This window comes from Janthinobacterium sp. FT14W (assembly GCF_009208755.1).
Classification (GTDB): domain Bacteria; phylum Pseudomonadota; class Gammaproteobacteria; order Burkholderiales; family Burkholderiaceae_D; genus Janthinobacterium; species Janthinobacterium violaceinigrum.
Map to the genome: position 1 here is coordinate 1 of NZ_WFLL01000002.1, position 56,495 is coordinate 56,495.

53 protein-coding genes (1 of these 53 running past the window's edge) are annotated in these 56,495 nt (G+C 65.7%); 37 read left to right on the plus strand and 16 right to left on the minus strand.

Features of this window, described 5'->3' with window-relative positions:
* The 4 genes from GCN74_RS02200 to cydX form a co-directional block, all read left to right on the plus strand.
* On the plus strand, positions 1–727 hold a 727-nt coding region (locus GCN74_RS02200; protein WP_152255158.1), incomplete at its 5' end, for an ATP-binding cassette domain-containing protein.
* A 125-nt stretch (positions 728–852) separates the two neighbouring features.
* Positions 853–2,433, plus strand: coding sequence for a cytochrome ubiquinol oxidase subunit I (locus GCN74_RS02205; RefSeq protein ID WP_152255159.1), 1,581 nt, complete (start codon positions 853–855; stop codon positions 2,431–2,433).
* 13 nt (positions 2,434–2,446) lie between these two features.
* A complete protein-coding gene (gene cydB / locus GCN74_RS02210) occupies positions 2,447–3,601 on the plus strand; it encodes a cytochrome d ubiquinol oxidase subunit II (RefSeq protein ID WP_152255160.1) in 1,155 nt (384 codons plus the stop codon).
* A 22-nt stretch (positions 3,602–3,623) separates the two neighbouring features.
* Positions 3,624–3,749, plus strand: a complete 126-nt coding sequence (cydX, locus tag GCN74_RS02215; protein ID WP_092712907.1) for a cytochrome bd-I oxidase subunit CydX — start codon at positions 3,624–3,626, stop codon at positions 3,747–3,749.
* A 64-nt stretch (positions 3,750–3,813) separates the two neighbouring features.
* On the opposite strand, the gene GCN74_RS02220 is transcribed toward cydX, so the two are convergent.
* Positions 3,814–4,026 carry a hypothetical protein gene (locus GCN74_RS02220; RefSeq protein ID WP_152255161.1) on the minus strand — a complete coding sequence of 71 codons (213 nt, stop codon included), beginning with the start codon at positions 4,024–4,026 and terminating at the stop codon, positions 3,814–3,816.
* 126 nt (positions 4,027–4,152) lie between these two features.
* Positions 4,153–4,332, minus strand: a complete 180-nt coding sequence (locus tag GCN74_RS02225) for a hypothetical protein (RefSeq protein WP_152255162.1) — start codon at positions 4,330–4,332, stop codon at positions 4,153–4,155.
* Positions 4,333–4,497: 165 nt separating this feature from the next.
* Between GCN74_RS02225 and GCN74_RS02230 the strand changes: the two genes are divergently transcribed.
* On the plus strand, positions 4,498–5,220 hold the full coding sequence (locus GCN74_RS02230; protein ID WP_152255163.1) for a hypothetical protein: 723 nt from the start codon (positions 4,498–4,500) through the stop codon (positions 5,218–5,220).
* Between the two features lie 30 nt (positions 5,221–5,250).
* On the opposite strand, the gene GCN74_RS02235 is transcribed toward GCN74_RS02230, so the two are convergent.
* Both GCN74_RS02235 and GCN74_RS02240 read right to left on the minus strand, forming a co-directional pair.
* Entirely contained in the window at positions 5,251–5,625 is a 375-nt protein-coding gene (locus GCN74_RS02235; RefSeq protein ID WP_152255164.1) for a DUF1294 domain-containing protein, read from the minus strand.
* A gap of 59 nt (positions 5,626–5,684) precedes the next feature.
* Positions 5,685–6,251 carry a methylated-DNA--[protein]-cysteine S-methyltransferase gene (locus tag GCN74_RS02240; protein ID WP_152255165.1) on the minus strand — a complete coding sequence of 189 codons (567 nt, stop codon included), beginning with the start codon at positions 6,249–6,251 and terminating at the stop codon, positions 5,685–5,687.
* Between the two features lie 144 nt (positions 6,252–6,395).
* Between GCN74_RS02240 and GCN74_RS02245 the strand changes: the two genes are divergently transcribed.
* Entirely contained in the window at positions 6,396–7,157 is a 762-nt protein-coding gene (locus GCN74_RS02245; RefSeq protein WP_152255166.1) for a nucleotidyltransferase domain-containing protein, read from the plus strand.
* A gap of 15 nt (positions 7,158–7,172) precedes the next feature.
* On the opposite strand, the gene GCN74_RS02250 is transcribed toward GCN74_RS02245, so the two are convergent.
* Complete coding sequence (locus GCN74_RS02250; protein WP_152255167.1) at positions 7,173–9,413, minus strand: TonB-dependent siderophore receptor; 2,241 nt, start codon at positions 9,411–9,413, stop codon at positions 7,173–7,175.
* A gap of 323 nt (positions 9,414–9,736) precedes the next feature.
* Between GCN74_RS02250 and GCN74_RS02255 the strand changes: the two genes are divergently transcribed.
* Positions 9,737–10,579, plus strand: coding sequence for a hypothetical protein (locus GCN74_RS02255; protein ID WP_152255168.1), 843 nt, complete (start codon positions 9,737–9,739; stop codon positions 10,577–10,579).
* 3 nt (positions 10,580–10,582) lie between these two features.
* Here GCN74_RS02255 and GCN74_RS02260 read toward each other — a convergent pair whose 3' ends face one another.
* The 3 genes from GCN74_RS02260 to GCN74_RS02265 form a co-directional block, all read right to left on the minus strand.
* A complete protein-coding gene (locus tag GCN74_RS02260) occupies positions 10,583–10,981 on the minus strand; it encodes a bacteriohemerythrin (RefSeq protein ID WP_152255169.1) in 399 nt (132 codons plus the stop codon).
* A gap of 324 nt (positions 10,982–11,305) precedes the next feature.
* Complete coding sequence (locus tag GCN74_RS28630; RefSeq protein WP_193316937.1) at positions 11,306–11,461, minus strand: hypothetical protein; 156 nt, start codon at positions 11,459–11,461, stop codon at positions 11,306–11,308.
* 340 nt (positions 11,462–11,801) lie between these two features.
* Complete coding sequence (locus GCN74_RS02265; RefSeq protein ID WP_152255170.1) at positions 11,802–14,333, minus strand: PepSY domain-containing protein; 2,532 nt, start codon at positions 14,331–14,333, stop codon at positions 11,802–11,804.
* Positions 14,334–14,606: 273 nt separating this feature from the next.
* Here GCN74_RS02265 and GCN74_RS02270 point away from each other — a divergent pair, with 273 nt between their 5' ends.
* From GCN74_RS02270 to GCN74_RS02305, 8 genes are all read left to right on the plus strand, one after another.
* Positions 14,607–15,119, plus strand: coding sequence for a sigma-70 family RNA polymerase sigma factor (locus tag GCN74_RS02270; RefSeq protein WP_152255171.1), 513 nt, complete (start codon positions 14,607–14,609; stop codon positions 15,117–15,119).
* A 13-nt stretch (positions 15,120–15,132) separates the two neighbouring features.
* Entirely contained in the window at positions 15,133–16,125 is a 993-nt protein-coding gene (locus GCN74_RS02275; RefSeq protein WP_226938825.1) for a FecR domain-containing protein, read from the plus strand.
* Between the two features lie 90 nt (positions 16,126–16,215).
* Positions 16,216–18,621, plus strand: coding sequence for a TonB-dependent siderophore receptor (locus GCN74_RS02280; protein ID WP_152255173.1), 2,406 nt, complete (start codon positions 16,216–16,218; stop codon positions 18,619–18,621).
* Positions 18,622–18,714: 93 nt separating this feature from the next.
* Positions 18,715–21,063: a TonB-dependent receptor gene (locus tag GCN74_RS02285; RefSeq protein ID WP_152255174.1), complete on the plus strand. Its 2,349-nt coding sequence runs from the start codon at positions 18,715–18,717 to the stop codon at positions 21,061–21,063.
* 133 nt (positions 21,064–21,196) lie between these two features.
* Positions 21,197–21,694, plus strand: a complete 498-nt coding sequence (locus GCN74_RS02290; RefSeq protein WP_152255175.1) for a Fur family transcriptional regulator — start codon at positions 21,197–21,199, stop codon at positions 21,692–21,694.
* Positions 21,695–21,811: 117 nt separating this feature from the next.
* Positions 21,812–22,912 (plus strand): branched-chain amino acid aminotransferase, encoded by a 1,101-nt coding sequence (locus tag GCN74_RS02295; protein ID WP_152255176.1) that lies wholly within the window; start codon positions 21,812–21,814, stop codon positions 22,910–22,912.
* Positions 22,913–22,982: 70 nt separating this feature from the next.
* Entirely contained in the window at positions 22,983–23,699 is a 717-nt protein-coding gene (locus tag GCN74_RS02300; protein WP_152255177.1) for a ribonuclease T2 family protein, read from the plus strand.
* Between the two features lie 172 nt (positions 23,700–23,871).
* Positions 23,872–25,281 (plus strand): MFS transporter, encoded by a 1,410-nt coding sequence (locus GCN74_RS02305; protein WP_226938826.1) that lies wholly within the window; start codon positions 23,872–23,874, stop codon positions 25,279–25,281.
* A gap of 10 nt (positions 25,282–25,291) precedes the next feature.
* Here GCN74_RS02305 and GCN74_RS02310 read toward each other — a convergent pair whose 3' ends face one another.
* Complete coding sequence (locus tag GCN74_RS02310) at positions 25,292–26,926, minus strand: acyl-CoA synthetase (protein WP_152255179.1); 1,635 nt, start codon at positions 26,924–26,926, stop codon at positions 25,292–25,294.
* 127 nt (positions 26,927–27,053) lie between these two features.
* On the opposite strand from GCN74_RS02310, the gene GCN74_RS02315 reads away from it, so the two are divergent.
* The 12 genes from GCN74_RS02315 (at position 27,054) to bla (ending at position 38,307) form a co-directional block, all read left to right on the plus strand.
* Positions 27,054–27,755 (plus strand): Crp/Fnr family transcriptional regulator, encoded by a 702-nt coding sequence (locus GCN74_RS02315; RefSeq protein ID WP_152255180.1) that lies wholly within the window; start codon positions 27,054–27,056, stop codon positions 27,753–27,755.
* A 62-nt stretch (positions 27,756–27,817) separates the two neighbouring features.
* The gene (locus tag GCN74_RS29140; RefSeq protein ID WP_226938827.1) at positions 27,818–28,441 is read left to right on the plus strand and encodes a helix-turn-helix domain-containing protein; all 624 of its coding nucleotides are present in this window, start codon (positions 27,818–27,820) and stop codon (positions 28,439–28,441) included.
* Positions 28,442–28,449: 8 nt separating this feature from the next.
* Positions 28,450–28,845, plus strand: a complete 396-nt coding sequence (locus GCN74_RS02325; protein ID WP_226938828.1) for a DUF2946 domain-containing protein — start codon at positions 28,450–28,452, stop codon at positions 28,843–28,845.
* A gap of 83 nt (positions 28,846–28,928) precedes the next feature.
* Positions 28,929–29,525 carry an SCO family protein gene (locus GCN74_RS02330; RefSeq protein ID WP_152255181.1) on the plus strand — a complete coding sequence of 199 codons (597 nt, stop codon included), beginning with the start codon at positions 28,929–28,931 and terminating at the stop codon, positions 29,523–29,525.
* A 20-nt stretch (positions 29,526–29,545) separates the two neighbouring features.
* Positions 29,546–30,016: a copper chaperone PCu(A)C gene (locus tag GCN74_RS02335; RefSeq protein WP_152255182.1), complete on the plus strand. Its 471-nt coding sequence runs from the start codon at positions 29,546–29,548 to the stop codon at positions 30,014–30,016.
* Positions 30,017–30,136: 120 nt separating this feature from the next.
* Complete coding sequence (locus GCN74_RS02340) at positions 30,137–30,811, plus strand: CerR family C-terminal domain-containing protein (protein ID WP_152255183.1); 675 nt, start codon at positions 30,137–30,139, stop codon at positions 30,809–30,811.
* A complete protein-coding gene (locus GCN74_RS02345) occupies positions 30,808–32,016 on the plus strand; it encodes a multidrug effflux MFS transporter (RefSeq protein WP_152255184.1) in 1,209 nt (402 codons plus the stop codon). The genes GCN74_RS02340 and GCN74_RS02345 overlap by 4 nt, the downstream gene beginning before the upstream one ends.
* Before the next feature lie 122 nt (positions 32,017–32,138).
* On the plus strand, positions 32,139–33,485 hold the full coding sequence (locus tag GCN74_RS02350; RefSeq protein ID WP_152255185.1) for a DUF3422 family protein: 1,347 nt from the start codon (positions 32,139–32,141) through the stop codon (positions 33,483–33,485).
* Between the two features lie 88 nt (positions 33,486–33,573).
* Positions 33,574–35,070, plus strand: a complete 1,497-nt coding sequence (locus GCN74_RS02355) for a hypothetical protein (protein WP_152255186.1) — start codon at positions 33,574–33,576, stop codon at positions 35,068–35,070.
* A gap of 66 nt (positions 35,071–35,136) precedes the next feature.
* Positions 35,137–35,529, plus strand: a complete 393-nt coding sequence (locus tag GCN74_RS02360) for a BlaI/MecI/CopY family transcriptional regulator (protein ID WP_152252364.1) — start codon at positions 35,137–35,139, stop codon at positions 35,527–35,529.
* Positions 35,526–37,289, plus strand: a complete 1,764-nt coding sequence (locus GCN74_RS02365) for a M56 family metallopeptidase (RefSeq protein WP_152255187.1) — start codon at positions 35,526–35,528, stop codon at positions 37,287–37,289. Before GCN74_RS02360 ends, GCN74_RS02365 begins: the two co-directional genes overlap by 4 nt.
* 76 nt (positions 37,290–37,365) lie before the next feature.
* The gene (gene bla, locus GCN74_RS02370; RefSeq protein WP_226938829.1) at positions 37,366–38,307 is read left to right on the plus strand and encodes a subclass B3 metallo-beta-lactamase; all 942 of its coding nucleotides are present in this window, start codon (positions 37,366–37,368) and stop codon (positions 38,305–38,307) included.
* 7 nt (positions 38,308–38,314) lie between these two features.
* On the opposite strand, the gene GCN74_RS02375 is transcribed toward bla, so the two are convergent.
* Entirely contained in the window at positions 38,315–38,638 is a 324-nt protein-coding gene (locus GCN74_RS02375; protein WP_152255188.1) for a hypothetical protein, read from the minus strand.
* A 407-nt stretch (positions 38,639–39,045) separates the two neighbouring features.
* On the opposite strand from GCN74_RS02375, the gene GCN74_RS29145 reads away from it, so the two are divergent.
* The 3 genes from GCN74_RS29145 to GCN74_RS02385 are packed head-to-tail and all read left to right on the plus strand — an operon-like array spanning position 39,046 to position 42,314.
* Positions 39,046–39,894, plus strand: a complete 849-nt coding sequence (locus GCN74_RS29145; RefSeq protein WP_226938830.1) for a TonB-dependent siderophore receptor — start codon at positions 39,046–39,048, stop codon at positions 39,892–39,894.
* Positions 39,855–41,147 (plus strand): TonB-dependent siderophore receptor, encoded by a 1,293-nt coding sequence (locus GCN74_RS29150; RefSeq protein ID WP_226938831.1) that lies wholly within the window; start codon positions 39,855–39,857, stop codon positions 41,145–41,147. Before GCN74_RS29145 ends, GCN74_RS29150 begins: the two co-directional genes overlap by 40 nt.
* Before the next feature lie 9 nt (positions 41,148–41,156).
* Positions 41,157–42,314: a DUF1624 domain-containing protein gene (locus tag GCN74_RS02385; protein ID WP_193316938.1), complete on the plus strand. Its 1,158-nt coding sequence runs from the start codon at positions 41,157–41,159 to the stop codon at positions 42,312–42,314.
* Positions 42,315–42,320: 6 nt separating this feature from the next.
* On the opposite strand, the gene GCN74_RS02390 is transcribed toward GCN74_RS02385, so the two are convergent.
* The 3 genes from GCN74_RS02390 to GCN74_RS02400 all read right to left on the minus strand — a co-directional run bounded on the left by GCN74_RS02390 (position 42,321) and on the right by GCN74_RS02400 (position 45,804).
* A complete protein-coding gene (locus GCN74_RS02390; protein ID WP_152255190.1) occupies positions 42,321–44,198 on the minus strand; it encodes a hypothetical protein in 1,878 nt (625 codons plus the stop codon).
* A 106-nt stretch (positions 44,199–44,304) separates the two neighbouring features.
* On the minus strand, positions 44,305–44,835 hold the full coding sequence (locus GCN74_RS02395; RefSeq protein ID WP_152255191.1) for an isochorismatase family protein: 531 nt from the start codon (positions 44,833–44,835) through the stop codon (positions 44,305–44,307).
* Positions 44,836–44,886: 51 nt separating this feature from the next.
* A complete protein-coding gene (locus GCN74_RS02400; RefSeq protein ID WP_152255377.1) occupies positions 44,887–45,804 on the minus strand; it encodes a LysR family transcriptional regulator in 918 nt (305 codons plus the stop codon).
* A 144-nt stretch (positions 45,805–45,948) separates the two neighbouring features.
* Between GCN74_RS02400 and GCN74_RS02405 the strand changes: the two genes are divergently transcribed.
* From GCN74_RS02405 to mmsB, 3 genes are all read left to right on the plus strand, one after another.
* Positions 45,949–47,145 carry an ABC transporter substrate-binding protein gene (locus GCN74_RS02405; protein ID WP_413541521.1) on the plus strand — a complete coding sequence of 399 codons (1,197 nt, stop codon included), beginning with the start codon at positions 45,949–45,951 and terminating at the stop codon, positions 47,143–47,145.
* 147 nt (positions 47,146–47,292) lie between these two features.
* Positions 47,293–48,807 (plus strand): CoA-acylating methylmalonate-semialdehyde dehydrogenase, encoded by a 1,515-nt coding sequence (locus GCN74_RS02410; RefSeq protein WP_152255193.1) that lies wholly within the window; start codon positions 47,293–47,295, stop codon positions 48,805–48,807.
* 9 nt (positions 48,808–48,816) lie between these two features.
* On the plus strand, positions 48,817–49,722 hold the full coding sequence (mmsB, locus tag GCN74_RS02415) for a 3-hydroxyisobutyrate dehydrogenase (RefSeq protein WP_152255194.1): 906 nt from the start codon (positions 48,817–48,819) through the stop codon (positions 49,720–49,722).
* Here the strand turns inward: mmsB and GCN74_RS02420 are convergent.
* A complete protein-coding gene (locus tag GCN74_RS02420; RefSeq protein ID WP_152255195.1) occupies positions 49,719–50,111 on the minus strand; it encodes a DUF1090 family protein in 393 nt (130 codons plus the stop codon). The two genes, mmsB and GCN74_RS02420, sit on opposite strands and share 4 nt — an antisense overlap.
* Positions 50,112–50,245: 134 nt before the next feature.
* Here GCN74_RS02420 and GCN74_RS02425 point away from each other — a divergent pair, with 134 nt between their 5' ends.
* From GCN74_RS02425 to GCN74_RS02440, 4 genes are all read left to right on the plus strand, one after another.
* Entirely contained in the window at positions 50,246–51,100 is an 855-nt protein-coding gene (locus GCN74_RS02425; protein WP_152255196.1) for a tetratricopeptide repeat protein, read from the plus strand.
* On the plus strand, positions 51,097–52,098 hold the full coding sequence (locus tag GCN74_RS02430) for a tetratricopeptide repeat protein (protein ID WP_152255197.1): 1,002 nt from the start codon (positions 51,097–51,099) through the stop codon (positions 52,096–52,098). Before GCN74_RS02425 ends, GCN74_RS02430 begins: the two co-directional genes overlap by 4 nt.
* A 68-nt stretch (positions 52,099–52,166) precedes the next feature.
* On the plus strand, positions 52,167–53,381 hold the full coding sequence (locus tag GCN74_RS02435) for an AGE family epimerase/isomerase (protein ID WP_152255198.1): 1,215 nt from the start codon (positions 52,167–52,169) through the stop codon (positions 53,379–53,381).
* The gene (locus GCN74_RS02440) at positions 53,378–54,298 is read left to right on the plus strand and encodes a carbohydrate kinase family protein (protein ID WP_152255199.1); all 921 of its coding nucleotides are present in this window, start codon (positions 53,378–53,380) and stop codon (positions 54,296–54,298) included. The genes GCN74_RS02435 and GCN74_RS02440 overlap by 4 nt, the downstream gene beginning before the upstream one ends.
* Positions 54,299–54,327: 29 nt before the next feature.
* On the opposite strand, the gene GCN74_RS02445 is transcribed toward GCN74_RS02440, so the two are convergent.
* Positions 54,328–55,419: a LacI family DNA-binding transcriptional regulator gene (locus GCN74_RS02445; protein WP_152255200.1), complete on the minus strand. Its 1,092-nt coding sequence runs from the start codon at positions 55,417–55,419 to the stop codon at positions 54,328–54,330.
* Positions 55,403–56,495 carry the 3' portion of a glucokinase gene (locus GCN74_RS02450; RefSeq protein ID WP_152255201.1) on the minus strand. It continues 821 nt past the right edge of the window, so the window shows 1,093 of its 1,914 coding nt (coding positions 822–1,914); its start codon lies beyond the right edge, outside the window — the gene reads right to left on this strand; its stop codon occupies positions 55,403–55,405. The genes GCN74_RS02445 and GCN74_RS02450 overlap by 17 nt, the downstream gene beginning before the upstream one ends.

Sequence of the window (56,495 nt, forward strand, 5' to 3'; positions counted from 1 at the left end):
GGCGCCGCGCCTGGACAGCCACGAGCCGGCGCCGCTGCCGCCCGCCGACGCGGGAACCGGCTTGCGCCTGGACGCGGTCAGCGCCGCGCATGCGGGCAGCCAGGCCGCCATCCTGCATGGCATTTCGCTGCACATCGCCGAGGGCGAGCGCGTGGCCTTGATCGGCCCCAGCGGCGCGGGCAAGTCCACCTTGCTGGCCATCGCCGCGCGCGAACTGGCGCCCCTGTCGGGAACGGTGGCCGCGCCGCGCGCCTGCCTGTTTACCCAGAAGACGGAATTGTTCCAGGACAGCCTGCGCGACAACCTGCGCCTGGCCGACCCCGCCGCCAGCGACGCGCGCCTGTGGGAGGCGCTGCAGGCGGCCGGCCTGGACGACGAAGTGCGCGCGTTCGCGGGCGGCCTGGACACCATGCTGGGCGAGGGGGGACTGGGCCTGTCGGGCGGCCAGGCGCGGCGCCTGGCGCTGGCGCGGCTGTTCCTGCACGAATCGACCTTGTGGCTGCTGGACGAGGCCACCGAGGCGCTCAATGCGCAGACGGCGCTCGACGTTCTGCAGCGCCTGCGCGCCCGCTGCGACGGCCGTACCTTGCTGATCGCAACCCACTTGCGGCGCGAAGCGGCGCTGGCGGACCGCCTGCTCAGCGTGCGCGATGGCCGCATCGTGGGCGACGCGCGCCGGGGCACGCCAGCCTTCGAGACGGCCCTGGCAGGCTTGCGCGGCGATTAAGGAATGAAGAGAAAGACTGGAGACACAGGAGGTTCCGTCCGCCGGCGCGAGGGATGGAAGCAATCGAACAGCATCAGATAGATACCAAGTTTACAATTACAGTAGGGAAACACCAAGGAAATCATATGGACTTCGATATTGTCGCTTTATCCAGACTGCAGTTTGCGCTGACAGCTCTGTACCACTTTATATTCGTTCCGCTGACGATAGGCCTGTCAGTGATCCTCGCCATCATGGAGACGGTCTACGTGATGACGAACCGCCCCATCTGGCGCGACATGACCAAGTTCTGGGGTGTCTTGTTCGGCATCAACTTCGCCATGGGCGTGGCGACGGGCATCGTGATGGAATTCCAGTTCGGCATGAACTGGAGCTATTACAGCCATTATGTGGGCGACATTTTCGGCGCGCCGCTGGCCATCGAGGGCTTGATGGCCTTCTTCCTGGAAGCGACCTTCGTGGGCCTGTTCTTCTTCGGCTGGGACAAGCTGTCGAAGCGGGGCCACCTGATCACGACCTGGCTGGTGGCCATCGGCTCGAACTTCTCGGCCCTGTGGATCCTGATCGCCAACGGCTGGATGCAGAATCCCGTCGGCGCGGCCTTCAATCCGCAGACCATGCGCATGGAAGTGACGGATTTCGGCGCCGTGCTGACGAATCCCGTGGCGCAGGCGAAATTCGTGCACACGGTGTCGGCCGGCTATACGGCGGCGGCGATCTTCGTGCTGGGTATTTCCGCCTGGTATCTGCTGAAGGGCCGCCACGTGCAGCTGGCCAAGCGTTCGATGACGGTGGCTGCCTCGTTCGGCCTGGCCGCGACGCTGTCGGTGGTGGTGCTGGGCGATGAAAGCGGCTACCTGTCGTCCGAACACCAGAAGATGAAGCTGGCCGCCATCGAAGCGATGTGGACCACGGAGCCGGCGCCTGCCGCCTTCACGGCCATCGGTTTCCCCGACGCGAAGGCGCGCGAGACGCATTACGCCGTGCACATCCCGATGGTGATGGGCCTGATCGGCACGCGTTCGCTGACGACGGAAATCCCCGGCATCGAGCAGCTGGTCGACCGCGGCGAGCTGCTGATCCAGGATGGCATCAAGGCGTATGACGCGCTGCAGACCATCCGCAGCGTGGCGCCGGGCAGCCCCGTGCCGCAGGAGGCGAAGGACGTGTTCGAGTCGAAAGGGCAGTCCATGGGCTATGCCCTGCTGCTGAAACGCTATGTCGACGACCCGCGCCAGGCCACGCCCGAGCAGATCCGCAAGGCCGCGCTCGATACCGTGCCGCCCGTGGGTCCCCTGTTCTGGTCCTTCCGCGTGATGGTGGGCCTGGGCATGTTCTTCATCTTGCTCACTGGCACATTCTTCGTGCTGTCGACGCGCCGCACCCTGGACAAGCACCGCTGGCTGCTGAAGCTGGCCGTGTTCGCCATTCCGCTGCCGTGGGTGGCGATTGAAGCGGGCTGGATCGTGGCCGAAGTGGGCCGCCAGCCGTGGGTGATCGAAGGCGTGCTGCCGACGGCCGTGGCCGTATCTAACCTGGGCGCGACCACCTTGCTCATTACCATCGCCGGCTTTGCCGCCATCTACACCGTGCTGTTGATTATCGAAATGAAGCTCATGCTCAAGGCCATCCGCAAGGGGCCGGAAGAGACGGCGCCGGCCCCCGTGCCAGCGGCGGCTGCAGCCATTCGTACTCAACGCGCCTAAGGAGGGTCAGACCATGATTTTGCATGAAATGATTTCTTACGAAACACTGCGCCTGATCTGGTGGCTGCTGATCGGCATCCTGCTGGTGGGCTTTGCCATCACGGACGGCTTCGACCTGGGCACGGGCATCCTGCTGCCGTTTGCCGGCAAGACGGACCTCGAACGCAGGGTCATCATCAACAGCATCGGGCCAGTGTGGGAAGGCAACCAGGTGTGGCTGATCCTCGGCGGCGGCGCCATCTTTGCCGCCTGGCCGCAGCTGTACGCCGTGTCGTTCTCGGGCTTTTACCTGGCCATGTTCGTCATCCTGGTGGCGCTGATCGTGCGTCCCGTGGCCTTCAAGTTCCGCAGCAAGCGCGAAGATCCCCGCTGGCGCGCCCGCTGGGACGTGGCCCTGTTCGTGGGCGGCTTCGTGCCGGCCCTGATCTGCGGCGTGGCCATCGGCAACGTGCTGCAAGGCGTGCCGTTCCGTTTCTCCTCGGACATGCACATCTTCTATGACGGCAGCTTCTTTGCGCTGCTCAACCCGTTCGCGCTGCTGTGCGGCCTCGTTTCCGTCGCCATGCTGGTGATGCACGGCGCCACCTGGCTGCAGGTGAAAACGGACGGTGCCGTGGCGGAACGTTCGCGCCGCTACGGCAGCGTGGCGGCGATCGCGACGGTCGTGCTGTATGCGCTGGCCGGCGTGGCCCTGTGGCTGTGGGTCGATGGCTACCGCGTCACCAGCGCCGTCGTCGTCGACGGTCCGTCGAACCCGATGCTGAAAACGGCGGAAGTCCACGTGGGCGCCTGGTTCCTCAACTTTGCCGCCCATCCCTGGACCTGGATCGCCCCTGCCGTGGGCTTGCTGGGCCCCTTGCTGGCGTTTGCCCTGCTGCGCGCGCGCCGCGAAGTGCCTGCCCTGGTCGCCAGCGCGGCCAGCATCACCGGCATCATCCTCAGCGTGGGCGCGGCCATGTTCCCGTTCATCCTGCCTTCGTCGATCGACCCGCGCGCCAGCCTGACGGTGTGGGATTCCTCGTCCAGCCACATGACCCTGTTCATCATGCTGATCGTCACGGCCGTCTTCATCCCCCTCATCGTGGCTTACACGACCTGGGTATATAAAGTGCTGTGGGGCAAAGTTGACGGCAAGGCCATTGCGGACGAGAGCGGTCACGCCTACTAAGAATTTACGAAAGGATATAACTATGTGGTATTTCGCCTGGATACTGGGTCTTCCACTGGCGGCGACGTTCGCCGTGCTCAACGCGATGTGGTATGAAATCGCCGATGGCGACACGACGCCCGAGCAATACCGCGACACGCCCAACTAGGCGCGCGTCGGCTTGACCGGCCCCGCCCCGTGCATCTGCACCGGGCGGGTTTTTTTGCTTTTGGTCAAAGCAGGATGAATTCGCCGCGGATGCGCAGCTTCATGCCGCGCGGCGCGTCGGCGCCCGCCGCCACGGCCCAGGCCGTGATCCATTGCGCACAGCGTTCCCGTTCGGCCGCATCGTGCAAGCGTTGCAGGCGCGCGTCGGCCCGGTCGATGCGCTGGGCCAGGTACAGGCGCTGATCCAGGGGATCCGTCTTTTTGCTGTAGTGCCGCATGGCGTTTCCTTTCCGCGTAGTAACTTCGTTCGGTCATGGCATAGCCATGTACGCGCGGGCGGGGCGGCCGGATTCAGTTTCAGGAAAAAAAGAAGCCACCGCAACGGTGGCTGGTGGAATGCTGTTTCAGGAAGGGGCCTTGGGCGCGGGCTTCGGGGTGGCGACGGCGATGGGATCGCTGGCCGGGAAGCTTTCCTTGAGTGCTTCATCAAGCGCTTGCTCGGCATGGCTTTCGCTGGCCGGCGTGGGCGAATCGCGCTCGGGCGGCGGGGCGGGCGTGGTGGCGGCGTTGGTGCTCGAATGCATGATGATCCCCTTGCGGTGGTGCGCCAGGCGGCCGGAATGGGCATGGCGCGGGCTGCTGCTTCCAGCCTAGCACATTGCGCCAGAAAGGCGCGCCAGATGCGCCTGCCGCAGGCGCCGGGCGCGGCGTCTGCTACACTGCGCTCCACTTTCAGCTACGGACCTGCCATGACTTCCCTTTCTTTGCCGTATCGCGCCACCGCCCTTGAAGCCTGCGCCTGGCTGGCGCAACAGACGGGCACGCCGTGGACCCTGGCGCGCCTGCTGGAGCAGGGCGGCTTGCCGTATGTGTGGCTCGATTACAGCGAGCAATGGGCCGAGCTGTTCCATGACGGCGTGGCGCGCTATGCGGCGCCCGTCGTGTTCATCGGCGACAAGCAGCACCTGGCCTCGGGCGCCGGCGACGTCTGGCTGCGCTTGACGCGCGACTCGGGCAACATCGCCATCGAACTGAAGGCGCCGGGCTTGCGCGTGCCGCTGGACGGCCTGCATTTCCAGGAGCGCGACCTGTTGCGTTTGCTCAAGGAGCTGCAGCATCCGCAGCCGGACGTCTCCGCTGAAGAAAAAGCGGTGCCCGTGGTCTTGCCCAGCGCCCTGAAGGGCCTGGGACGCGAACAGATTCTGATTGCCTTTGCGGGCGTGGGCAAGGTCGACCTGGAGCAGGGCATGGCGGCTGGCGTGGGCATCTTCGGCGACGACGGCGCGCGCGTGCGCAAGAATTCGCGGGGCGGCAAGAACAGCCATCTGTGGCATCCCGTCACCCTGGCGTTCGGCTTGCACGATGTGCACCGTGTGCCGATGGCGCACCTGAAGAAGGCGTTCGCCACGCAGCCCCTGCTGCGCGAATGGAAGGCGGACTGGCTGGAATCGCTGCGCCTGCTGGGCGAGTAAGGGAACTGGCCGCGCCGCGCCGGGCTGGTCCTACAGCTCGATGGGCGCCACCTCGGTGCCGATGTCGGGCGCCGCATAATGCATGCTGAAATACACGAACGCGGCGAGATTGATGGCCACCGTGATCCAGAACACGATGCGGAACGAGCGCTTGCTGGACTTGTGGCGCAGCCATTGCTGGGCCAGCACGGCGCCCGGCCAGCCGCAGAGCAGTCCCAGCAGCAGCAAAGTGCGTTCCGACGTGCGCCAGCGCCCCCCTTTTGCGGCGGACTTGTCGATCGCGTAGGCGACGAAACAGCTGACGCTCAGCACGCCATACACGAGGGCGACGAGGGCGGGAATGTGGAAAAAGAAGGTGGCCAGCAAATACAGCACGACAAAGAACAGGATGGCAAGGTAGGGCATAGTATGTGTAAGCTTGAGCGAAGGGCGTGAGTATCCCACAAGGGGCACGATGCCGCCGCTTAGAATAAACAGCCTTGCGCCGTGTCAATCTGCACGGCGCGGCGGCGGGCGTGGCCCGTTTTCAGCGCTTCGCGGTCGCTGGACAGGGAAATGCCTTCCAGCGCCAGTAAAATTTCCTTGGCATGCAGGCCGCCCGCAAAGCCCGTCAATTCGCCCGTGGCGCCGATGACCCGGTGGCAGGGGGCGATGATGGAGATGGGATTCTTGCCGTTGGCGGCGCCCACGGCGCGCACGGCGGCGGGACGGCCGATCTGGCGCGCGATCTCGCCATAGCTGCGCGTCTGGCCGTAGGGTATCGTCAGCAGCGCCCGCCAGACTTCCTGCTGGAATGGCGTGCCGGCAAAATCGAGCGGCACCTCAAAATGCTGACGCGTGCCGGCAAAATACTCGCGCAGCTGGCGCGCCGTTTCCTGCAGCACGGCGCAGCCGTCATCGACGCGCATCTGGCCCAGGCGCACGCGGTTCGGCTTGTCGTTTTCCCACAGGATGGCGGCCAGTGCCGCCCCGCGCGCCACCAGGGTCAGCTCGCCCACGGGCGAGGGCATTACGCTACAAACGGTTTCCATTGCTGTTCCTTGACCACGCCGCCGCGGCGAACGCCGTACTAAATGAAGGGAGTGAGATAGCGCCAGTTTAGCAGGATGGCGGGGCGCATGGCAGCCGCATGCACATTGCGGGTAGGATAGTGTTTTTTTCACGGAGAACCGGCCTTGACGACGATCCCCACCTATGACGCCATCCGCGCGATTGCCGCGCGGCTGGTGCGGCAGCAGCATCCCTTGGCCGTGGCGGCCATCATCGGCGGCTCGTTCGCCACGGGCCGGCAGACGGCCAGTTCCGATATCGACTTGCTGCTGCTGTTCGACCACGTCGATTGCGCCTGGCGCGACACGCTCGTGGCCGAAGGGCGCACGGTGGAAGTGTTCGGACACGACCTGGCCACGTTTACGTATTTTTGCAAGGAAATCGATGCGCCCGGCGGCAAGGTGCCGCTGGCAACGATGGTGGTGGAAGGGGAAAACATTCTCCCGGCGGGCGACGCCTATGCCCGGCTGCATGGGCTGGCGCACGCCATCGACACAGCGGGTCCGCCCGTGCTGGACGCGGAAAACCTGCAGCGGCGCCGCTACGCCATCACCACCGCGCTGGAAGACCTGGTCGACAGCATGCACCCGGGCGAGGCGCTGGCCGTCGCCTGCCAGCTGTACGAAGCGCTGGCGGACCTGCACTTGCGCGCGGCCGGCCAGTGGAGCGGCGGCGGCAAGCACCTGTTCCGCCGCCTGCAGGCATACGACGCTGCCATCGCCGCCCAGCTGGACGGGGCGATGCGCCTGGCCGCCAGCGACTTGCCCGCCGGCCAGCGCGCGTTCGCAGACGTCACCGCCGCCGTGCTGGCGCCCGTGGGCGGCCCCTTGCTCGATGGTTTTACCCTGCCGGCGCCCGCGCACTGGCGCAGCGCGCAGGCAGGCTGATGCGCGGTAGCGGGCTTAAAACGCCGTGCGCACGGCCACGCTGATGTTGCGCGGTTCGCCCCAGAACACGCCGTCGAAGAAGCCCACGTTGCGGTAGTACTTTTTATCCAGCAGGTTGTTGACGTTCAGCTGCACGCTGGCGTGCTTGCCGAGCCCATAGCTGGCCATGGCGTTGAGCAGCGCGTAGCCGGCCTGCGGGATGTTGGTGATGTCGCCCGAGGGCGGGCGGCCGTACCACGATTCGCTGTAGGTGGCGCTTTGCGCCGTCATGCTGGCGCCTGCCTTCAGGCCTGCCAGCCGGCCATCGAAACGGTAGCTGGTGGCCAGGCGCAGCAGGTGGCGCGGCTGCGTGGTGGCGGCGCGGCGGCCATCGGCCTCGGCGGCGTGCAGATAGGTGTAGCCGCCGCTCGCTTCCCAGGCGGGCGTGAGCTGGCCGGAGACGTCGAATTCCACGCCCTTGGCCGTCACGCCCGTGCCGTTGGCCACCATGGCCTGGCCGCCGTCGGGCAGCAGGAAGCCGGGCGGCACCGTGCGGTCCAGTTCCGCCAGGTTCTTTTTCTTCGTGTGGAACAGGGCGGCCGACGCGTTCAGCTTGCCTTCATAGAGCTCGCCCTTGATGCCCAGTTCCGCATTGTCGCCCGTTTCCGGCGCCAGGAACTTGTTGTTGCGGTCCTTGCTCGTTTGCGGGTTGAACAGCTGCGTGAAGCTGGCGTAGGCCGAATACTGCTTGTTGATGTCGAACACGGCGCCCACATACGGCGTCACTTCATTGCGCGTTTCCGCAAAGTCGCTGTTGTCCGTGTGCACGCCGCGCGTATCGTAGTTGCGCGTGTCCGTGCGGTAGGTGCTGCTGCGCGCGCCGATGATCACGTGCAGCGGGTCGGCCAGGCTCAGGCGCGCGGCCACATAGCCGCCCGCCAGGCGCGTGACGGTTTCCGTGCGCGAGCCGTCCGGGTGGAATACGGGGCGGGGGATGTTGCCCGTCCAGCTGCGGTAATCGGGCAGGAAGTTCGGGTAGTTGATTTCCGCCTCGCCGCCCAGCGAGCGGGCGCGCTGGTTGCCGCCGTTCCAGCCGGCGATGGCAGTATGCTTGCGCCCCAGCAAGGTGAACGGGCCGCTGGCGTAGACGTCGAAGTTGTCGCCCGTGGTCTTGCCTGCGCCATAGGCGCCCGTCCACAGGAACATGCCTGTGCCCGTCGCCGGGTCGGGATGGCCGCCGCCCGCGTAGGCGACGGTGGTGCGGTTCGTGCTTTCCGTGCGCGCATAACCGAGGTGCATATTCCAGTTGCCGGGCAGGCGCTGGTCCACCGACGTGAATACCGTGTGCTGCTGGTTGCCCCAGGTACTCCATGGCGTCGAGAGGCTGGTGTTGCGCGGCAGCTTGGCCAGGCTGCCATCCGCATTCCAGTAGGGCACGGCGCCCCAGGTGGCGCCTGTGGGCGTGTTGTCCTGGTAATCGACGCCGGCCGTCAGCAGGGTGCCGGGACGCACGTCCGCCTCGACGATGACCATGCCGACCGTCTTGCGTTCGTGATACATGTCCAGGTAGGAATCGCGTTCCTGCCACGCCAGGGCCGTGCGCGCGCGCACGCTGCCATCGGCGTTCAGCGGCAGGGAGAGGTCGGCCTCGACGCGCTGGTCATCCCAGCGGCCCATGATGAGGCCGGCGCTGGCCTGGAATTCCTTCGTCGGACGCTTGCGTATCATGTTGATGGTGGCCGACGGGTCGCCCTTGCCGCCCATCAAGCCCGTGGCGCCGCGCACGACCTCGATGCGGTCGTACAAAATCGTGTCCTGCAGCGGCGCATTGCCGCCGCGCGCCATGCCGTCGATCTGGATATTGTCGATGCCGAAGCCGCGCGCATAGAACCGCGTGCGCTCCGTGTCGTTCTGGCCCACCTGGATGCCCGTCGTTTGCGCCAGCGCCTGGTCCAGGCGCACGGCGCCCAGGTCGTCGAGCAGCTGGCGCGTGATGACGCTGACCGATTGCGGCGTTTCGCGCAAGGACAGGTCCATGCGCGTGGCGCTGCGCGCTTCGCCGGCCGTGTACGACTGCGTGCCTTCCGTCGCCGCCGTCGACTGGCCCAGGATGGTGATGGCCGGCATGGTCACGGCGCTGTCGCTTGCTGCCGTGTCGGCGGCCTGTGCCGGCAGGGCCACGCCGGCGGCAAGGGTCAGCAGGGCGAGTTGCAGCAGATGGGGGAGGGGGCGCAAGGCGGGCTGGCGCGAAGAAGAGGGTACTGTCGTCGATTGCATTGTTATCCTGGAGTCTTTTCGTTGTGTTTTCCTATCTCGTCTGGCAGGGCGCGCAGTAGCTGGGGGATGGCATGACGCTGGCCCGGGGTCTGGCTTGGATAGCAGTTCCACCGCAAGGCCCGGCGCGTCGGGCAGTGGAAAAGAAGGGTGCGCGATTCCCGCCACTTTCGTGAATAAGAATCATTATCAATATAGGTGATATTTGCCAAATAATCAAGCGCGCGCACCAAAAGAGTGCGTACAGGTCAAGGGCGGCGCATCGCCTGGCCTTCTGCGATAATGCAGGCGCTGACAAAAAATATTTTCCTTATTGAAAGAAATGCATGCGTACATGGATCGCCTGTGCCGGATGGTTGTGTGTCGTGTCGCTGGGCCAGGCCCAGGAACACGCGCCGCCGCCGGCTGCTCCCGCGCCGCTGCAGAGCGCCAGCGCGCCGCCCGCCGCCGATGCCGCCGCGCCTGCCCCATCCGCGGCGCCAGCAGCGCCGGCTCCCGCAGGGGAGGCCTTGCCGCCGCAAACGGTGACGATCACCGGCAGCAGCGACGCCAAGGCGCCGCGCGTGCGCTTCACGGCTTACCGCGACAGTTATCTGACGGCCAGGAAAGTGTGGCAAGTGTCGAGCGGCAGCGTGGTCATGGCCCTGCGCCTGATTCCGGCCAAGCTGAGCGCCACCATCGACGATGTGCGCGTGGCCTTGCAAGGCAATGGCGCCCCCATGCCGATCAAGGTGTCCGACGGCGGCGTGTTTGTCGTGCCCCTCAACGAGGATATCGCCGCGCAGGATGGCACCTTCCTGGTGAACAAGAGCAGGGGCGAGCTGACGGCCAATATCGTCCTCCAGCCGTCCGTGGCGCGCGACGCGTGGAACGTCACGCGCGTGGGACAGGTCTTGCAGGATGCGCGGCGCGCCGTGCGGGCCATCACGCCGTGGTACAAGCGGCCGTTCGCCAGCGACGTGCAATCGCTGGCCTTTTGCGCGGCCGAGCGGGGCAGCGCCCTGCATCTGGTCGATGGCGAGCAGCTGATCGCCACCCTGCCCATGAGCGAGCCGGCCGTCAACGATATCAACCAGCCCGTGTTTTGCAAGATTTTCGACGGCGAAGACAAATACCCGGGACACTACCGCGTCGTCCTGCCCGAGCAGGCGACAGTGCTGCTGCTGTAGAAGCTAGTTGGGCTGGCGCTGCACCATTTCCAGCGCCGCCGCCAGGGCCAGGTCCATGGTGGCCTGGTGGAAAATCAGCCATTGCGGCAGCAGCGACAGCGCATGGCGGCCCTGTGCCAGGTCGCCTTCATCGACGGCGGCCCAGGCATGGTGCAAGCCGCTGAGCACGCGCGCATGCTGTTCGCGGTGGTTGGCCAGCGAGGGAAAGCCGATTTCCTCCATCAAATCCTCTTCCTCGCGGAAATCGCGTTCGACGGCCGCAATCAGCTCGCGGAACGCCACGCTGAAATGCCGGTCGCTCAACTGCCCCAGCCGCGCCAGTTCCTGAAACAGCGCCTCATGCGCCTCGTCGATGGCGGGAACGCCCAGCGCCATCTCATCCTTCCAATGCGATTTACCCATGCCGATGCTCCCGGTTAAGTCCGTCACGGTGCGAAGCGGACTGTTCCAGTGTGGGCGCAGCGAAGGTGGAAATCCATGATCTGGATCAAAAGTACGGTGAAGAGGGCGGAGGGAAGAGCGCGGGCGATTGATGCGCGGGCGATTGATACATGTGGGTGAAAAATGGGGAACAAACCCCCACCCGCAACAAAGCGGTTTCAACGATGCAATCCACTACCGGGCGCCGCTGAAAAACGCCGCTGGCAAGGCGCCTTTGACACAGACAGTACGCTAGTACGGCAAGTCAAAGCAACGCCGCCAGCGGTGTTTTCTCAGCCGCGCGTCTTATTGCTTGGGCCAGTGGGCCCACATGCCCTGCGCATCGACATTCGGAACCTGCAACTGCTGCACGGCCGACGTCAGCATCGCGTCGCGCAGCACGAGGGGCGCAAGCATCAGGGCCGACAGGGCAAGGCACAGCAGCACTTTGAGCGTCAACATGGTCGTCTCCCGGTGTCCCGGCGGCGGCGCGGGGATGCGGCGCCTGCCGGTCACTCCCTTTATTCAACACGTACTACCATGCTTGCAGTTTAGTTCATCTGATTGAAACTTCAACTAGTTGCGGTGATGCACTGCACCAGCCGCGCGCCGTGTTGGCGATGCGGTTGGCGGCGCTCAGGTACATGCTCATCCAGGGGTTTTTCATGGGGGCCTCGCAGACGGTGGGTGGGGCGGCGGGCAGGTCGCCGTGCCGCCATGTCCCCACGCCAGTCCGATGGCTGGCCCCGACCGTGCGCCTGCCCGCATAGCGGGGCGGTGCAGCGGGCAGGGCTGAAGTGCCTCAATACACGTCGCGGCGGTAGCGTCCGGCCGCCAGCAGGGCGTCGAGTCCTTCCTGGCCCAGCACTTCTTGCAGCACAGCATCGATTCCTGCCGCCATGCCTTGCAGGCTGCCGCACACGTAGACGATGGCGCCCTGCGCCAGCCAGTCGCGCAACTCGCCGGCCTGCTCGCGCAGGCGGTCCTGCACATAGCGCCGTGTTTCGCCATCGCGCGAAAAGACGCGGTCCAGGCGCGCCAGGTGGCCATCGGCCAGCCAGGCGTCCAGCTCGGCGCCGCAGATGCTGTCCACGGCTTGCTGGCGCTCGCCGAACAGCAGCCAGTTGCGCGCCAGTCCCGCCCGCTGGCGTGCGCGCAGGTGCGCGCGCAGGCCCGCCAGGCCGGAACCGTTGCCGATATAAATGCAGGGCACGTCGACCAGCGCAGGCGCGAAGGCGGGATTGGCCTGCAGGCGCAGGCGGATGGGGCTGTCCAGCGGGGCGAAGCGCGTGAGCCAGCCCGAACAGATGCCATAGCCCAGGTTTTCGCCGCCCGCATGGCGTTCCTGGCGCACCAGCAGCTGCAGTTCGCCATCCGATGGCAGCGAAGCGAGTGAGTAGCTGCGCGGCGCATGCTGTGCGCCATGCGCGTCGCCGTCGCTGCCGTCCGCGTTGCACGCGATGATTTCCGCCAGCGCGCCCGCTTCCCAGTCCGTCCCGGCCGGGCCCGTCAACGTGATTTCATGCAATTCTCCGCCCAGGCTGCCCGGGTTGAGCAGCACGCGGCGCGCCAGGCGCCACTCGGCATACGAGGCCTGTTCCTGCACGCCGATGGCGTTGATGGCGCTGCCGCTGCAGCGGGCCAGCGCCTTGGACCAGTCGGCCAGGGCGGCGGGGTCATGCTTGTCCACCTCGATCAGGGGGAACAGGGGCGTGGCGCCCAGCGCGCGCAGCTGCCGTTCCAGCGCATGGCCGAAGCCGCAGAATGCGCTGTAATGGCGGTCGCCCAGGGCCAGCATGCCCACTTCCAGGCCTGCCAGCGGCGTGCCGGAGATGGCTTGCAGCAAGCGCGCGAAGCGGCGCGTACCGTCCGGTGCCTCGCCTTCGCCAAAGGTACTGGCGACGATCAGCGCCCGTTCGTACTGGCGCAATTGCGCGGGATCGAAGCGGTCCAGCGACTGCACGTCGACGGCCACGCCCGCCTGCTGCAGGGCGCGCGCGCTTTCCAGCGCCAGGCGCTCGGCCTGGCCCGACTGGCTGGCGTAGGCCACCAGGGTGGGCAAGCCCGAGTTTGCCTGGCCCGGCGCGCCGGCGCCCAGCATGGCGCGCTGCGCCTGCACGGCCCGCTTTGCCTTGCGGCGGCCCAGGTACAGCATCCAGCCCGTGATGGCGAACAGGGGCAGGCCCAGGCTGGCCAGGGTGACGATGATGCGCCCCGGCAAGCCGAAATACGTGCCCATGTGCAGCGGATAAATGATGTTGACGAGGCGCGAACCCAGGCCCTGCTGGCCGTACGGTTCGTTTTCCGTGACCGCGCCGTCGGCCGGTGCAATCGACAGGCGGCTGCGCGCCCGCTCGTGCGGCGCGTCGCTGGCCAGCCACGTGAACTGCACGGCTTCGCCGGCGCGCGTCGGCAGGCGCACGCTGGCCAGGGTCCAGCCAGCCGCATGCTGCTGGAAGCTGCTCCAGGCCAGGCCGATGTCGACGGCCGGCGCTTCCTGCTTCTCCCTGGCCGGTCCCTTCTTGCCCGGCGCCTGCGCCACGCGGGGGGGCTTGCCGGCCCAGGCGTCGATATTGTCGCGCACCACGTCATAGCTCCAGTAGAGGCCCGTCAAGGTCAGCGCCACGTAGACCACCAGGCACCAGGTGCCGGCCACGGCGTGCAGATTCCACAAGAAGGAGCGGCCCTTCAACGCGGGATCGAAGGTCAGCCAGGTACGCCAGTCCAGCGGACGGCGGGGCCAGCGCAGATACAGGCCGGACAGTGCCAGGCCCAGCAGGCACAGGGCCAGCGCGCCCGCCACTTGACGGCCCGGGTCGCGGGGCAGCAGCAGCCAGCGGTGCAGCGATTCCGTCCACTCGAAAAATGCCGCGCCCGCCAGCGCGGGCTGGGTGGCGCCCGTGTACGGGTGCACATAGACCGATTCGCCCCGCCGCTGGCCGTTCTTCGGCGCGAAGAACAGGCGCGGCGCGGCGCCCGCCTGCGCATACATGGTGATGGAGGCCACGCGCTGGCCGTGTTCGGCGGCGGCAATGTTGCTCAGCTGGCCAGGCGTCAGCGGCGCGCGGCTTTCCACGGCCACATGGCGCACGCCGGGATTCATCACATCGAGCAATTCATCCTTGAACGCCAGGGTGGCACCGCTCAGGCCGATGATCACCAGCACCGTGCCGGCCGTGATGCCGATGAACCAGTGCAATTGAAACCAGACCTGCTTCCAGTTCCAGTGCCAGCGCCGTTGCGGCGGGGCGGCGGCAGGCTGGCGCTGCTGGACGGTATCCGGCGTTTCGTCGGCGCTGGCCCGCGGCAGGGGCAAGGAAGGGGAGGTCGTCATGGCGGCTTTCGATAGCGCTGCCATGCTGGGCGTCAGGCATGGCAGATAGATAGGAGGCTGGTATAGTATCGCAAACGAGAATCATTCGCAAATGATGGCGTCAGCTTTTTGTGGTGAAAAATTGCCGCGAAACGTCAAAATGATGACATTGATAATTTACATCGCCGCCAAATTATGTGAAAATGAAAATCATTCTCATTCGTGATCGTGCGTTTCCGATACCGGCTGACCCACTTGGCAGGCAAGTTTGGCAGCCCCTTTGCTTGTTTGCCCGTGTCCACCATTTCTCCCTCCCTCGATATCGTTAGCGACCTGTATTCCCGCCACCATGGCTGGCTGGTCAACAGCCTGTGGCGCAAGCTGGGCTGCCGCGACGGTGCGGCCGACCTGGCGCAAGACACCTTCGTGCGCATGCTGGCCACGCAATCTGCCGACAGCCTGCGCGAGCCGCGCGCCTACCTGAGCACGGTCGCCAATGGCCTGCTGGTCAACCACTGGCGCCGGCTGACCCTGGAGCGCACCTTCCTGGCGGCCCTGGCCGGCCGTCCCGAAATGACGGCGCCATCGCCCGAAGAGCGGGCCCTCGTGGTCGAAACCCTGTGCCGCATCGACGCCATGCTCGATACCCTGTCGCCGCGCGCGCGCCAGGCCTTCCTGCTGGCGCAGCTCGACGGCCTGACGTATGCGCAGATCGCCGGCCAGCTGGACGTCTCCGAACGCATGGTGAAGAAATACATGGCGCAAGCCATGCTGCAATGCATGCTGTGCATGGACGATGCTGCCTGATCCAGGCTCTGGCATGCCGCCAGCCGACTACGCCATCCTGCAGGAAGCGGCCGAATGGTTTGCCGTGCTGCGCGCCGACGATGCCGGTCCTGCCGACCAGCAAGCCTGGGAGCGCTGGCATGCCAGCTCGTCCGCCCACCGCGCCGCCTGGCGCAGGGTGGAAGCCGTCAGCGCCGAATTTCGCCAGGTACCGGCGCAACCGGCGCGCGAGGCGCTCGACGCTGCCGGTTCCCGCGAGGCGCAGGCGCGCCGCCGCGCCGTCGTCAAGGGTTTGCTGGCGCTGTGCCTGACCACCGGCACGGGGGGCGCCGTATTGCTGCGGCGCGATACGCGCAGCTGGGTTGCCAGCCTGAATGCGGGCGAAAAAACGGCGGTGGGCGCCATCCGCCAGCTGGCGCTGGCCGACGGTTCGCAGCTGTGGCTGAACACGGCCACCGCCCTCGACCTCGATTACGGCCCCGGCCTGCGCCGCATCGCCCTGCATGGCGGGGAAATCTATATCGCCACGGCCCGCGACAGCCAGCAGCCGGCGCGGCCGCTGGTGGTCGACACCGTGCACGGCCGCCTGCGCGCGCTGGGCACGCGTTTCAGCGTGCAGCCGCAGGGCGCTGCCACCTTGCTGGCCGTCTACGAGGGCAGCGTCGAGGTGGCGCCCCGCGATGGCGGCGCGCCGCGCATTGTGCCGGCCGGCCGGCAAGTGCGCTTTGGCGACGGCTTCATCGGCGAGCCTTTCGCCGCCGACCCGAACGGGGCCGCCTGGATCGAATACCGCTTGCAGCCCGAGCAGATGCGGCTCGATGACTTCCTCGCGCAACTGTCGCGCTACCGGCGCGGCCACCTGGGCTGCGCGCCAGAGGTGGCGCACTTGCGCCTGGTGGGCAGCTACCCGCTGGCCGATACGGACCGCATCCTGGCGGCGCTGGAAGCGACCTTGCCCGTGAAAATCAATCGCCTGCATGACTGGTGGGTCACGGTGGAAGCCCAGCCGCCGCAGTCAAAACAGTAAATAAGAATATTTCTCAAAGCTGGTTCCCTTTTTGAAAAGTTGTTTGGCAAGGTAGAAGTAGCCTGCTCAACAAGACAACAAAGGAAATCCGTGCCGCTGTTCCCGTCCCGCCTGCCGTTTGCCCGCCGCCTGCTGCCGCTGTCCCTGGCCGCGGCGCTGCTGGCCGTGCCTGCCATGCCTGTCATGGCAGCGGCGGCAGCGGATGCGCCGCGCAGCTTCCGCATCGCCGCCGCGCCGCTGGGCCAGGCCTTGCGCCAGTTCGCCGGGCAGGCGGGGATCTTGCTGTCGGCCGAAGGCGGCTTGACGCAGGGCAAACGCAGCGGCGGCTTGAACGGGACCCTGTCGATTCCCCAGGGCTTGCAGCAATTGCTGGCGGGGACGGGTCTCGCGGCCGTGCAATTGCCGGACGGAAGTTATATCGTGCGCCTGGCGCCGCCGCCCGTGCGCGCCGACCTCGATGGCGTGGGCGCCGGCTTGCAGGTGCTGGCGCCCGTCACCGTGCAGGGCAGCGGCGACGATGGCTACCGCCGCCTTGGCTCGTCCGCAGCCAGCCGCAACGACACGGCCCTGCACGACACGCCGCAGGCCGTCAGCGTGGTGAGCCGCGAATTGATACGCGACCAGGACATGCGCACCCTGGCCGACGCCATGCGCTACATGCCCGGCGTGGGCACGGCCGCAGGCGAGGGCAACCGCGATACGGCCGTGATGCGCGGCAACAGCTCGACCTCGGACTTTTACCTGGACGGCATGCGCGACGACGTGCAGTATTACCGCGATTTCTACAATATCGAAGCGGTCGAGGCCATCAAGGGGCCGAACGCCCTGGTCTTCGGCCATGGCGGCGGCGGTGGCGTGATCAACCGGGCCAGCAAGCAGCCGCAGTGGGTCGATGGGGGCGAAGCGACGCTGAGCCTGGGCGCCTGGCGCAACGGGCGCGCCGCCATCGATCTGCAACAGGTCGTGGGCAGCGACGTGGCCGTGCGCATCAACGCCATGGCGGAAAACAGCGGCTCTTTTCGCCAGGGCGTCAAGGTGCGCCGCAGCGCCGTCAACCCCGTCGTGGCCTGGCGGCTGTCGCCGCGCACCACTGTGCAGGCCAGTTATGAACACTTCCGCGACGACCGCGTGACGGACCGGGGCCTGCCTTCGTACCGGGGCCGGCCGTTCGACACGGATCCGTCGACGTTTTTCGGCATCGCCGGCAGCAGCCCGTCGTGGGCCTACATCGACGCGCTGGGCGTGACCGTCGAACACGCGTTCGCCGGCGGCGCGGTGTTGCGCAACCGCACGCGCCTGGCCGATTACGACAAGCTGTACCAGAATGCCTTTCCCGGCCCCGTCAGCGCGGATGGCGCCAGCGTGACGGTGCTGGCGTACAACAGCGCCACCCGGCGGCGCAACCTGTTCAACCAGACGGACGTGGAGTGGACGGTGACGGCCGGGGCCGTGCAGCACCGCCTGACGGCAGGCGGGGAGCTGGGCCGACAGACGACGGACAATCTGCGCAACACGGGCTATTTCACGACCCTGGGCGAGGGCGTCACGCACATCAGCCTGCCCACATCGCGGCCCGTGACGGACTTGCCCGTGACCTTCCGCCCCAGCGCCACGGATGCGGACAACCATGGCGTGGCCGACACGGCCGCCCTGTACCTGCAGGACCAGGTCCGCTTCAGCCCGCGCTGGCAGGCGATTGCCGGCCTGCGCTACGAGCGTTTCGCCGTCGATTTCCTCAACCGCCGCAATGGCGCGCGCATTGCCCGTACGGATGCGCCGTGGTCGCCGCGCGCGGCCCTGGTCTATCAGCCCGTGCCGGCCCTGTCGCTGTATGCGAGCGTCAGCCAGTCGTTCCTGCCGCGCGCGGGAGAACAGCTGGCGTCATTGACGCCCAGCAATGCCGTGTTCGAACCTGAGCGTTTTCGCAACGTGGAAGCGGGCGTGAAATGGGACGCCACGGGGGACCTGTCGGCCAGCGCGGCCCTGTACCGTTTGACGCGCAGCAAGGTCGCCGTCACCGATCCGAACGACGCCACGCGGGCCATGCTGATCGATGGCCAGCGCAGCGAGGGGCTGGAACTGGAAGTCAAGGGCAAGGTCCAACCCGGGTGGAGCATCGCGGGCGGCTATGCGTGGCAGCGGGCCGTGCTGACGGCCATGCAATCGGCCTCGGCCCTGGAGGGCGCCACGGTGGCCCATGTGCCCCGGCACAGCCTGTCGCTGTGGAACCGCTACGATTTTTCGCCCGCCTGGGGCGCGGCGCTGGGCATCATTGCCCGCAGCGCCGTGTATGCATCCGTGTCGAATACGGTGGCGCTGCCGGGGTTTGCCCGCGCCGATGGCGCGCTCTACTTCAAGCCCCAGGAAAAATTCCAGCTGCAGCTGAACGTGGAAAACCTGTTCAACAGAAAATATTTTGCCTCCGCCCACAGCAACGACAACATCGCGCCCGGTTCGCCCCGGGCGTTGCGCATGACGGCGCTGTGGCGGTTCTAGTTTTGTCGTACCCAAGCAATCAACGAGCCAGCCAGGCGCCACGGCGCAGTAGCCAGCCATAATTTAATCCATCCGATAGAGTGAAAGATAGCGATGACATTGAAAGACCAAGCGGGCGCCGCCAAGCCGGCCGCCATCATCCGCAGCCGCAAGCACCAGACCGCCGCCGCGCCCCGCATGCACGGCACGGCCCTGGCCGCGTTCGCCACCCTGGCCATGCCGCTGGCGCTGCACGCGCAAACGGTGGACAAGCCGCAGCAGTTGCAAGAAGTCAAGGTCGTGGGCACGGCTGACCGCCTGATCCAGGCACCCGTCAAATCGGCCAACGACAAGCTGACGGCGCCGCTGCTGGACACGCCGAAATCTGTGACGGTGATTCCCGCCGAAATCATTTCGCAAACGGGCGCCGTCTCGCTGACGGATGCGCTGCGCACCGTGCCGGGCATCACCATCGGCGCCGGCGAAGGGGGCAACCCCGTGGGCGACAATCTGTTCATCCGCGGCTACAACGCGCAAACGGATACGTATATCGACGGCATCCGCGACACGGGCTCCCAATCGCGCGAAATCTTTGCGCTGGAACAAATCGAAGTCGTCAAGGGCCCGAACTCGGCCTACGGCGGACGCTCGTCCGCAGGCGGCGGCGTCAACCTGATCAGCAAGACGCCGAAAGTCGACAATTTCACCAACGCCACCGTGGGCCTGGGCAGCGCCAAGTACCGCCGCGCCACGGCTGACGTCAACCGCGTCATCAGCGACGACGTGGCCGTGCGCGTCAACGTGATGGCGCACGACGCCCACGTGGCCGGCCGCGACTACATCAATGGCGACCGCTGGGGCATCGCGCCATCCATCACCTTCGGCCTGAAGTCGGCCACGCAGGCCACCCTCAGCTACTACCACATGCAGTCGAGCGAGTTGCCGGACACCGGCTTGCCGTTCAACAACCCGTTCTCGTCGGGCGCGAATGTGTCGAAAAACGGCAACGGCACCCCCGTCAACGTGCCGCGCGAAACCTTCTATGGCCTGGTCAACCGCGATTTCCGCGACACGCAGAGCGATATCGGCACCATCGACGTGCGCCACGATTTCGGCAATAAATTGATTTTGCGCAACGTGACCCGTTACGGCAAGACCAGCAACGACTACGTGTGGACCCAGCCCGACGATTCCAAGGGCAATACCATGCTGTACGGCACCGTCTGGCGCCGCGCCAACACGCGCACGACCGATACGGATGCGCTGGCCAATGCGACCAGCCTGGGCGGCGAATTCCTGGCCGGCGGCGTGAAGCACACCTACACCGTGGGCCTGGAAATCAGCCGCGAGGAAACGGACCGCAGCGCTTATCTGTTCAGCCCGGGGACCAACAACCCGCTGGAAAAAGTCGGCACCAACTGCCCGACCTATGGCGCGGCCACCCTGTACAACTGCGCCCCCTTGCTCAACCCGAACGCCAACGACCCATGGGTCTACACGCGCACGGTGTCGCCGGCCCGCACCAACATCGTCACCAACACGCGTTCCGTGTACGGTTTCGACACCATCGAGTTCACGCCGCAATGGCTGCTGAACGTGGGCATCCGCTGGGATGACTACAAGAGTTCGCTGAATACGCCGCAATACACGCTCGACGGCAAGACCACCGCCGCCACCAGCGCCAATGTGCACGCTACCTTCGCCAGTTACCAGGCGGGCCTCGTGTACAAGCCATCGACCAACAGCAGCGTGTATGTGTCGTACGGCACCTCGTCCACGCCGCCGGGCAATGACGGCGGCGACGGCATCGACGGCTTGACGGTCGCCATCCAGAACCTGAAGCCGCAGGAAAGCAAGAGCTTCGAACTGGGCACGAAATGGGAAGTGCTGCCGGGTGGCCGCCTGTCCGTGAGCGGTGCCTATTTCCAGAGCGACATGAGCAATGCGCGCGTGACGGCACCGGACGGCAGCACGCAAAACGTGGGCGACAAGCAAGTCAAGGGCATCGAGCTGGGCTTGAGCGGCAATATCACCAAGGAATGGTCGGTCTTCGGCGGCTATACGCACCTGAACGCCATCGTGGAAAACAATGGCTACGTCAATACGGGCACGACGGCTGTACCCGTGTATGCGCCGTCGCCGTACAACGGCAACCAGTTCCCCACCACGCCGAAAAACAGCGCGTCGCTGTGGACCTCCTACCTGGTCACGCCTGCCATCACGGTGGGCGGCGGCGTGAACTACGTCGATAAAGTCTATGCCAACGTGGCCAACAACAAATATGCGCCGGCCTACACGCGCTTCGACGCCATGGCCAGCTATGTGGTCAGCCGCAACGTGACCCTGCAGCTGAACATCCAGAACCTGACGAACAAGCTGTACTTCGACAAGGTTTCTTCGCCGCATTACGCTGGCGTGGCTCCTGGCCGTTCCGCAACCCTGACGGCCAACATGAAGTTCTGATGTTCGCCCGTTTGAGCTAGCGCAAGGCGCCGTCCCGGCAGAGTGGGGCGGCGCCTTTTTTCATTTTCCGGTTCCCTTTTTGCGGTTTCGCTTGGCAAGGTAGGGAGAGTTGAATGCACAAGCGGAGAATCCCATGCAAGACATTCCTTACCAGGGCGATGGCCGCGTTTTCGACAGCCTGCGCGCCGTGCGCCTGCGCCCCACCAGCGCGCGCATCTGCATCCTGCAGGTGCTGGCCGGCACGCAGCGGCAAGCCATGAATGCGGAAAGCATTTATCAGCAACTGCTGCACATCGGCATTGCCGTCAGCCTGGGCACGATATACCGCGTGCTCAAGGAAATGGAGCAGGCGGGCCTGCTGCTGCGCGAGCGCGAAGCGAGTGCCAGCGGCAACAAGGCGCGCTATCTGATCAAGCCCGAGCGGGTGGCGGCGGACAGCTGCTACCTCGTGTGCCGCGTATGCGAACGCAGCGTGCTGGTGCAGGATGCGCCGCTGGTGGAGCAGCTGCGCCAGGCGGCGGCCGTGCACGGCATGGAAATCGGCGCCAACGTGCTGTCCGTGCAGATGCGCTGCAGCCAGTGCGCCGAGGACGCGCAGGCAGGGCGGGGCAGGGCGCTGCGGGCCGGCTGACGGCACGCCTTTTGATGCGGCGCAACAATGGGCGCCGCCCCATCCACGCCCTCGCCGGGCGGATTAGGCGCTACAATAGGGAATCTCTTTATTCTCCCTGACTCGTCTTCTGCTGCCATGACCACTTCCACACCGAATCTCGTCGTCACCCCATCCGCCCACCCCCTGTCCGACGCCGAGCGCGCCGCGCGCATGGTCAATCCCGCTTTCGGCCGCATCTTTACCGATCACATGGTGGTGATTCCTTACCGCGACGGCAAGTGGCAGCAGGGCGAACTGAAAGCCTACGGCCCGCTGATGCTGGACCCGTCCGCCTCGTCCCTGCACTACGGCCAGGCCATCTTCGAAGGCTATAAAGCGTTTGCCCAGCCCGATGGCAGCATCAAGACGTTCCGTCCGGAACAGAACGCCGAGCGCTTCAACCGCAGCGCCGCGCGCCTGGCCATGCCGGCCATCCCTGTCGAGCTGTTCCTGGAAGCGGGCGATGCGCTCATTTCGCAAGACCGCAACTGGGTGCCGAAGAACACGGGCGAGAGCCTGTACATGCGTCCGCTGATGATCGCCACCGATCCTTACCTGGGCGTGCGTCCTTCGGAAGAATACCTGTTCGTGCTGTTCGCCTCGCCGGCCGGCGCCTACTTCCCGAAAGGCGTGAAACCCGTCACCGTGTGGATCAGCGAAGACTTCGTGCGCGCCGCACCGGGCGGCACGGGCGAAGCCAAGTGCGCGGGCAACTACGCGGCCAGCCTGATGGCCCAGTCGCAAGCGCAAGAGAAGGGCTGCGACCAGGTCGTGTGGCTGGACGCCGTGCACCGCGAATTCATCGAGGAAATGGGCGGCATGAATCTGTTCTTCGTGTACAAGGATGGCGACAAGGTCACCGTCGTGACGCCGGAACTGACGGGCACCTTGCTGCCAGGCATTACCCGCCGCAGCCTGCTGGAAATGGCGAAAGACCTGGGCTATGCGACGGAAGAGCGTAAATTGTCCGTCCAGCAATGGCGCGACGATATCGCCTCGGGCCGCATGACCGAAGTGTTCGCCTGCGGCACGGCCGCCGTCATCACGCCCGTGGGCGTGGCCAAGGCCAATGGCTTTGAAATGACCATCAACAACAATGAAAACGGCGCCGTCACCCTGGCCCTGCGCGAAGCGCTGCTGGGCTTGCAGCATGGCACGGCACCGGACACGCACGGCTGGATGCATACCGTCTGCTAAGTTGATGGTGTCATTTTAATACCGCGCCGGCACCCAGTTGCCGGCGTTTTTATATCTTGAAGGAAACTCGATGAAAATCCGCTCCGTCTTGCCCGCGCTGGCCGCCGTGTTCCTCAGCCTGTCTGCCGGCGCCGTCCGCGCGGCCGACGCCACGTGCGCCATTCCCCGCAATGTCAGCTACTACGATTACGATGTCAAGCCATCGGACGAGAAAAACACGTGCTACAAGCAAAGCACGAACGTGCCCACCGACTACTTCATGCTGGCGCTGTCGTGGTCGCCCGGCTTTTGCGACAGCCAGCGCCGCCGTGGCGAAGTGTCGAAGAAGGCCGCCTTCCAGTGCGCCGAGAGCAACCACTTCGGCTGGATCGTGCATGGCTTGTGGGCGCAGTCGGACAATCCGGCCACCTGCGAAGATATCTCCGTGACGCCCCCGCGCAAGACGGAACTGCATCCGCGCTATTGCAAGGGCAATCTGCCGAAGCTGGCGCCAGCCGAGATCCTGCCCTACATGTGCATGCAGCCGGGCGAAGCCTTGCTGCAGGGCGAATGGGAAAAACATGGCGCCTGCGATTTCGATTCGGCCAAGCAGTATTTCGAGAAAGAGCGCGAACTGTTCCAGGCCTTGAAGTTGCCGGACACCACCATGCCGAAAAACGCGCTGTTCCAGTGGATGAAGCAGCATAACCCGCAGCTGAAAGGTCGCTGGCTCGGCTATGAAAAGCACTCGGGCGAACTGCGCATCTGCTACTCGAAAGATTTCAAGGTCATCGATTGCAAGAAATAAAACTCGCGTAGTCATCCGATAACAGGCTGCCCGGCCCGCAGCGGGGCTGTCCGGCAGACTCCGTTTATCCATGCTAGTGTCTTGCTTGCGGCCATATTATTGGCCGCTAACAAGAAGGTGCCCGGCGTAGGCGTTGCTGGCGGCGCGGCATGGAATTCGTATCGGATCAATGATGTTCAAGCAAAACAGGGCGCAGCCCTTCCTCGTGGGCGAGGACGGCTTGCCGCCCGGCGCCCGTTTATGGGCCATGCTGGCGCTGGCCATCGGCGTGGGCATGGCTTCGCTCGATACGGCGATTGCCAACACGGCCTTGCCGGCCATCGCCAGCGAGCTGCACACGACGCCGGCCGCTTCCGTCTGGATCGTCAACGTCTATCAACTGGCCATGGTGGCAACCCTGCTGCCGTTTTCCGCGCTGGGGGAAATCACGGGCTACCGGCGCGTGTTTATCTCGGGCATGTTCCTGTTTACCCTGGCCTCGCTCGCCTGTGCGCTGGCCTGGTCCTTGCCGTCCTTGGTGGTGGCAAGGCTCTTTCAAGGCGTGGGCGCCAGCGCCATGATGAGCGTCAATACGGCGCTGCTGCGCGCCCTGTACCCCAAACACTTGCTGGGCCGCGCGTTCGGCAACAATGCGCTGGTGGTGGCCGTCGCGTTCGCCATCGGGCCCACGGCCGCCTCCTTGATCCTGGCGACGGCGTCGTGGCCGTGGCTGTTCGCCATGAATGTGCCGCTGGGCTTGCTCGGTCTCTTCCTGGCCAGCCGCATGCTGCCGGCGACGAAACTGTCCGGCCACACCCTCGATGCGCGCACGGCGCTGTACAACGTGGGCGCCTTCGGCCTGCTGATTTTATTGTTCGGCGACGCCGCCCATCACGCCTCGACTTCCACCTTGCTGCCGGAACTGGTGGCCGTAGTGGTGTTCTTTGTCCTGCTGCTGCGCCGCCAGGCGGGACACGCGGCGCCCATGCTGCCCATCGACCTGTTCCGCCGTCCCTTGTTCCTGCTGTCGTCGCTGACGGCCATCTGCACGTTTGCCGCGCAGGGCCTGGCTTTCGTCTCGCTGCCGTTTTATTTTGAAGTGACCCTGGGCCGTTCGCCCGTGGAGACGGGATTCTTGATGACGCCGTGGGCCGTGCTGGTGGCCGTGATGGCGCCCGTGGCCGGACGCCTCAGCGACCGTTATTCTCCAGGTGTGCTGGGCGGCATCGGCCTGGCGGCGCTGGCCGGCGGCTTGCTGACCCTGGTCTGGATACCGGCCCACCCCAGCGCTTTCGATATCGGCTGGCGCATGGCCCTGTGCGGCATCGGTTTCGGTTTCTTCCAGGCGCCCAATCTGAAAGCCATCATGGGCAGCGCGCCGCCCGAGCGGGCAGGCGGGGCCAGCGGCGTAGTGGCCACGTCGCGCCTGATCGGGCAAGCCACGGGCGCGGCGCTGGTCGCGTATTGCTTCACGGTGTCCGCCAGCCGGGGCACGACGTATGCGCTGTGCCTGGCGGCCGGGTTTGCCGCCGTGGCCAGCATCGCCAGCTTTTCGCGCCTGGTGGTGGCGCAGCCGGCGTGGCTGGCCGGCAAGCGCGACTGACTGGCAGGGATCAGACGTCGATGGCCTTGTCCGACTGCATGCGCTTGCGCAGCTCGAACTTCTGGATCTTGCCCGTCGACGTGCGGGGCAGGGGGCCGAAGTAAATGGCTTTCGGCACCTTGAAGCCCGCCAGGTTGTTCTTGCAGAAGGCGATCAATTCCGCTTCCGTCACGGTGCCGCCCTCGCGCAGTTCGACAAACGCGCACGGCGTCTCGCCCCATTTCTCGTCCGGCTGGGCAATGACGGCGGCGGCCAGCACTTGCGGGTGGTGGTACAGCGCATCTTCCACTTCCACGCTGGAAATATTTTCACCGCCGGAGATGATGATGTCCTTGCTGCGGTCCTTCAGTTTGATATAGCCGTCCGGATACATCACACCGAGGTCGCCCGTGTGGAACCAGCCGCCGGCAAACGCTTCCTGCGTCGCCTTTTCATTCTTTAAGTAGCCCTTCATGCAGATGTTGCCACGGAACATGATCTCGCCGATCTGTTCGCCGTCGGCCGCCACGGGCTGCATGGTTTCCGGGTCCAGCACGGCCACGGCGCTTTGCAGGTGGTAGCGCACGCCCTGGCGCGATTTCAACACGGCCCGCTCTTCCTGCGACAGGGCCGCCCACTCGTCCTGCTCGGCGCAGATGGCGGCCGGTCCGTACACTTCCGTCAAGCCATACGAGTGGATCAAGTCAAAGCCCATGGCTTCGATCTTCGCCACCATGGCCGCCGGCGGCGGCGCGCCGGCCACCATGCCGCGCACGGTCCAGGCTATGCCTTCGCGCCAGTTGGCGGGCGCGTTGGCCAGGGCCGCGTGCACGATGGGCGCCGCGCAATAGTGGGTGATGCGCAATTCGCGCATCAGGTCGAACACGAGTTTCGGTTCGAACTTGCGCAGGCACACGTTGACGCCCGCGCGGGCGGCCACCGTCCACGGGAAGCACCAGCCGTTGCAGTGGAACATGGGCAAGGTCCATAAATACACGGCATGCTTGGGCATGTCCCATTCCAGGATGTTCGACAGGGCGTTCAGGGCCGCGCCCCGGTGGTGGTAGACCACGCCTTTCGGGTCGCCCGTGGTGCCGGACGTGTAGTTGAGGGCGATGGCATCCCATTCATCGGCGGGCGGCTGCCAGTCGTAGCCGGGGTCGCCGCTGGCCAGCAAGGCTTCATAGTCGAGCTCGGCAAAGGGCTCCACTTCCGGGCCCAGCACGTCATTGACCTGGATCACGCGCAAGCCGGGAATCTGCGCCGCCATCTGGCGCGCCAGCTCGGCAAATTCCGTATCGGCCAGCAAGACTTTCGCCTGGCCATGGCGCAGCATGAAGGTCAGCGAAGCCAGGTCGAGGCGGATATTGAGGGCGTTGAGGACGGCGCCCGCCATGGGCACGCCAAAGCTCGCTTCCACCATGGCGGGCGTGTTCGGCAGCATCACGGCCACCGTGTCGCCCGTGCCCACGCCCAGCTTGACGAGGCCGGATGCCAGGCGGCGCGTGCGCGCATACGTTTCGCGCCACGTCTGGCGCACGCTGCCATGTGCAATTGCCAGGCGATTGCCATATACTGCGGCTGCCCTGGCGATATAGTCGAGCGGGGTGAGGGCGGCGTAGTTGGCGCTGTTTTTGCCGAGGCCGGTGTTGAAATCAGGTGTCATGTTTGTCTCCTGGTAAATAATCCTGGTACTGCAATGCTGCAGCTCCCTGTTTCGGGATTGATAGGGGCCAGCATAGCACCGGCGCTTGAAAATCACTGTCATCTTAGTGACAGGTTTGAAGGATGGTATGGATAGCAACGATAGTGTAGACCGTGCCGTGCCGGAACTCGACAGCCACGACTGGTTCGCGGCCCTCGATGTCCGGCACCAGGCCCTGTTGCGTGCCGACAGCACGGTCCGGCATTACGAGGCGGGCGCCTTCATCACGCGGCGCGGCGAACCATCGGCGCACTGGATAGGCGTGCACACGGGCTTGATCAAGCTGGCCGTCTACAACGCCGATGGGCGCGGCGCCACGTTTTCCGGCGTGCCGGCGGGCGGCTGGTGCGGCGAGGGTAGCGTGCTCAAGCGTGAATTGCGCCGCTACGACGTGGTGGCCGTGCGCGCATCGACCATCATCCTCGTGCCCGTGGAACTGTTTCATCTGCTGCTGGCCGAAAGCCTGTCCTTCAATGCCTTCGTGATCCGCCAGCTGAACGAACGCATGGGGCAATTCATCGCCACCATCCAGAACCAGCGCCTGCTGGCCGTCGACGCGCAAGTGGCGCAAGCGATCGCGCAACTGTTCCACCCCATGTTATATCCGCGCACGTCCAGCGTGCTTGAGCTGTCGCAGGAAGAAATCGGCTTGCTGACCGGCATTTCGCGCCAGCGGGTGAACCAGGCGCTGGGCCATCTGGCGGAACTCAAGCTGATCAGCATTGCCTACCAGGCCATCCGCGTCGTCGACCTCGACGGCCTGCGCCGCTACGGCGTGGCGTCGCTGTGACGACAGACGGGGCGCGCGATGTGTGGCATGCTGGCGGCTCGTTCACCACATTGACCTGACGCATGGCCCTCGTTTCCGATCATCCCTTGCACCTGCTGGGCTTGCGCTTTCCGCTGCGGCTGCGCGTCACCGTGCGCCAGGGTTTTGTGACATTGCATAATGAAATCGCCACCAAGAAGCTGGCCAGCGGCGACAGCTTCGTCGTGCCCGCCTTCCTGCGCTTTGCCTGCGACGTGATGCCGGGGCGGGGCAAGCCGGCCGTGTTCACCCTGGCGCTGGAAAACGACGAGGCGGATGGCGGCCACGGCGGCGGCAAGCGCTGGAGCCAGGCGCTGGCGCAGCACATCTTTGATACGCCGCAAGGCAAATGGACGGCGGCGCGCCTGGCGGCCCTGTGGCAAGTGACGCCGCACAAGGCCAGGGCGCGCCTGTTTGCCGAGGGCGAGGCATTGCTCAGTCTGGTGCGCGAGCAGCGCCTGGCGCACGCGCTGCACACGGCGGCGCAGGGGAGCGCCGACGGTGAAGACGGCGGGCGCGACCTGGCGCAAGTGGCGGCCGGTTCCGGCTTTGCCTCGATTCCCGCGTTTTGCGACGCTTGCGTGGACGTGGCCGGCGTGCGCCCCAGCCTGTTCCTGCGGGGCCAGGCGGACGCGCCCGCGCAACGCGATAGCCATACTCCGCTATAATCGGCGGCATGGGACCTTTCTTCAAGCGCAAACAGTGGCATATGTGGTTCGCCTGCCTGGCGATACTGCTCAATGCGCTGTCGCCGTCCCTGTCGTATGCGTTTGCCTCGCTGCACGCGAATGCGAACAATGCCACCGTCGAGATCTGCTCGGCCAGCGGCGCCGTCTACACGCAAGCGGACCTGGCGCCGGCCGTCAAGTCCACCACCGGTTCCGTGCTGCACCACATCGAGCATTGCCCGTTCTGCATGAGCCATGCGGGCAGCGTGGGTTTGCCGCCATCGTCATCGCCGCCGCTGGCCGTCATCGGCGGCCACGACCACTATCCGCCCCTGTTCTACCAGGCGCCGCAAGCACCGTTCGCGTGGCTGGGCGCCAGCCCGCGCGGCCCGCCGCCGGCCTGAGCCTGCGGGCACCGCTGTTCCACCTGCCGCCTTGCGGCAGAGCATCCAACTGTATCCACTACGCCCATTGGGCCGGAAATACCATGAAACGTCGTTTATTCCTTCTCGCCGGCACGGCGGGATTGCTGACGCTTGCCGCTTGCGAGCCAGCACCGAAACCCCATTACAACGGCCTCGACCTGACGGGCGGCGATTACAAGCCCGATTTCAGTTTGAGCGGTCCCGACGGCAAGGTCTACACCCTGGCCGACTTCAAGGGCAAGTATGTGATGGTCTTCTTTGGCTTCACGCAATGCCCGGACGTCTGCCCGACAGCCCTGTCGCGCGCGCTGGAAATCCGCCAGAAGCTGGGCGCCGATGGGGACAAGCTGCAAGTGATCTTCATCAGCATCGACCCCGAGCGCGATACGCCCGAGTTGCTGGGCGAGTACATGCGCGCCTTCGACCCCAGTTTCCTGGGCTTGCGCACGGACCCGAAGAACACGGCGCAGACGGCCTTCAACTACAAGGTCTTCTACCGCCGCGTGCCCAGCGGCAGTTCGTACACGATGGACCACACGGCCATCAGCTATGTGCTCGATACCGAGGGGCGCATGCGCCTGGGCTTGAAGCACCAGTTGACGGGCGACGAGTGCGTGCAGGACATCAAGACCCTGATGAAATCGAAATACACCTTGTAACTCTCACGAAAGGATTGATCATGACCCATTTGAAAACCCTGCTGGCCACGGCCCTGACCGTGCTGTCCTTCTCCGCCATCGCACAAAGCAGCGTGCAGATCACCGACCCGTGGGTGCGCGCCACCGTGCCCCAGCAAAAAGCCACGGGCGCCTTCATGCAGATCACGGCGCCGAAAGCCATGCGCCTGCTGGAAGTGCGCTCGCCCGTGGCCGGCGTGGCGGAAATCCATGAAATGAGCATGGCGGACAATATGATGCGCATGCGCCAGGTCAAGGAAATCGCCTTGCCAGCAGGCAAAGCCGTGGAACTGAAACCGGGCGGCTACCACGTGATGCTGCTGGACCTCAAGGCACAGGTGAAGGCCGGCGACAAGATTCCGCTGACCCTGGTTGTCGAGGGCGAGGACAAGCACCGCGAAACCATCGAAGTCAATGCCGTGGCCCGTCCGCTGGGCGCCGCCTCGGCCCCGATGCCGGCCATGAAGCATTAAGCTGCCGATACGCCCATGAAAAGCCCGGTTCGCCGGGCTTTTTTGCGTCTGCCTGAAAATTAAACGACTGTTTGATATAATTCCATAAAGTTAAACGGCTGTTTAAACGATGGGAATGGCATGACAGAAGAAAAGAGAAGTGACCAGGAAACGGAACCGGCCCGCGCGCGCATTTTGCAGGCGGCGGCGGACCTGTTTGCCGACGAAGGTTACAGGCTCGCGTCCGTGCGCCGGATATGCGAAGCGGCCCACGTCAACGTGGCGATGGTCAATTATTACTTTCATAGCAAGGAAGAGCTGCACCTGGCCGCCTTCGACCATGCGCGCGCGCTGGCGCGGGCCTCGGCCGCCGACGTGGCCGCCGCCAGTGCGCGGGCGCAGCTGCCACCCGTGGAGCAGTTGCGCCTGGCCATCGAGGCGCTCGTGTCCGACATGCTGCGCTCGGGCCCCGCGTCGCTGTTCAGCCGCCTGGTGGCGCGTGAACTGATCGAACCCACGGCCGCCATTCACAAGCTGGCCGAACGCAATGTGCGCCCGCAGCATGCCTTGTTCACGGGCTTGATCCGTGACGTGGTGGGGCCGGCCATGCCGGCGGACGTGGTGCAGAAATGCGTGTTCAGCGTGATCGGCCAGGCCGTGTTCTATGCCCGTTCGCGCATCGTGCATGAACTGGTGGCGCCGGAAATCACGTATGACGAGGCCGGTATCGCCAGCATTGCGTGCCATGTGTCCCAATTCTCGCTGGCGGCCCTCGATGGCTTGCGTCGCCAGCATGCCGCGCAGGCGGGCGCATGAAGGCGCGCAAGCTGACCCTGGTGCTGGCAGGGCTGGCCATGCTGGGCCCGTTCGCCACCGATACGTTTCTTCCCTCGTTTCCCGCGATCGGCACGCATTTCGACGTCAGCAGCGTGCTGGTGCAGCAGACCCTGAGCGTCTACCTGGCCGCCTATGCCTTCATGACCTTGTTCTACGGCACCTTGTCCGACTCGTTCGGCCGCCGTCCCGTGATCCTGGCATCGTTGCTGATCTTTGCCGCCGGCTCCATCGGCGCCGCGTTTGCCCCCAGCTTTGGCTGGCTGCTGTTCTTCCGCGGCATGCAGGGTGCCTCGGCGGGGGCGGGCCGGGTGATCGGACAAGCCATCGTGCGCGACAGCCTGTCGGGCGCGGCCGCGCAAAAGATGCTGGCCAATATCATGATGGTGTTCGGCATCGCGCCTGCCATCGCCCCCATCATCGGCGGCTGGCTGCACGTGGCGTATGGCTGGCAATCCACGTTCGTGTTCACGTTTTCCGTCACCGTGCTGCTGTTGCTCGCCAGCCTGAAAGGCTTGCCGGAAAGTTTATCCGTCGAGCAACGCCAGCCTTTCCACCCTGGCAATATCGCGCGCAATTACTGGCTGGCATTGCGCCACCGGGCTTTCCAGTTGCGTTCGCTGGCCGTGGCTTTCGCCTTTGGCGGCTTCGCCCTGTACATCGCGTCGGCCCCGCATTTCATCCTGGAGCTGCTGCGCCTGCCGGAAACGGCGTTCGGCTGGATGTTCGTCCCCATGGTGGCTGGCCTGGTGGGCGGCTCGGCCCTGTCGGGCAGGCTTGCGCATGCGCTGAAAAGCACCGTGCTGGTGCGCTGGGGCTTGCTGGCCATGGCGGCCACGGGCGCGCTCAACATTGCATATAACCACTGGTTCGCGGCCAGCGTGCCGTTTGCCGTCGTGCCCGTGATGCTGTACGCGTTCGGCATGTCGCTGGCCTTGCCTGGCATGACCATGTCCACCTTGGACATCTTCCCGCAGATGCGGGGCCTGGCGGCATCGTTGCAAAACTTCGTGCAAATGCTGGTGTTTGCGCTGGTGTCCGGTTTTGTCGCACCGCTGTTGTTCGACAGCGCGTTCAAGCTGGCGCTGGGACAGGCCTCGGCCGTGGCGCTGGCCGCCGTGTTCTGGTGGCTGGGTACGCGCCAGAGGGTGGGGCAGGGCATCACCGGGGTTGTCAAAACAGCATGAGAGGCCCTGGAAAAGGATGGCATGCTTGCTGCTTTGTTACACTGTGACAATCAGACCCCCGCTGCGGGCAGCACGGCACGCGCGCGGGTCTAAGCAGTTTTGCAACTTTACCTTTGGCTATCATGCACTTGATTAACTCCAGTTTGAACCACGCCTTGCGCGTGCCGCTGGCTGCGGAAATCCATTCGCGGCCCTTCCTGCAGCTCGACGCCCCCGAGCTGATCACCCATCTGGCCGTCTACAAGGACGACAGCGCGGCGCCGGGCGCGTCGAATATGGCTGCCCAGCACGCCACTTTGGCGGCCCTGTGCACGCATTTCGGCGTCACCCCGCCCGCCGCCGAAGCCAAGTATTTTTATTACGACTTCGGCCGCTTCCGCCTGAAGTGGGAATGCCACACGGAATTTGCCACGTTTACCTTCGCCGAGCATCCTGGTGCCGCCTTGCCTTTGGCGCAGGCGTTCGAGCGCATGCCGCTGGCGCAGCTGCCGCAGCACTGGCTGCTGGGCTTGAAGGGCAAGCTGATGGTGGCTGCCCACGTGGTGCTGGAGCAGGCGAGCGAGCCGGCCGAGATCTTCATGCAGGGCTTGTCGCGCGTGTTCGAAGGCAATACCCTGGCGGGCAGCAAGGTGCTGCAGGGCGGTGAACTGTGGACGGATTTCACCATCCAGTCCGACGGCTTCAGCCGTTTCGTCATCCGCGACGCGGGCATGCGTTCGCAGCAGTCGGGCCGATTGGTGCAGCGCGTGCTGGAAATCGAAACCTACCGCATGATGGCTTTATTGGGCTTGCCCTACGCCATGCAGGCGGCGCCATCCTTGAATGCCATCGAGAATGAGCTGGCGACCCTGGCCGCCGCCATGGTCGACACGGATGACGCGCCGGGCCTGGTCAAGGCCGACGAGGGCGTGGCCGAACAAGCCTTGCTCGACCGCATCACGCGCCTGGCGGCCCGCATTGAAAAGCTGTCGCTCGACAATAGCTACCGCTTTTCCGCCTCGAAAGCCTACATGGGCCTCGTCAAGGCCCGCATCGACGAGTTGCGCGAAGTGCGCATCGAGGGCATACCCACGGTCGAGGAATTCATGGACCGCCGTTTGACGCCCGCCATGAATACCTGCGAAGCGATGGCCAGCCGCCAGGAAGCGATGGCGCAGCGCATTGCCAACACGAATGACTTGCTGCGCACGCGCGTGGGCATCGTGCAGGAATTGCAGAACCGGCAAATCCTGCAATCGATGAACGCCCGCGCCGCGCAGCAGCTGCGCTTGCAGCAGGCGGTGGAAGGCTTGTCCGTGGCCGCCATCTCGTATTACGTGATCGGCCTGTTCAGCTACACGGGCAAGGCGGCCAAGGTGATGGGGCTGCCCGTGAATCCGGAAATCCTCGTCGGCGCCCTGGTGCCGTTCGTGGCGGCGGCCGTGTGGCTGGGCTTGCGCCGCATGCACCACAAGCTGCACGCGGACTGAGCCGGGCAAGCACCTTGGCGGCGCGTACGCCGCGCGCCGCCAATCTTTGCTATCGTGCGGCCCTCACTATTCGATACAAGGAAATGACGTGCTTGCCAAGGTTGGAGATATTTACAGCGTGTTTTCGTCCAGGCTGCAGCAGTATGTGGCTTGCCAGGTCACGGCGATCGAGGACGACCCTTCGTCCGGCAGAACGCCGCTGGCCGCCATCCTGGAGCTGGACTGGACAGGCGACGCCTTGCCCGATGCCGCGGCCGTGCAGGCGATGCGCCCGCTGGTGTGCGATTACTATTTCTGGCAAAACCGCCACGACCACAGTTTCGTCGATGCCAGGGTGCCGCGGGCTTACACCTTGGTGGCGAATGCCGCGCCCCTGGTGGATACGCAAGTGAAGAGCTACAGCGGCGGCTGGCACGTGGGCGACAGCGTCTGGCGGCAGCGCCGCTGGGAGCAGGTCGACCCGGCCAGGCGCCAGCGTTTCAAGGCCGCATCGAGCGAGGAAGTGTGCATAGGCGGCCAGGCCTTGCGCCAGAATACGAGCCGCATCGGCGACAGCATCCTGCAGGCGCTCGGCGACCTGTCCGAACTGGACCAGCTGCCCTGCCTGACGGCGATCGAGACGCGCCACGGCAGCGCGGCGCTGGCTGAATATATCAACGGCAACCCGATCATCAGCGAAGTGCAGTGGCAGTCATCGACGGTGAGCGAACTCGACTTGAGCAACAGCAATGTCAGCCGCCTCATCGTGCATGCCGCAGGCTTGCAAGCGCTGCGCCTGAACGAGGGCTTGAGCACCCTGACACTGAATGGCGCGCCGTCGCCATCGCTGCGCATCGACGACCCGCATGCAGGGCGCTTCCTGCGCCTGCAGTGTGGCGGCGCCCTGGCGCCATTCCAGGGCCTCGATGAATTGACCCACCTGTCGCTGAGCGCCATGCCGGCCGTGGATTTCGACGTGGTGGCGCAGCGTTTTCCCGGGCTGACTGAGCTGACCGTCCGGGGCAAGCCGGGGCTGGCGTCGAACGTGGCCAGCATCGCCAGGCTGGCGCACCTGCAAGATTTCACCGCGTATGAATTGTTTGGCTACGGCCCTGACGACTTTCCCACTCCGGCGCAATTGCCGTCCTTGTCCAGCCTGTGCCTGGCCAGCCTGCCGGCCGATGCGGCCAAGGCCATCAAGTCCAGCTATAAAAAGGCGGCGGCGCTGGGTTTGAGCCTGTCGGTGACGCGGCCGCGCAAGCCCGAGTGGCTGGCGGAAAACCTGGACAATCCGTTCCGCGACTGGGATGGCCGCGAACACATTTCGGCCGCGTACGCCAAAAAGGCCGCGCAGGCGTATAAAAAGCTGCTGGCCACGGCGCGCGCCATCGATGCGGTCAAGGATGGCGCGGCCGCGCACGCCATCGCGCAGCAGATGGTCGCCGACTATGTCGCCGTGTTTAACCAGATCGAGCGGCGTTCCAGCATCATCGAGACGGTGGAGCGCGATGAAATCTATGTGGCGCTGGAGCAGGTGCTGACGCAAGCGCCGCTGCCCGATGTGGCGGCGCTATATGCCGTGTTCGACCGCCTGCGCGATTTCTAACGCTTTCTTTCGCTTTCTAGAAAAAAAGTTCTAGACAGAGAGTTCTAGACTGGGTATTCTAGCGGCATGCTGAAAAATACCTCCACTCCCCATCCCACGGCCGCCGAACTGGACCTGCTGCGCATCCTGTGGCAGCGCGGTCCGTCCGACGCCCGCGCCGTGTACGACGCCCTGGCCGCAGAGCGCGCCGACGCCAGCTACGCCACCGTGCTGCGCCAGCTGCAACTGATGCATGGCAAGGGCCTGCTGAGCCGCGATGAAAGCCAGCGGCCGCAGCTGTATGCCGCCGTCGAAGCGCAGGAAAAGCTGCAGACCAGCTTGCTCAAGGACTTGATCGGCAAGGTGTTTTCCGGTTCCGGCAAGGCCCTGGTGTTGACGGCGCTGCGCGAGCACGTGAGCGACGCGGAGCGCCTGGAAATTGAAAAGATCTTGCGCAGCAAGGACGGCAAGGCGCCATGAACCTGGACATGCACCTCGGCATCGATATGGGCAAGCTTGTCCCCGCGCTGGGCTGGGTCTTGCTGTATTTCGTCTGGCAGGGCGTGATCGTCGGCGCCGTCTCCGCTGTCCTGCTGCGGCTGCTGCGCCACGCCGGCGCGGGCCGGCGCTACGCCGTCTGCGCGCTGGCGCTGCTGCTGTGCCTGTGTATTCCCCTCGTGCACCTGCTGTCGCTGCTGTCGCACGCTACGCCCGCCCGCCTGGCGATGGAGGCGCCGCCCGCCTGGCGCGCCGCGCTGCAAGCGTGGATGCCGGCCCTGGTGCTGGCCTGGGGCGCCGGCGTTGGATTGATGAGCTTGCGCCTGTGCCTGGGCCTGGCCTGGGTCGGCAGGCTGCGCCGCCAGGCGGCGGCCGCACCGGCCATCTGGCAGGCGCGCGTCGATGCGCTGGCGCAGCGCATGGGCTTGCGCCGCAACCGCCAGGTGCCGCTGAAGCTGCACGCGGGCTTGTCCAGCCCCGTGACGGTGGGCTTCTGGCGTCCCGTCATCCTGCTGCCGGCCGCCTTGCTGAGCGGCATGCCCGTCGCCTTGCTGGAAGCGTTGCTGGCGCATGAACTGGCGCATGTGCGGCGCTGGGATTACCTGGTCAATCTGTTGCAAAGCGTGGCCGAGGCGCTGCTGTTTTTTCACCCCGTCGTCTGGTGGCTGTCGGCGCGCATGCGGGCCGAGCGGGAACAGGTGGCCGACGCCCTGGCGGCGCAAGCGCTGCAGGACCCGCAGCGGCTGGCCACGGCGCTGCATGCGCTGTCCCTGCACGCTGCCGCGCCCAGCCAGCCGGGCCTGCTGATGTCGGCCCGGGGCGGGGCCTTGCTGACGCGCATAGAACGCCTGGTGGCGCCCGGTCCCGACACGGGCGGCTGGAAGCTGGCCTTGCCTGCCTTGCTGCTGGCCTGCGCCACCCTGCTGCTGCAGGTGCAGGGCAAGCCCGCCGTCAACGGGGCGATCCTGGCCGATGCCGCCGCCGGCATGCTGGCCTTGCCCGTCAGCGCGAAACACATGCTGGTATTCGATGACGCCAGCGGCAAGGTGCTGATGGCGAAAGATGCGGATGCCGTCGTGCCCATCGCCTCGATCACCAAGCTGATGACGGCCATGGTGGTGCTGGACGCGGGCCTCGATCCTGATGAAAAGCTGCGCATCGTGCACGCGGACGGCGACTCGTCGATGCAGCGCCGCGGCGTGCTGGCCGATGGCGCGGCCGTGTCGCGCGGCGCGCTGTTGCAACTGGCGCTGCTGCCGTCCGAAAACCGGGCCGCCGCCGCGCTGGCGCGTACCTATCCCGGCGGCAGCGCGGCCTTTGCGCAGGCGCTGCAGGCGAAGATTCATCAGCTGGGATTGCGCCGCACCACCCTGACAGAGCCGGTCGGCAGCTCGCCCGCGAATACGTCCACGGCCACGGAAGTGGCGAAGATCGTGGCGGCGGCAGCGCGCTATCCGGACATAGCGCGCATCACCAGCCATCCGCGGGCCAGCGTGGCCGTCAATGGGCGGACGCGCACCTTGCACAACACCAATCCGCTGGTGGGCGGCAAGGGCTGGGACATCCTGCTGTCGAAGACGGGCAGCAGCAACGAGGCGGGCAGCTGCCTGACCATGCGCATGCGCAGCGGCGGCAAGCACGTCACCGTGGTGCTGCTGGACGCCGACGGCGCGCAGCGGCGCTCGCTCGACGCGGGCAATATCCGCGACACCCTGGCCGGCAGGACGGGCCAGATGTACTGATCCCCCTGGCGCGCCGCGTCGCGGCCGCCTTTCTTTTTACCCTCTGGAGAGAATGATGACACTATTGGCGAAGTTGATGCTGGCTACGGTTGCGACCATGGCGGCGGGCACGGTGCAGGCAAAGACGCCGGCACCGCTGCAGAATCCACCTGTCGATTGCGACAGTTGCAAGGAATGGAATGCGCCCGTCAAGCCGTTCAATATCTATGGCAATAGCTGGTACGTGGGCACGGCCGGCCTGTCCGCCGTGCTGGTGACCAGCCCGCAGGGCCATATCCTGCTGGACGGTGCGTTGCCGCAATCGGCGCCCCTGATCATCGCCAGCATCCAGGCGCTGGGCTTTCGCATCGAGGATGTGAAATACATCCTCAATTCCCACGCGCACTGGGACCATGCGGGCGGCATCGCGGCACTGCAACGGGCCAGCGGCGCCACCGTGGTGGCCAGCGCCTCGGGCGCCCTTGGCTTGCAAAGCGGTACCAATGGCAAGGACGATCCGCAGTACCAGGCCCATCCCGTCGTGCATGTGGCCAAGGTTGCCAAGGTCAAGGTGGTGGGCGAGGGCGATGCCGTGAAGGTGGGGCCGCTGGCCCTGACGGCCCACATGACGCCGGGCCATACGCCGGGCAGCACGACGTGGACCTGGACTTCGTGCGAAGGCGACCGCTGCCTGGACGTCGTGTATGCGGACAGCCTGAACCCGTATGCCAGCGGCGACTTCCGCTACACGGGCAAGGCTAAAGGCAAGGGAGGCACGCCCGACATTTCGGCCTCGTTCGAAGCGAGTATCGCCAAGGTGTCCGCCTTGCCATGCGACATCATCATCCCCGTGCATCCGGGCACGACGGACGTGCTGGGCAAGGCCGCCAGACGCAACGGCGCGGACAATCCCCTGATCGACGCTGGCGCCTGCCGCGCCTACGCTGCCGAAGCGGGCGGCTTGCTGGCCAAGCGCCTGGCGAAAGAGCGGGGCGAAACGCTGCCTGCCGAGGCCAAGGGCGCAGCGCACGCGCATTAAGCCGTTTTTACTGTGCCGCCTGCTGCTGTTTTTGCAGGCGCTTCAGGAACACCGTCATTTCCTTGACTGCTTGCAGGTCGCCTTGCTGCCGGGCCACCGTCATACCGGTGGTCCAGGCGGCCTGCGCTTCATCGGTCCGGCCCAGCTGGTGCAAGGCCTTGCCCAGCAGTTTCCAGGCGGCCGAGTAGCCGGCTTGCTGCACGGTGGCCTGCGCCAGGTGGATGGCCGCTTGCTCCGCATCATTGTCCTTCAGGCAGGCGTCGCCCAGGCCAAAGCGCAGTAGAGCGTTGTCGCGCCCGCTCGCCAGCAGTTTTTCCAGCTTTTCACGCATGCCCGGCTCTCCCATTTTTGCCTCCGTTAATATGCAAGTTAATTCTTGCATATTAACGCTTCCCGGCCCAGGAAACAAGCGGCCTTCAGTCCGCGACATCCACTACCAGCTTGCCGCGCGCGCTGCCGTCCAGCTGGGCCGCATGCGCGTCGCGCGCCGTGCGCAAGCTAAAACGGCGTGCCCGCATCTATCAGCTTGCTGGCTTCGCGCAAGATCGCGCCGTGGCGCGCGTGGCCCTGTCCGCTGACGCCGTGGCCGCCATGCGCAGGCGCGCCAGCTGCGTGCCGCCAAGGTGCAAGTGTCCGTGGATTTTCTGGCGCAGATCTTCCGCGCACCCTTTAATGAGAATTGATTATCAATTATAATGCAAGCCTATTGCATTGATTTGCGCCCTCGTCAGGAATTCCATGTCCGTGTCTTACCACCGCCCCGTTGCGCTTTTGCTTGCCGCCGCCTCGCCCCTGGTGTTGGCAGCCGACCCTGCCGACGGCAAGCCCGATGCGCAGGACGTTGTCACCGTCAAGGCCGAGCGCCAGCATTACCGCAGCCTGTCCGCCACGGGCGCCACCAAGACGGATGCCTTGCTGATGGATCTGCCGCAAAGCGTGCGCGTGTTGACGGGCGACCTGCTGCGCGACGCGGGCGTGACGACCTTGGCCGGCGCGCTGGACCTGGCCAGCGGCATTGCAAAACAAAGTCCGCTGGGCGGCCTGTGGGACAGCTACGCCATGCGCGGCTTCACGGGCGACCCGAATTTCGGCTCCGACTACATGGTCAACGGTTTCAGTTCCAGCCGCGGCTACAACGGCATGCGCGACAGCGGCAATACGCAGATCGTGGAAGTGCTGAAAGGCCCGGCGTCGGCCCTGTACGGCCGGGGCGAGCCGGGCGGCACGGTGAACATCACGACGAAAAAGCCGAAGTTCGCGCCCGCATACAGCGCCGACTTTTCACTGGGCAGTTTCCAGGCGCGCCGCGCCGCCGTGGAGTTGACGGGGCCCGTGAGCGGAACCGTCGCCTACCGCCTGAACGCGGCGCATGAAGAGGGGCACAGCTTCCGCGATGCCTTGAAGGTCGAGCGCAGCCTGTTTTCGCCTTCCTTCCTCTGGCTGCCGGGCGAGCACACGAGCGTATCGTATGAAATCGAAGCGGTGCAGCAGCGCGCGCCGTTCGACCGGGGCGTGGTGGCCGTCAACGGCCAGCTGGGGCCGTGCCCGTGTCGCGCTTCCTGGGCGAACCGGGCGACGGTCCCATGACGGTCAGGTCGCTGGGCCAGCAGCTGTTCATCCACCACGCGCTGTCGGACGACTGGACGCTGCAGGCGGGCGCTTCCTACCGCGACAGCGAATTGAAGGGTTTTTCGACCGAGGCGAACAAGCTGCTGGCCGATGGCCGCAGCCTGAACCGCCAGCGCCGCCACCGCAATTTTTCCGCCACCGACGTGTCGGCCCGCGTGGAGTTGCTGGGCAAGTTCAGGACGGGCACGCTGGCGCACGAGGTGCTGGCGGGCGTCGACGCCTATCATTTCGACGACCAGCGGGTGCAGCTGCGCCGCAATCCCTCGGCCGCGAATGCGTATGCCATCGATATTTTCAATCCCGTGTACGGCGGCAAGGCCGATCCCCTGGCCCTGTCCATCGACACGCAGGAAGGGCAACGGGCGCGCGGCCTGTATGTGCAGGACCAGCTGGACCTGGGCGCGCAATGGAAGGCCCTGGCCGGCGTGCGCCACGACACGTACACGCAGGACGTGAGGAACAATCGTTTGAACGTCAGCAACCGCCAGTCGCTGTCGGCCACCAGTCCGCGCGCGGGCCTCGTCTACCAGCCGTCGAAAGCGTGGTCCCTGTATGCGAGCGCGGCCAAAGGTTTCCGGCCCAACAGCGGTATCAGCATCGCCAACCAGGCATTCCCGGCCGAGCGCAGCCGCTCGTATGAGCTGGGCGCGAAGCTGGAAACGGGCAAGCTGACGGGCACCGTGGCCGTGTACGATATCCGCAAGCGCAATGTGCTGTCGACCAATCCCGTCAACACGGACTTCGCCATCGCGGCGGGCGAGGTGGGCAGCCGGGGCCTGGAACTGGACGTCTCGGGCGAAGTGGCGCGCGGCTTGCGCGTTTCGGGCGCCTATGCCTACACCAACGCCACCGTCACGCGCGGCGACGCGACGATCATGACGGGCAGCCGCTTTGCCAACGTGCCGCGTCACAGCGCCAACCTGCTGGCCACGCAGCAGATGGCGCTGGGCACGGGCACGGCCAGCGTGGGCGGCGGCGTGCAGTACGTGGGCGAGCGCCTGGGCGACGTCGCCGTCAGCAGCAGCTTTACCCTGCCGGCCTACACGACGGCCAGGTTGCTGGCCTCGTATACGCCCGACGCCAGACTGCGCCTGGCCCTGAACGTGGAAAACCTGTTCAACCGCAGCTACTATGCCAGTTCCTACAGCCCATTGTGGGTGGCGCCGGGGGCCGAGCGTACGCTCACCTTGAATGCGCACTACCGTTTTTAAGCTATCGCCATGACATCGACTTCCTCTACACCCCTGCGCGCGCGCATTGCCGTCATCGACGTCATGCGCGGCCTCGTCATGCTGATCATGCTCTTCGACCATGTGCGCGAAACCGTCTTCCTGCACCATCAGGTCGGCGACCCGATGGATGCGGCCGGTGTCGATCCGGCCCTGTTCTTCACGCGCCTGGCGGCCCACGTGTGCGCGCCCATGTTCGTCTTCCTGACGGGCTTGTCGGCCTGGCTGTATGCGCATCCGGCCGCCGGCCCCCGCAGTGCGGCCGGTTTCCTGTTCAAGCGGGGCTTGCTGCTGGTGCTGCTGGAATTGATATTCGTCAACTTTGCCTGGAGCGGCGCGTTTCCGCCCGCCGTGCTGTACTTGCAGGTGATCTGGGTCATCGGCCTGGCCATGATGGCGCTGGCCGTGCTGCACCGGCTGCCGTTGAACGTGCTGGCGCTGCTGGGCGTGGCGATCATCGCGGGCCAGCATCTGCTCACCGGCTTGCGCGCGGAACCGGGCAGCCTGGCCTATTATGTGCTGACGGTGCTGCTGCAACGCGGGTATCTGGTAGCCGATGGCGCCATGAAGATCAAGGTCAGCTACCCGCTGCTGCCGTGGATAGGCGTGATCGTGCTCGGCTATGCGGCCGGGCCCCTGTATGCGCGCAGCCGCTCACCGGAAGGACGGCGCCGCCTGCTGCTGGCGCTGGGCAGCGGCAGCTTGCTGCTGCTGGCCGTGCTGCGCGGCTTCAATCTCTATGGCGAAACCCTGCCGTGGGTGGCGGGCGAGACGGCCTTGCGCACGGCCATTAGCGTGCTGAACTTTACCAAGTATCCGCCGTCGCTGGATTTCCTGCTGTTCACCCTGGGCCTGGGCTTGCTGGGCCTGGCCTGGCTGGAAAGCATCGACAACTGGTTTACGCGGGCTTGCGCCACGTTCGGCGGCGCGCCCATGTTTTACTATCTGCTGCACCTGTACTTGCTGCTGGCCATCGGCCTGGCCCTGACGGCCGTGCTGGGCGCCAACCACGGCGGCCGCTACGGCGTCGAGCATGTCTGGCAAGTGTGGCTGATCGCGCTGGCCCTGATGCCCGTGCTGTACTTTCCCTGCCGCACGTTTGCCCATTACAAGCGCGCGTCGCAGCAGGCGTGGGTGCGCTATTTCTAGGCCCGCTTATTTACAGTAGAGTCGGTCGATACTGTGCGACGACGCCAGGTAATGCCGTGTCTGCCAAGCAATCGCCACGCGGTAGGCGCACGGCGGGTCGAGCGCCACGTTGACGGGGAAGCCGCCATTGTTGCCCGATAAGTGAGGGCCGCCCGCGCCGCCGCGGAACAGATAGTTGCTGGGCGGCGGAGGCGGCGTGAAACTGGCGGCCGGCAGCGGTGGCGGCGGGTGCTGGATGCCGTTGTTGTTGGAAATCGTGATATTAAAGAAGCGCAAATGCGGATGGTCTATCGTGTACAGGATATGCACGAGGCCGCCCGCGATGGGGTTGCAGGCATTGCTGCGCAACTCTTCCAAGTCCAGCGCCACGATGACGGGCGAGTTGTCGAAGACGATGGAGTCGAGCCCGTCCGTGGCCAGCAGCGCCAGGGTGGTACCATCGCGCACCTCGAAACCGAGGCGGTAGCGGCGTATGGGTTCGCTCTCGGCCGCCGTCAGGCTGCGGCCCGCGTCGAGGATGGGCAAGCCGCCCGGCAGCTTGGCCGGATGCAGGCTGGTGATGGCGGGCGTATTCACGGTGAGCAAATCGAAGGTGCGCAGGAAGATGTTGGGCGCCACGTTGACGACGGCCGTCGTGCCGTCGCGCATGTCCACGGTGACGGGCTTGCCGTCGACGCGTATCCAGCCGCCCGGTTTCAGGTCGCCCGCGTCGACGATCACCTGTGCCGAGTCGCTCAAGCCCAGTCCATTCGTGTAAAACACATAGCCGACGAGGGTGCCGAGTAGTTGCGTCAGCGGCGCCAGGCTGGCCGGCGCCACCGTGGGCAGGGCCGTGGGGTCGTCGCTGCCGCCGGGCCAGGACCATTCGCCGATGAGGAAACGGTACTCGAGCGGATTGGCGGGAATGGCGCTGTTGCGCAGCGGGCAATTGCCCTTCAGGGTGACGCCGCCGGCAAACACATATGAAGCACCGGGGCCGCCCGCATAGCCTTGCGGGGAAAAGCCCGCCAGCGACGGAAACGGGTGGATGTCGAACACTTCCACCTGCTGCCAATGGGGCACGCCTTCCACATCGGGCGGCAGGACGTCTTTCGAGCACAATTCCACGCAGAAGCAGTGGCCCACGTTTTCCCGGCCCGGCTGGCGGCCGTCGGCCTGCGTTTCCGACACGATGGTGACGCTGCCCAGCTGCACCGTGAAATATACGTCGGGGCCGCTGGCGAATTCCACGTTGATGAACGGTGAAAACGGCGTCAAGGTGAAGTCCGACGTCAGGTAATCGATGCGGAAGCGCCCGCTGGCATCCGTCACCGCGTCGCCCAGCGCATCGTCCTGCAGCCAGTCCGCGTCGAATGCATGCACGGTGGCGCCGGCGATCGGCGTGTGCGGCGCGTCGCAGGTGCGCAGGCGGCCGCAGATGGTCCAGGCGTCGAAGCGGGCGCGCACGAGGCACCAGAATCGCTGCGGCAGGCAATAGTCCCAGACGGCGAGGAAATTATTGTCGACTTGGCGCCAGCGGGGCTGCACGGTGGTGATGGAAAACTGCAGGGGCACGGGGTCTTTCGACCCCGGCTTCAGGTGGGGCACGGTGGGGCACAGCACGTCCACTTCCACGGCCTCGCCCTGGTACCGCTCCTGTTCGCCCAGGGTAAAACTGTAGTTGCCGTCGTCGTCCGTACGCGCTTCGGCCAGCAGGAACGGCGCTTTCGCCTGCACCTCCTCGTCCGTGAGGATGGCGAAGGTTTCCTTGGCGCTGGCCACGGCCAGCGCCGTGACGTTTTGCGATTCGCGCGGCCGGTACAGGCGCACGGTGACGTGGGATAAGGCTTCAGGACACTCGGCACAGATCAAGCCGCACAGCTTGCCTCGCAGGATGTAGGCCATGATGGCTCCCTTGCTGATGTGGAAGGCGCACCGCTCACAGTGGCGGCGCTGTTACCAAGCTAGCAAATGGATCGCCGATAGGCTTGATCTGGCTTAAACCTGCTGTCTATTTAATCAGCGCCAGTACCTCCCGAAAACGCGGGTGCTTGCAGTCGCGCAACCATTCAAAGGCCAGCATCTCCACCGTCACCAGCTGCGCGCCCAGCCTGTCCAGGCGGGCCAGGGCCGCGTCGCGGCTGGCCGCCTGGCGCGAACCGACGGCGTCGATGGCGATGCTCACTGCGTAACCCAGTTCCAGCAGGCCGATGGCCGTCTGCAGCATGCAGACATGGGCTTCGCAGCCCGTGACGACGATCTGTCTGCGCCCGGGCGGCAGGATGGCCTGCAAGCCGTCAAAACAGGCGCCGAAGTGCGTCTTGTGCAAGGTGCGTTCGCACAGGGCGGCGATTTCTTCCACGTTCGGCCCCAGTCCCTGGCGGTTCTGTTCCGTGCCCAGCACGGGCACGTCGAGCAGGCGGGCGATCCTGGCCAGGCGCAGGTTCTGTGCCAGCACCAGGCCCGCATCGTGAATGGCCGGCATCAAGCGGCCCTGCAGGTCGACTATCACCAGTACGGCCTGGTTTGCATCCATCAGCATGGCATCTCCTTTGATCGGTATGTGGCGACAGTGTAGCGCGCTGCCGCGTGCTCAGGCGGGCCAGCTGGGCGTGGCCGTCTCGCCCATCAGGTAGGCGTGATTGAGGTCGATGGCCGTGCGCAGGTAGTTCCACAGGGCGCTGACCCGGGCGATGTTGCGCCGCTCGCTGGGCGAGATCATCCAGAAGGCGCGCAGCAGGTCGATCTCGCCGTCGAGCACGGGCAGCAGTTCGTTCGACTGCTGGGCCACGAAGCAGGGCAGGATGGCCAGCGCCTGGCCCGCGCGCGCCGCGTGGTACTGAGCGATCACGCTGGTGCTGCGGAACGCGCGCAGCGAGTCGGGCGCCACATTGTCCATGTAGCGCAGCTCCGCGCTGAAGACCAGGTCGTCCACGTAGCCGATGATGGGGTGCTGCGCCAGCTGCGCCACGCTGGTGATGGGCGCGTGGCGGGCCAGGTAGGCTGGCGTGGCGTACAGTTTCAGCCGGTAGTCGGACAGCTTGGTCACCACATACGGTCCGGACAGGGGGCGCTCGATGGAAATGGCCACGTCCGCCTCGCGCTTGGACAGGCTGACGAAGCGGGGCACGGCGATCAGGTCCACGCTGATGTGCGGGTACCTGCCGCAGAACTGCGCCAGGTGGGGCGCCAGCACGATGGCGCCGAAGCCTTCCGTGGCGCCCAGGCGCACCTGGCCCGACAGCAGGCGGTTGTGTTCGCCCAGCTCCTCGGTGGCGGCAAACACCGTGCTTTCCATCGTTTCCGCGTATTCCATCAGGCGGTGGCCTTCGGGCGTCAGCTGGTAGCCCACGTAATTGCGGTCGAACAGCTGCGTGCCCACCTGCTCCTCGAACTTGCGCATGCGCCGCGACACGGTGGAATGGTCGATGCCCAGCTTTTTCGCCGCATCGACGAGACCGGCGCTGCGCGTCAGTTCCAGGAAGACCCGTACATTGTCCCAATCGAGCACTTTGTTCTCCTTGTGCGTTTTTGCAAAGGAATTATGCATTAATTTCACTTGAGTGCATATTTTTACACATGCAGAATGCAGATATACATATAAGAAAAACCTTTACCCCTCAGGAGACACCGCATGAAAAAGACCGTTCTGGCCATGGGCGCGCTGGCGCTTTCCCTGTCTTTCACCGGCGCGCACGCGCAGATTTCCGATGGCGTCGTCAAGATCGGCATCCTGACCGACATGTCCGGCCCGTATTCGGCCATGGGCGGGCGCGGCTCTGTCGTCGCCAGCCAGATGGCCGTCGAGGATTGCCTGAAGGCCGAATGCAAGGGCATGAAGATCGAAATCCTGTCGGCCGACCACTTGAACAAGGCCGACATCGCCGCCTCCAAGGCGCGCGAATGGATAGACCGCGACAAGGTCGACGCCATCGCCGACCTCACCAACTCGTCCGTGGCCCTGTCCGTGCAAAAGCTGATGAAGGAGAAGGGCGGCATCGCCATGTTCAGCGGCCCCGCCACGGGACGCCTGACCAATGAGGACTGCTCGCCGAACGGCTTCCACTGGATGTTCGACACGTATTCGCAGGCGGCCGGCACGGCGGCGGCCTTGACCAAGCTGGGGCAGAAATCCTGGTACTTCGTCACCGTCGATTATGCGTTCGGCCATTCGCTGGAAAAGGATGCCAGCGATGTCGTCAAGCGCAATGGCGGCACCGTGCTGGGCGCCGTGCGCCATCCGCTCAACGCATCCGACTTTTCGTCCTTCCTGGTGCAGGCGCAGGGTTCGAAGGCGCAGGTGATCGGCCTGGCCAATGGCGGCGCCGACACGGTGTCGGCCATCAAGCAGGCGCGCGAATTTCGCATCGGCAGCGGCAAGGACCAGCGCCTGGCCGCCTTGCTGGTGTTCCTCTCCGACGTGCATGCGCTGGGCCTGGACACGGCCCAGGGCCTCGTCTACGCGGACGGCTTTTACTGGGATTACGATGACCGCAGCCGCGCGTTCGCCAAGCGCTTCGAGGCCCTCAACAAGGGCGCCAAGCCGACCATGGTGCAGGCGGGCGTGTATTCCAGCGTCTACCACTACCTGAAATCGGTGGCGGCCGCAAAGAGCGACGACTCGAAGGTCGTCGCCCAGAAGATGCGCGAACTGCCTATCAAGGACGCCGTCATGAACAATGCCTCGATCCGCCCCGACGGCCGCGTGATCCACGACATGTATCTGGTGCAGGTGAAGACCCCGGCCGAATCGAAGGGCGCGTGGGACTACCTGAAGGTGCTGTCCACCATCCCCGCCGACCAGGCCTTCAAGCCCATGGATGCGGCAGCGTGCAACCTGGTCAAGAAGTAATTCAAGATAAACCCGAAGGGCAAATACCGGGGGCGGACCCTCAGGGGGGATTTCCCCCAATGGGGAAAATCCCGATTCCGAAGGAACTGACCCCAGATTTCCGCTGCTGTGACGCGACTTTCGCGTATCGAATTATTGGAGCCTTACATGAACCAAGCCCTCACCCAAGTCCCAACCGTCCCCCTGCACATCGGCGGCAAGCACCACGCATCAAACAGCACCGAATGGCGCGACGTCGTCAATCCGGCCACGCAGGAAATCGTCGCCAGGGTGCCGTTTTCCACGCCCGATGAAGTGAAGCTGGCCGTTGCCACGGCCAAGGAAGCGTTCAAGACTTGGCGCAATACGCCGCTGGCGGCGCGCATGCGCATCATGCTCAAGTACCAGCACCTGATCCGCGAAAACATAGGCTCCCTGGCCGAACTGATCACGCGCGAACATGGCAAGACCCTGCCCGACGCGGAAGGGGAGGTGATGCGCGGCCTGGAAGTGGTGGAGCACGCGTGCTCGATCGCCACCCTGCAGCTGGGCGAGATCGCGGAAAACGCGGCCAATGGCGTCGATGTCTACAATATCTACCAGCCGCTGGGCGTGGGCGCCGGCATCACGGCATTCAACTTCCCCGTCATGCTGCCGTGTTTCATGTTCCCCATCGCTATCGCCTGCGGCAATACCTTCGTGCTGAAACCGTCGGAACAGGACCCGTCCTCGAGCATGTACCTGGTCGAGCTGATGTACCAGGCGGGCTTGCCGGCCGGCGTGCTGAACGTCGTGCATGGCGGCGCCGACGTCGTCAACATGCTGTGCGACCATCCCGACATCAAGGCCGTGTCCTTCATCGGCTCCACCCACGTGGGCACGCATGTGTACCGCCGCGCCAGCGAAGCGGGCAAGCGCGCGCAATCGATGATGGGCGCGAAAAACCATTGCGTGGTGCTGGCCGACGCCAACAAGGAGCAGGCGATCAATAACCTGATCGGCGCCGCGTTCGGCGCGGCCGGCCAGCGCTGCATGGCCAATTCCGTCGTCGTGCTGGTGGGCGAGGCGCGTTCCTGGCTGCCGGAAATCGTCGCCCGCTCGCAGGCCCTGAAAGTGGGGCCTGGCAGCGACCGCGAGGCGGACCTGGGGCCGATGGTCTCGAAAGCAGCCATGCAGCGCGCGGAAAAGCTGATCCAGGCGGGCGTGGACGAAGGCGCGCAGCTGCTGCTCGATGGCCGCGGCCACAAGGTGGCCGGTTACGAAGGCGGCAACTTCATGGGACCGACGATTTTCTCCAAGGTGCAGGCCTCGAACTCCGTCTACACGCAGGAAATCTTCGGCCCCGCCATGTGCGTGGTGGAGACGGACACCCTGGACCAGGCCATCGCCTTCATCAACGCCAACCCGAACGGCAACGGCACCTCGATCTTCACGTCGTCCGGCTGGGCGGGACGCAAGTTCCAGAACGAGATCGACGTGGGGCAGGTGGGCATCAACGTGGCCATCCCCGTGCCCGTCGCCTATTTCAGCTTCACGGGGTCGCGCGCGTCGAAACTGGGAGACTTGGGCCCGAACGGCAAGCAGGCCCTGTACTTCTGGACGCAGACCAAGACCGTCACGGCGCGCTGGTTCGCCCCGGACGATGGCGGCAGCGGCGTCAACACCACCATTGCGATGAAATAAGGGGCGGCGATGAGCACAAACATCGTTTTCATCGGCCTGGGCAACATGGGCTTGCCCATGGCGCAAAACCTCGTGCGGGCCGGCCATGCGGTGACGGGTTTCGATCTGGTGCCGGCCAGCGTGCAGCAGTTTGCCGACGGCGGCGGCCTCGTGTCCGACGACCAGGCGGCGGCGATCCGGGCCGCCGACATCGTCATCACCATGCTGCCGGCCAGCCGCCACGTGCTGGGTGCTTATTTGGGTAAGCCTTTGGGCGAGACGGGCATCCTGGCGCAGGCGCGGCCCGGCACCCTGCTGATCGACTGTTCGACGATTTCCACGGAGGCGGCGCGCCAGGTGGGCCGCGCCGCGCAGGACAAGGGCTTGCCCATGCTGGACGCGCCCGTGTCGGGCGGCACGGCGGGTGCCGCCAACGGCACCCTGACCTTCATGGTGGGCGGCGAAGCATCGGCGCTGGACGCGGCGCGGCCCTGCCTGGAAATCATGGGCAAGGCCATCTTCCACGCGGGCGGTTCGGGCTGCGGGCAGACGGTCAAGATCTGCAACAACATGCTGCTGGGGATTTTGATGATCGGCACCAGCGAAGCGATACGCCTGGGCGTGGCGAATGGCCTGGACCCGAAGGTGGTGTCGGACGTGATGGCGAAAAGCTCGGGCCGCAACTGGACCCTGGAGGTGTACAACCCGTGTCCGGGCGTGGCCGAGAACGTGCCCGCGTCGCGCGGCTACACGGGCGGCTTCGGCGTCGACCTGATGCTGAAAGACCTGGGCCTGGCCGTGGAAAGCGCGCTGGCCAGCGGCGCCTCCGTGCCGCTGGGCGCCTTGTCGCGCAATCTGTACAGCTTGCACAGCAAGGCGGGAGCGGGCGCGCTGGATTTTTCCAGCATTTACCGGCTGCTGGGTGAAAAAGCTTAGGGCTGTTGCGCCTGCAGGGCGGCCAGTTCCGCCCTGGCTTTTTCCAGCTTGCCTTCCAGCTTGGCGATTTTCTTCGGCTCTTTATTGGCTTCCTGGGCCAGGCGCAGCGAACGCTCCGTCTGGTTCACCTTGGCCTGCGCCTTGACGATTTTCTTGTTGTGGCGCTCGACCAGGGTACTGTCGCGGCAGTGGGCATTGACCTCGTCGAGCGCGCGGGTGAGGCCGGCGACCTTGTCGGACAGGCCCTGTTCCTGCGCCTGGCGCAATTCGCTGCGGATGCCTTCGCGCTTGGCGGCGCAGCCCGTCAGCTGGGTGTCGGCGGCGCCGGCGGCACCGCTGGCGGCGAGGGCGACGAGCAAGGTCAAGGCGGTTTTCGATAGGCGGTTCATGGCATTCCTGTGTCAGTGGTGGGCTCGTGCAATGTAAGCCTGCCAGCGTGCCCTGTCAAACTTCGCGTGCAGTGCGCGCCTGTCTGGCATGGCATCGGCTACCATGCGTGTTTTCTTCTTCCCGACACCTTCGCATGCCCAAGAAATTTCTCTTGCTGATTCCTTTCCTGCTGCCGTTGCCGCTCCTGGCCCAGACCTCGCCCACCTTGCTCGACCTGCAGCTGATCGCCATCAAGGCCAGGGCTGATGCGGCTAGCCATAGCCCGGAAAGCATCGCCGAATTTGCCGAGACCCGGCGCGTGGCGGAAACGGGCGACGTGGAGGCGCAGCTGGAACTGGCGCGCATGCTGCAGCTGGGCGTCGGCACGCCGCAGGATACGGCGCAGTCGATGGCCTGGATACGCAAGTCGGCCGAAGGCGGCTATGCGCCGGCGCAGGCGGCCATGGGCGTGGCCTACACCCTGGGCGGCAAGGTGCCCATCGACCGCGTGCAGGGCGAATACTGGCTGCGCAAGGGCGCGGCGCAGGGAGATGCAGAAGCGCAAACCATCCTGGCGATGGAATTCATCGATGGCGGCAGCAGTGCCGAAGAGCAGGCGCAGGCCATCACCTGGCTGAAGGCGGCGGCGAACGAGCAGCACTTTGTGCCCGCCTACAATGCGCTGGGCGAGCACCTGATGCGCGCAGCCGTCGATGAACAGGACCGCGGCGAGGCTTTCCAATGGTATTACAGATCGGCGCGCGAAAAGGAGCCGGCCGGCATGCGCAACCTGGCCCGCGCACATGAGCTGGGCCTGGGCGTGGCGCAGTCGGACAAGCTGGCCCTGGTCTGGTACGAGCGGGCCGGATGGAGCGGCGACTTGCCCGCCATGCGGCGCATGATCGAGGTGTATGTCAAAGGCGAACTGGGACAACAGGCGAATGCCGAAGACGCCGCCGAATGGCGCGATAAACTGGCAGAGGCAGTGGCAGAGGCAGAAAAGAAATGAAGACCATCCTGTTTGTATTGAGCCTGGCCCTGGCGCAGCCCGTGCTGGCGCAGCCAGCGTCCACCAGCGAACCGCGCCAGCATCCGGCGCTGGTCGAATTCGATATGTCCGGCCTCGATGACATGCGCGCAAGGGCGCAGGCCGTGATCGACCGCCCGGCCGACCTGTCGCCGGAAAAGGTCGCCGCTTTCGACAAGGCGCGCCGCGCGGCGGAAGGGGGCGATGCTGCCGCCCAGCTGGAACTGTCGCAGATGCTGCACGAGGGCGTGGGCACGCCGCGCGACCGCGACCTGGGCCTGGCGTGGCTGAAGAAGGCGGCCGAAGGCGGCAACGGTCCCGCGCAAGCCTTCCTCGGCGTCGCCTATACGCTGGGCCAGGGCATGGCCATCGACCGCAAGCTGGGCGAATACTGGTCGCGCAAGGGCGCCGCGCAAGGCGTGGAACTGGCCAACTTCACGGTGGCCCAGCACTTTGAAAATATCCACAGCAGCCCGGAAGAACAGGCGCATGCGCTGCACTGGCTGAAGTTCTATGCGGAAAACGGCTTCATCCCCGCCTACAATGAAATCGGCTACCGCCTGATGATGACGGCGCAGGACGAGGCGCAGCGCAAGGAAGCATTCGGCTGGTACATGAAGGCGGCCAAGGCGCTCGATCCGTCCGGCTTGAACAATGTGGCGTATGCGTATGAAGTGGGTCGGGGCGTGCCGCAGAGCGACGAGGCGGCCCTGGGCTGGTACGAGATGGCGGCCATCGCCAAAAGCCCGCCGGGCCAGACGGGTTTCGCGCGCCTGCTGGAACAGGGGCGTGGCGGAGCGACCCGGCAAGGGCCGGCGCCCAAGCCCTTCGAGTTGTACCTGCTGGCGGCGAAGCAGGGCGACGCGGAAGCCATCGAGCGGCTCGTCAAGGTGTACGATAAGGGCGAGCTGGGGCAGCAGGCCAGCCCCATGCGCGCTGCGCTGTGGCGGGAAAAACTGCGGGAGGGCAAAGTCCCCTGATAGACCGAGACGGCGCGAAAACGGCATGCTATCATCATTGTTATCGATAACAATATCATGAGAGACCCATGAATCCCGATTTCCGCTCCAGGGACATGCTCGAAAAGCATATCCTGCACACGATGCACTTTTATCACCCGCGCGCTGTGGACCCGAGCGGCGGCTTCTATCACTTTTTCCGCGATGACGGCACCGTGTACGACGCCGGCACGCGCCACCTGGTCAGCAGCACGCGCTTCATCTTCAATTACGCCATGGCGTACCGCCATTTCGGCGGTGACGATTACCAGGCGGCCCTGCGCCACGGCGTGGCCTTCTTGCGCGATGCGCACCGCGACCCGGCCACGGGCGGCTACGCCTGGCAACTGAAGTGGCAAGACGGCGTCAAGACGGTGGAAGACGGCGCCAACCACTGCTACGGCCTGGCCTTCGTGCTGCTCGCGTATGCGCATGCCTTGCAAGCCGGCGTGACGGAAGCGCGCGCCTACCTGGATGAAACCTTCGAGCTGATGGAGCAGCGTTTCTGGCTGCCCGAGCACGGCCTGTATGCGGACGTGGCCAGCGCCGACTGGGCCACGCTGGACGGCTACCGGGGCCAGAACGCCAATATGCACGCCTGCGAAGCGATGCTGGCCGCTTTTGAAGCGACGGGCGAGGCGCGCTACCTGCATCGCGCGGAAACCCTGGCGCACAACATCACCGTGCGCCAGGCAGGCCTGGCGAACGGCATGATCTGGGAGCACTACAAACCCGACTGGTCGATCGACTGGGAATACAATCTGCACGACAAGAGCAATATCTTCCGTCCATGGGGCTACCAGCCGGGCCACTTCACGGAATGGGCCAAGCTGCTGCTGATCATGGAGCGCCACAGCCGGTTCATGGCCGGTCCGTCGGACTGGCTGCTGCCCCGTGCGCGCGCCCTGTACGACACGGCGCTGGCGAAGGCCTGGGATGGCGCGCATGGCGGCATCCATTACGGCTTCGGTCCGCAGGACGAGATCTGCGACGGCGACAAATACTTCTGGGTGCAGGCGGAAAGCTTTGCCGCCGCCGCCGTGCTGGCCGCGCGCACGGGCGACGACGCCTACTGGCTCAGCTACGACAAGATCTGGGACTACAGCTGGCGGCACTTCGTCGACCACGAACACGGCGCCTGGTACCGCATCCTCACGCCCGGGAACCAGAAAATCAGCGATGAGAAAAGCCCGGCCGGCAAGGTCGATTACCACACCATGGGCGCCTGCTATGAAGTGCTGAACGTGATCGGCGGTGCCGCATGAACGGCGTTTTCCCTACCTTTGTATCGGCCGGCGAAGCGCTGACGGACATGCTGCGCACAGGCGCCGATTGCTGGAGCAGCCAGGTGGGCGGCTCGACCTGGAACGTGGCACGCGTGATGGCGCGCCTGGGCGTGCCCAGCGCCTTTGCCGGCGCCGTCAGCCGCGACGTGTTCGGCGACGCGCTGGCAGCTGCCACCGAAGCGGCGGGCCTGGACATGCGCTTTTTGCAGCGCCGGGCGAAGTCGCCGCTGCTGGCCATCGTGCATGAACTGCATCCGCCCACCTATTACTTCATCGGCGACGACAGCGCCGACCTGCATTTCGACGCGGCGCAGCTGCCGGGCGGCTGGATGCAAGGGGCGCAATGGGTGCACTTCGGCGGCATCAGCCTGGCGCGCGAACCGCTGGCGGGCAAGCTGGTGGCGCTGGCGCAGGAACTGAAGGCGGCTGGCGTGAAGATCAGCTATGACCCGAATTTCCGCGTCATGATGGATGAGCGCTACGACGCCACCCTGCGCCGCATGGTGGCGCTGGCCGACGTGGTAAAAGTGTCCGATGAAGACCTGGCGGGCCTGTTCCGCCACGACGACATCGATGGCGCGTTCGGCGTGCTGCGCGGCTGGAATCCGCAAGCCACCTATTTGTATACGCGTGGCGCGCAGGGCGCTGCCCTGTACCAGGGTGAGCACACATGGCAGGCGGCGCCGCCCGCCATCGAGGTGGTCGACTCGGTGGGCGCGGGCGACGCCAGCATCGGCGGCTTGCTGTACAGCCTGATGTACCGGCCCGATGCGGGCGGCGGCCAGCATTTGCGCTTTGCCGTCGCGGCCGGGGCGGGCGCCTGCCTGGCGGCCGGCGGCTCGCCCCCATCGGTGGAGCTGGTGGAGTCGCTGGCGGCGCGCACGGCGGTGCGCTAGCAGCAGTAGTCCAGCGAGCCGCCCGACGGTCAATGCCGGGGTCGGACCCGGCCGGTCTGATCCCGCGTAACGGGACCCGTCGATGCCCGCGCCATCAAGGTGTACGCCATCAGGTGATGCGTGGCGGGCGCCGTTTCCCCGCTGCGGCGCTGGCGTATCTCGTCGATGACGAGATTGACGGCGGCGCGCGCCATGTCGGCGATGGGCTGGTGGATCGTGGTCAGCTCGGGCCACACGGTGGTGGCGACGGGCGTGTCGTCGAAGCCGCACACGCTGACGTCCTGCGGTACCTGCAAGCCCATGCCGTGCGCCACGGCCAGGGCGGCGGCGGCCATGTCGTCGTTGCTGGCGAAGATGGCGCTGGGGTGCGGTGCTTGCGCCAGCAGCTGGCGCGCCGCATCGAGCCCCGAACGGTAGGTGAAGTAGCCTTGCGCCACCCGGTGGGGCGGCACCCGCAAACCCGCTTCCCGCATGCCGTCCTCGAAGGCCTGGCGGCGCAGCAGGGCGGGCGTGTGTTCCGGGTCGCCCTCGATGAAGCCGATGTCGCGGTGGCCCAGCGCGAGCAGATGGCGCGTCATGGCCAGCGCGCCTGCGTAATCGTCGATGCGCACGGCCGAGACGCCGGGCGAGGGGCGCGCCGTGGCCACGGCGATGGCGGGGATGCCCATGCCGTTCAGCTGGGCCAGCACTGCCGGCGAATCGCACAGGGGCGGCGGCACGAGGATGCCGTCCACGCCGGCCGCCACCAGGCAGTCGATGGCGGTGCGCTGGCTGGCCAGGTCGCCGCAGCGCTCGAGCAGCAGCTGGCCGCCGCCCTGGCGGCACTGGTCCATGGCGCCAACTAAAAATTCGCTGAGGAAGGCCGCGCTGGGGTTGCTGTACAGCAGGCCGATGCGCAGGGTGCCCGTGCGGGCGGCGCGGGCCGCCAGGTTGGGCTGGTAGCGCAGGGCGGCAATCGCCGCCTCGACCTTGTCGCGCGTGGCCGTGCTGACGCTGGCGCGCCCGTTGATCACGCGCGACACCGTCATGGCCGATACGCCGGCCATGCGCGCCACGTCGTGCACGGTGGCGCCGCTGGCGGCATCCAATGCGGCCTGGGCCGCCTTATTCGAGGTGGCCACCGAATTTCAGCTTGCCGCTGATGCGCATGCCGTGCAGTTGTCCCTCTTCCAGCTCGGCGGCGCTGGTGCGCTGCGCTGTGTCGCGCCGCGCCAGGCCCACCGACAGGATATCGAGCATCATCAGCTGCAGCAGGCGCACGATCATGGGCACGAAATTGAGGTTGCCTTCCGGGTGGTTCAGGGTCAGCAGCACGTCGGCCAGCTTGGCCAGCGGCGAACCGCTGGCCGTGATCGCCAGCACGCGCGCGCCGCAGCCCTGCGCCACCTTGACGGTGCGCAGCAGCTCGGGCAGGGCGCCCGAGCGGGAAATGACCAGCGCCACGTCGCCCGGCTTGAGCATGGCGGCGCTCATTTCCTGCGCCTGCGGATCGGCAAAGAAGCTGCTGACGATGCCCAGGTTGAGCAGCTTGTGCTGCATGTCGTCGGCCACCACGCGGGCGCTGCCCACGGCCAGCAATTCCACGCGCTGCGCGCCGCGCAGCAGTTCGATGGCGGCCGTCAGCGCCTTCACGTCGAGCATGTCGCGCATGGCCAGCGCGGCCGAGGCGTTGTTGCCCAGTACCTTGCGCGCCAGTTCCGCGTCGGAGTCCGAAATCTCCACATGGCAGTGCGCCACCGTGATGGCGCCGCCCGTCAGGCCGGAGGCCAGCTTCAGCTTGAAATCGGCCAGGCCCTGCACGCCGATCGAGCGGCAAAAGCGCATCACGGTCGGCTGGCTCACGCCCACCCGCTGGGCGATTTCGGCAATGGGCAGGGTCAGCATGGCGTTCGGTTCCTTCAGGACCCAGTCGGCCACCTTGCATTCCGATGGGCTCATCCTGCCGCGCGCCTGGCGCACGGATTCGAGCACGGGCGCGCCGGAATGGGCGCGCTTGAGCTTTTGCGCCAGGATGGCGGCGATGCCCAGGAACGTGGGCAGTTCGGCCGTGATCAAAAAGGTGGGGATCTGCGCCAGGTATTCGTTCAGGCGGCCCTTCTGTTCGAAGCGGGCGCGGAACTGCGACTGCTCGAACAGGGGCCCCAGGCGCGGCACGATGCCGCCGCCTATATAGATGCCGCCCAGCGCGCCCAGGGTC

Excerpts from the sequence above, each read along its gene's own strand:
- GCN74_RS02360 (WP_152252364.1), top strand. The coding sequence starts at position 35,137 with ATGCTGAAAAATACCTCCACTCCCCATCCCACGGCCGCCGAACTGGAC.
- GCN74_RS02275 (WP_226938825.1), top strand. The coding sequence starts at position 15,133 with ATGCCGCCAGCCGACTACGCCATCCTGCAGGAAGCGGCCGAATGGTTT.
- GCN74_RS02375 (WP_152255188.1), bottom strand. The coding sequence starts at position 38,638 with ATGCGTGAAAAGCTGGAAAAACTGCTGGCGAGCGGGCGCGACAACGCT.
- GCN74_RS02325 (WP_226938828.1), top strand. The coding sequence starts at position 28,450 with ATGGGACCTTTCTTCAAGCGCAAACAGTGGCATATGTGGTTCGCCTGC.
- GCN74_RS29140 (WP_226938827.1), top strand. The coding sequence starts at position 27,818 with ATGGCCCTCGTTTCCGATCATCCCTTGCACCTGCTGGGCTTGCGCTTT.
- GCN74_RS02305 (WP_226938826.1), top strand. The coding sequence starts at position 23,872 with ATGTTCAAGCAAAACAGGGCGCAGCCCTTCCTCGTGGGCGAGGACGGC.
- cydX (WP_092712907.1), top strand. The coding sequence starts at position 3,624 with ATGTGGTATTTCGCCTGGATACTGGGTCTTCCACTGGCGGCGACGTTC.
- GCN74_RS29145 (WP_226938830.1), top strand. The coding sequence starts at position 39,046 with ATGTCCGTGTCTTACCACCGCCCCGTTGCGCTTTTGCTTGCCGCCGCC.
- GCN74_RS02435 (WP_152255198.1), top strand. The coding sequence starts at position 52,167 with ATGAATCCCGATTTCCGCTCCAGGGACATGCTCGAAAAGCATATCCTG.
- GCN74_RS02240 (WP_152255165.1), bottom strand. The coding sequence starts at position 6,251 with ATGGAAACCGTTTGTAGCGTAATGCCCTCGCCCGTGGGCGAGCTGACC.
- GCN74_RS02330 (WP_152255181.1), top strand. The coding sequence starts at position 28,929 with ATGAAACGTCGTTTATTCCTTCTCGCCGGCACGGCGGGATTGCTGACG.
- GCN74_RS02225 (WP_152255162.1), bottom strand. The coding sequence starts at position 4,332 with ATGCATTCGAGCACCAACGCCGCCACCACGCCCGCCCCGCCGCCCGAG.
- GCN74_RS02365 (WP_152255187.1), top strand. The coding sequence starts at position 35,526 with ATGAACCTGGACATGCACCTCGGCATCGATATGGGCAAGCTTGTCCCC.
- bla (WP_226938829.1), top strand. The coding sequence starts at position 37,366 with ATGCTGGCTACGGTTGCGACCATGGCGGCGGGCACGGTGCAGGCAAAG.
- cydB (WP_152255160.1), top strand. The coding sequence starts at position 2,447 with ATGATTTTGCATGAAATGATTTCTTACGAAACACTGCGCCTGATCTGG.
- GCN74_RS02350 (WP_152255185.1), top strand. The coding sequence starts at position 32,139 with ATGCACTTGATTAACTCCAGTTTGAACCACGCCTTGCGCGTGCCGCTG.
- GCN74_RS02285 (WP_152255174.1), top strand. The coding sequence starts at position 18,715 with ATGACATTGAAAGACCAAGCGGGCGCCGCCAAGCCGGCCGCCATCATC.
- GCN74_RS02440 (WP_152255199.1), top strand. The coding sequence starts at position 53,378 with ATGAACGGCGTTTTCCCTACCTTTGTATCGGCCGGCGAAGCGCTGACG.
- GCN74_RS02295 (WP_152255176.1), top strand. The coding sequence starts at position 21,812 with ATGACCACTTCCACACCGAATCTCGTCGTCACCCCATCCGCCCACCCC.
- GCN74_RS02300 (WP_152255177.1), top strand. The coding sequence starts at position 22,983 with ATGAAAATCCGCTCCGTCTTGCCCGCGCTGGCCGCCGTGTTCCTCAGC.
- GCN74_RS02235 (WP_152255164.1), bottom strand. The coding sequence starts at position 5,625 with ATGCCCTACCTTGCCATCCTGTTCTTTGTCGTGCTGTATTTGCTGGCC.
- GCN74_RS02430 (WP_152255197.1), top strand. The coding sequence starts at position 51,097 with ATGAAGACCATCCTGTTTGTATTGAGCCTGGCCCTGGCGCAGCCCGTG.
- GCN74_RS02425 (WP_152255196.1), top strand. The coding sequence starts at position 50,246 with ATGCCCAAGAAATTTCTCTTGCTGATTCCTTTCCTGCTGCCGTTGCCG.
- GCN74_RS02390 (WP_152255190.1), bottom strand. The coding sequence starts at position 44,198 with ATGGCCTACATCCTGCGAGGCAAGCTGTGCGGCTTGATCTGTGCCGAG.
- GCN74_RS02230 (WP_152255163.1), top strand. The coding sequence starts at position 4,498 with ATGACTTCCCTTTCTTTGCCGTATCGCGCCACCGCCCTTGAAGCCTGC.
- GCN74_RS02340 (WP_152255183.1), top strand. The coding sequence starts at position 30,137 with ATGACAGAAGAAAAGAGAAGTGACCAGGAAACGGAACCGGCCCGCGCG.
- GCN74_RS02310 (WP_152255179.1), bottom strand. The coding sequence starts at position 26,926 with ATGACACCTGATTTCAACACCGGCCTCGGCAAAAACAGCGCCAACTAC.
- mmsB (WP_152255194.1), top strand. The coding sequence starts at position 48,817 with ATGAGCACAAACATCGTTTTCATCGGCCTGGGCAACATGGGCTTGCCC.
- GCN74_RS02260 (WP_152255169.1), bottom strand. The coding sequence starts at position 10,981 with ATGGGTAAATCGCATTGGAAGGATGAGATGGCGCTGGGCGTTCCCGCC.
- GCN74_RS02205 (WP_152255159.1), top strand. The coding sequence starts at position 853 with ATGGACTTCGATATTGTCGCTTTATCCAGACTGCAGTTTGCGCTGACA.
- GCN74_RS02335 (WP_152255182.1), top strand. The coding sequence starts at position 29,546 with ATGACCCATTTGAAAACCCTGCTGGCCACGGCCCTGACCGTGCTGTCC.
- GCN74_RS02395 (WP_152255191.1), bottom strand. The coding sequence starts at position 44,835 with ATGCTGATGGATGCAAACCAGGCCGTACTGGTGATAGTCGACCTGCAG.
- GCN74_RS02290 (WP_152255175.1), top strand. The coding sequence starts at position 21,197 with ATGCAAGACATTCCTTACCAGGGCGATGGCCGCGTTTTCGACAGCCTG.
- GCN74_RS02410 (WP_152255193.1), top strand. The coding sequence starts at position 47,293 with ATGAACCAAGCCCTCACCCAAGTCCCAACCGTCCCCCTGCACATCGGC.
- GCN74_RS02385 (WP_193316938.1), top strand. The coding sequence starts at position 41,157 with ATGACATCGACTTCCTCTACACCCCTGCGCGCGCGCATTGCCGTCATC.
- GCN74_RS02420 (WP_152255195.1), bottom strand. The coding sequence starts at position 50,111 with ATGAACCGCCTATCGAAAACCGCCTTGACCTTGCTCGTCGCCCTCGCC.
- GCN74_RS02315 (WP_152255180.1), top strand. The coding sequence starts at position 27,054 with ATGGATAGCAACGATAGTGTAGACCGTGCCGTGCCGGAACTCGACAGC.
- GCN74_RS02405 (WP_413541521.1), top strand. The coding sequence starts at position 45,949 with ATGGGCGCGCTGGCGCTTTCCCTGTCTTTCACCGGCGCGCACGCGCAG.
- GCN74_RS28630 (WP_193316937.1), bottom strand. The coding sequence starts at position 11,461 with ATGTTGACGCTCAAAGTGCTGCTGTGCCTTGCCCTGTCGGCCCTGATG.
- GCN74_RS02265 (WP_152255170.1), bottom strand. The coding sequence starts at position 14,333 with ATGACGACCTCCCCTTCCTTGCCCCTGCCGCGGGCCAGCGCCGACGAA.
- GCN74_RS02345 (WP_152255184.1), top strand. The coding sequence starts at position 30,808 with ATGAAGGCGCGCAAGCTGACCCTGGTGCTGGCAGGGCTGGCCATGCTG.
- GCN74_RS02255 (WP_152255168.1), top strand. The coding sequence starts at position 9,737 with ATGCGTACATGGATCGCCTGTGCCGGATGGTTGTGTGTCGTGTCGCTG.
- GCN74_RS02250 (WP_152255167.1), bottom strand. The coding sequence starts at position 9,413 with ATGCAATCGACGACAGTACCCTCTTCTTCGCGCCAGCCCGCCTTGCGC.
- GCN74_RS02220 (WP_152255161.1), bottom strand. The coding sequence starts at position 4,026 with ATGCGGCACTACAGCAAAAAGACGGATCCCCTGGATCAGCGCCTGTAC.